Raw genomic sequence first — 55681 nt, 5'->3', positions numbered from 1 at the left:
TGTGTCGTGCTGTGCCGAACCGACTTCACTCTGTGGCGGCTGCGTCACCAGGCCGCCCGAGCAGTGGTGCTGCTCGTTCCAGCAGGTTAACCGGTGAGTAACCAGAGCGCCAGGGGTAGCAGGGGTCACTAGGCTGTGGCACAGGCCACGTCGCGGGAACCGGGGCGGCCCGGCGGGAGGGGAACGGCAAATGGAAGAGGAATTCCACGAGTTGACCGACCGGGTGCGGGCCGAACTCCGCTCCCCACAGGATCTGGTCGCCTACGAGCGGTTGCTCGGGCTGGCCCGCAAGAACACCCCGGCCGGACGCGAGGAACTGGCCCGGATGCTGGTCGCCGTCGAACGTCCGCTGTGGGCCCGGGAGATCGCCGCCTTCGTCCTCGGCTGCGCCGGTGACAAGCGGGCCTTCGAGACGCTCGTGCTGTTACTGAACTACCGCGAACCGGTGCGCTGCGCCACCGCCGCGCATGCGCTGGGCCGGCTCGGCGACCCCCGCACCGCCCGAGCCGCGGCCGCGCTCGCCACCAACCCGCTGCGCACCGCCTACGCGCTCCACCCGGTCCGGCTGCTCGCCGAACTCCGCGCCCCGCAGTCCGTCCCCGCGCTGATCGCGACCCTGGAGCGACTGCTGACCCCGCACAACCCCTACTGGCGGGTGGCACTCGCCTGCGTAGAGGGCCTCGGCGCCCTCGGCGACCGCCGCGCCGTGCCCGCCCTCACCGCCGCCGTCACCCACCCCCGCCTGGCGGCCGCCGCGGCGGCGTCCCTGGCGCGGCTGGGGGTGCATGAGCAAGCGCCGACGGGGGAGGAGGCGGCGTCGGAGCGCGCAGCCTCAGGCGGTGGCGAGGTGGAGGGGGCCTCGGCGGACGGGACGTAGGCGCCGGGCGGGCGTCGGCGGGTGCCAGGTGAGCCGGTCGGCCCGTCCCGCGACACAAGGACGCCGAGCCGCGCCGGCCCCCGATTGTCAGTGCCGGGGTCTATAAGTGGTGACCATGACCGCAACCCCCCTGCACTGGAAGCTCGTCGTCGACGCCCACGACCCGCACGCCCAGGCCGACTTCTGGGCGGCCGCCCTCCACTACGAGGTCGAGGACCACAGCACCCTCATCGCCAAACTCCTCGACCTCGGCGCCATCCCGCCCGAGATCCTCCTCGACCACCACGACCGGCGCGCCTGGCGGGACGCGGCGGCCGTACGCCACCCCGACGACCCGTACGACGCGGAGAGCGGCACGGGCCTGGGACGCCGACTGCTCTTCAACCGCGTCCCGCGCCAGGAGCAGAAGACGGCCAAGAACCGCCTGCACATCGACCTGCACGGCCCCACGGGCGAACGGGACACCGAGGTCGAACGCCTCCGCGCCCTCGGCGCCCGGGTGGAGCGCCACATCCAGGAACCGGGCGGCGAGTGGGTGATCATGACGGACCCGGAGGGCAACGAGTTCTGCGTGCACTAGGGCGGCTCAGGCCCGCCCTGCTCACGGACGGCGCCCCCTCGGCCCTCCGGACGTCCACCGGCCTTGTGGCGTGCCCCCCCGCACACGTTCCTCAACTGGGGGCGGGCAGGAAGCCCAGCATCCTCTGGGGGTCGGCAGGCTCGCGGTAGCAGACACAAGCGCTCAGCCGCCGCTGGATCACACGGCAGGGCAGGCCCTAACCGCCCGCCCTGCCCAGCGACCGCCGATAGCGCAGTTCCGGGACGCTGCTGCCGCCCACGTCGTGGGTCTCCTCGGCGCCGTCCGGGGTGAAACCGGCGCGTTCGTAGAAGCGCTGGGCGCGGGTGTTGCCGCGTACGACCCACAGGTACAGCGTGTGGAAGCCGTGGGCCCGTGCGCGGGTGGTGCCGGCGGTCAGCAAGGTGCGGCCGATGCCGGTGCCGATCAAGGTGGGGGCGACGTAGAGGGCGAGCAGTTCGCCCGCGGTCGGGCGGGGGGCGGGCAACTCCGCGGCTCCTGGGGCGATATCGGGGTCGCGGGCCGGGCCGACGCACGCCCAGCCGACGACCTCGCCGTTCCGCTCGGCCACCAGGTCCGAGACCTCCGGTGACCGGCGCGCGAACCACGAGCGCCGCCGTTCGGCATCCGCCGTCACGCTCATCGCGTCCAGATAGGCCTGGGGCATCAGCCCGCGGTAGGCCGTCTGCCAGCCGTGGACCCGCACCGCGGAGACCGCTTCGATATCGGCTTCGGTCATCTCCCGTATCCGTACGGGGGGCAGCGGCTGTGTGGGGGCGCGTTCGGAAGTCCTCTCGGTCCGGTCCATGCCGGAGAGGTTAGGGCCTGGCCCCAGGGGGTCCCAAGGGGAATTCCGCGGGGGACGGCGCGGGGTGGGGCAGGGTGCCGCTTGACCTTGTCCCAGGGGGCAGGGTTCGAGACTCGCGGCATGGAACAGGCAAGGAACTCCGGGCCGTGCGGGCTACCGCGTCTACGACGAGCGCGCGGCCGTACGGGTCCGCATCCTCCGGCTCCTGGCGGCCGGGCTGACGCTCGCCGATGTCCACTGCTTCTCGCCCTGCCTGGACGGCGATATGACCACCGCGGCGCCCTCACCCGAGGGGCTGCGCATCGCCCGTGCACGGCTCGCCGTCATCGAGGAGCGGATCGCCGCCCAGACCGCGGTCCGCGACCGGTTGGCGCGGGCCCTGGAGTCGGTGCCGGTCGCCCCCGTCTGAGGGCTCGGGCAGGGTCATATCAGGGTCAACTGGGTGGGTTCCGCGGAGTGGTGGGCCTCGTCGCCGGGGCTGCCGGCCGGTTCGGGAGCGGCGTCCGGCGGCGGGATCCGGCGGGCCTCGCCGGGCCGGGCGGGCCCGATGCCGTACTCCGCGGCGAGTTCATGGACCTGGCGGGTGATCCGGCGCTGGTACCACTTGGGGGCGTAGGCGCCGTCCGCGTACATCGTGGTGTAACGCCGCACCAGATGCGGGTGGTGCTGCCCCAGCCACGCCATGAACCACTCACGGGCGCCGGGCCGCAGATGCAGCACCAGCGGGGTGACGGACCCGGCGCCGGCCTCCGCGATGGCCCGGACCGTGGCCCGCAGCTGGTCCGGTGCGTCCCCGAGGAACGGGATCACCGGCGCCATCAGCACCCCGCACGGGATGCCGTGCGCGGTGAGCGTGCGCACCACGTCCAGCCGGCGGTCCGGGGCGGGCGTACCGGGCTCGACCGTGCGCCACAGCTCGCGGTCCAGGAAGCCGACGGAGACCGAGATGCCGACGTCGGTGACCTCGGCGGCCTGCCGAAGCAGGGGCAGATCGCGCAGGATGAGCGTGCCCTTGGTGAGGATCGAGAACGGGTTGGCGTAATCGCGCAGCGCCTCGATGATGCCGGGCATCAGGCGGTAGCGGCCCTCGGCGCGCTGATAGCAGTCGACGTTGGTGCCCATCGCGATGTGGTCACCGCGCCAGCGGCGCCCGGCCAGCTCGCGGCGCAGCAGCTCGGGGGCGTTGACCTTCACCACGATCTGCGAGTCGAAGCCCTGCCCGGTGTCCAGGTCGAGGTAGCTGTGCGTCTTGCGGGCGAAGCAGTAGACGCAGGCATGGCTACAGCCGCGGTAGGGGTTCACGGTCCATTCGAACGGCATCCGGGAGGCGCCCGGGACCCGGTTCACGATCGAGCGGGCGCGCACCTCGTGGAAGGTGATGCCGCGGAAGTCGGGGCTGTCGATCGTCCGGCTGACGACCTCCGTGCCGAACAGCGCGGACGGGCTTTCGCCGAGATTGTCCCAGCGCATCGGGCCTCCTTCTGGATCCTGCCGAGCCCCCGTTCGCCATAATAGAACACATGTTCCCTTGCGGCTCGGCGGCCCTGAATTTGGGCACGTCGCCGCGGGGTGGTTGGCTTGGCGGCGCATCGCAGGACCGGCAGCCGAGTACTGGAGGAAGACACACATGGGGCAGGTCGAGGCCATCACGCAGCGCGAGATCGCGGCGGACCCGGAGGACGTGTTCGACGCGCTCGCCGACTACAACGGCACGCGCCGGCAGCTGCTGCCCGAGCACTTCAGCGAGTACGAGGTTCGCGAGGGCGGCGACGGCAAGGGCACCCTCGTCCACTGGAAGCTCCAGGCCACGAGCAAGCGGGTGCGTGACTGCCTGCTGGAGGTCGACGAGCCGACCGACGGTCAGCTCGTGGAGAAGGACCGCAACTCCTCGATGGTGACCACCTGGGTCGTCACCCCGGCCGGTGAAGGGCGCGCCAAGGTCGTCGTCACCACCACCTGGCAGGGCGCCGGCGGTATCGGCGGCTTCTTCGAGCGGACCTTCGCCCCCAAGGGGCTCGGCCGGATCTACGACGCCCTGCTGGCCAACCTCGCGTCCCACGTGGAGAAGTGAGCGGCAGTCACTTCCGTCACCCGGCATGCATGCCGTCACACTCACCGGTTCGGGTGGTTTCCGGTGAAACGAAGTGTGCGGCCCGCCGGAGCGCTTCGGTACGGAAAGCCCTGATGGGAGCCCAATAGGCGTCCCAGGCAACGTACTTGACGTCCGGTCCCGCCCTGCCCGCACCCCTTTGCCGCGCTTGAACCGTGTTGTCGCCCAATGCGAGAACTTGGACGGCAACAGGCGTGACGAGGGGAGCAGCACGTGGGCGGGACCACCCTGGGTGAGCGGGTCGAGCGAACCGATCCGCCCGCATCCGGTGCGGCAGCGGGACCGGCACCGGGGCCGGCTCGGCAGACGGCCTCGAATGCGGCCCCGAATATGGCTCCGGCTCCGGCTTCGTATCCAGCTCCGGTTCCGGCTTCGCCTCCGGTTCCGGCTTCGAAGTTGGCACCGGTGCCGGGCCCGGCTCCGGCTCCGGCTCCGGCCACGAGCGCCGAGTCCGTGGAGCCCGGCCCCGGTACGCCGCTGCCGGTCAGTCCCCGCCGCAGCTGTCTGGTCATCGCCGCCCTGATGCCGGCGCTGCTGCTCGCGGCCCTCGCCCAGACCGTCGTCGCCGCCGCGCTCCCGAAGATCGTCAGCGAGCTGGACGGTCCGGGCGCGATGCCCTGGGTGGTGACCTCCTACCTGCTCGCCTCGGCCATCGGACTGCCGCTCCACGGCAAGCTCGGCGACCGCTTCGGCCGGAAGCCCGTCTTCCTCTTCGCCCTCCTCGTCTTCACGGCCGGCTCGGCGCTGGCCGGCTGGTCACGGACCATGGACGAACTGATCGCCTTCCGGGCCGTCCAGGGCCTGGGCGGCGGCGGATTGATCATCAGCGTCCAGGCGCTCGTCGCCGACGTCGTACCGCCACGGGCCCGCGGCCGCTTCATGGGCCTGATCGGTGCCGCCTACGGTCTGGCCTCCGCCGCCGGGCCGCTGATCGGCGGCTTCTGCACCGACCATGCCTCCTGGCGCTGGTGCTTCTCCCTCAATATCCCGTTCGGCGCGCTGACGTTCCTGGTCATCGCCTGTGTGCGCAAGCTGCCCCGGCCCGCGCGGCGCGGTCGGCCGGACATCGCCGGGGCGCTGCTGCTCGCCGCGTTCTCCACCTTCCTGTTCCTGCTGGCCAGTTGGGGCGGTACCACCTACGCCTGGGACTCGCGGGTCGTCCTCGGCCTCGGTGCCGGTGCGCTCGGCACCGCCCTGCTGTTCCTGGCGGCCGAGTACTTCGCCGCCGAACCGCTGATCCCGCTGCGGCGGTTCCGCGGCGCGGTCTTCCCTGTCCCCGGTCTGATCGGTACCGCCGTCGGCATCGCGCTCTTCGGCGCCGTCAGCTGGCTGCCGACCTTCCTTCAGATGGTCGACGGCGCCACGGCGACCGAGTCCGGGCTGCTGATGCTGCCGCTGATGGGCGGCATCGTGATCGCTTCCCTCTTCTCCGGCCAACTCATCAGCCGCACCGGCCACTACAGGGTCTTCCCGGTCCTGGGGTGCGCGCTGGTCGTGATGGGGATGTGGCTGCTGTCGCGGATGCCGCAGCACACCGCGGCGGAGGACTTCAGCCTCTGGACGGGCCTGCTCGGCCTCGGTATCGGCTGCGTCCTGCCGGTGCTGGTGCTCGCCGTACGGAACTCCGTACGGGACTCCGTACGCGCCCCCGGCCTCGGCACCGCGACCGGCGCCCACCACTGCTTCCGGCGGATCGGCGGCAGCGTCGGCGCGGCGCTCTTCGGCACCCTGCTCGCCGACCGGCTGGCCCGTCGGCTCGACGACCGGCCGGCGTCGGTGCGGCTGCCCGCTCCTGAGTCGATCACCCCGCAACTGGTGCGTGCGCTGCCCGCCTCGCTGCGTGACAGCTCGCTCGCCGCGTACGCGGACGCCATGCCAAGGATCTTCGTCTACCTCGTGCCGGTGCTCGTCCTGGGCCTCGTGCTCGCCTTCTTCCTGAAAGAGAAACCCCTGGTGTCCCACGCCCCTCATGCTCCGCAGGCCACTCCGTCCCCGCAGGTGTCGTACGGCGACCCGGCCGACCCCGCCGCCGTACCGCAGGCGCGTACCGCCCCGGACCCGACCCCCGTCAACTCCCGGAATTCCGGCGCCTCTTATGCCCGCGCGCACAGCTACACCGCCAACGGACACGCCGCCAACGGACGCTCCACCGCCATGGCCGGACTCCCGGTCTGTGGCACCGTCCAGCACCACGACGGGAGCATCGTGCCGCGCGCCGCGCTCACCCTCATCGATGTCGCCGGCCGGCAGATCGGCCGCGGTGCCACCGGAGAGGACGGACGGTATGCGCTGAGCACACCGGGCGCCGGCTCCTATGTGCTGATCGCGGCGGCGGGCGGCCATCAGCCGCAGGCGGTCACCGTCACCGTCGGCGAGCGGCCGGTCGAGCTGGATGTCGTGCTCGGTGGCGCGGGGCGGCTCGCGGGCACCGTCACCACCGCCGACGGCACCCCCGTACGCGATGCCATGGTCACCCTCACCGATGTACGTGGCGAGGTCGTCGCCACCACCCGCAGCGGGCGCGAAGGCGGCTATGTCATCGGGGAGTTGGTGGCCGGCGAGTACACCCTGGCCTCCAGCGCCCCGGCGTTCCGCCCCGCCGCGCTGCCGGTGACCGTCCAGGCCTCCCGGGAGACCCGCCAGGACATCGAGCTCGCCGGTGGTGCGGTGCTGCGCGGGACCGTACGGGCCGGCGGCGGGCGCCCCGTCGAGGACGCCAGGGTCACCCTGCTGGACGCCGCCGGGAATGTCGTCGATACCGCGACGACCGGGCCCGACGGGCTGTTCCGCTTCGTGGATCTGTCGGCCGGTGAGTACACCGTCATCGCCGCCGGATACCCGCCGGTGGCCACCGTCCTCCAGGTGGCCGGCGGCGGCCGTACCGAACGCGACCTCCAGCTGGGGCACGAGGACTGAACGGACGGCGACGGTTGGCCCGAAGTCGCACTACTGATTCCGCGTCAGATCAACTTGTCGATAAGGGAGATGAGGTGCGGATGACGCCCCCCGCGGCCCGGCGGCAGGCGCGGTCGTGATGGGATGGCCGTATGACGGAGATCAGCTTTCCGGAGCCCCGCATCGGACCTGAATGGGCCCGGCGGGGCATCGGGGCCTTCCGTGACCCGGCGGCGTTCGAGCGGTTCGCCGCGGTGTACCGGGAGGCGATGGACGGTCTGCCCGAGCCGGATGAGCAGCGGACCGTGGACACCTCGTACGGGACGGTGCGGGTGTACCGGTTCGGCTCGGGGGACGGCCTGCCGCTCGTCCTGATGCCGGGACGGCAGTCATGCACCCCGTTGTGGCGGACGAATCTGCCGGGGCTGATGGGGAGCGGACGTCCCGTTTACGCCGTCGACGGGCTCGGGGAGCCGGGCTGCAGCGTGCAGTCGGCGCCGATGACGTCCGGTGCCGATCAGGCGGCCTGGATCGACGAGATGCTCGCCGGGCTCGCACTGCCCCGGGCGCATGTGCTGGGGGTGTCGATCGGGGGCTGGCTGGCGGTGCAGGTCGCGCTGCACCGTCCGGAGCGGATCGCGTCGGTGATCGCGCTGGATCCGGCGAACACCTTCGCGCCGCTGAGCTGGAAGATGCTCGTGGTCTCGCTGGGCAGTGTCCTTCCCGGGATGCCGGAGGGGCTGCGCAACCGGCTGCTGGGCTGGATCTCCGGCGGGATCGACAACGCCTCGGAGCACATCGAGGGCCGGCTGATCGCCTCCGGTATGCGGGACTTCAAGGTCAGCTTCCCGGCGCCGGCCCAGCCCGGCGCGGACGCGTTGCGCTCGATCGGCGTCCCCGTGCTCGCGCTGATCGCCGGGAAGAGCATCGTGCATGACGCCGGGAAGGCCGCGGCCCGCGCCCGCACGCTGCGCGACAGCACCGTGGAGATCTGGCCGGAGGCCTCCCACGCGCTCAACGGGGAGTACCCGGAGCGGCTCGCGGAACGGGTGCACGCCTTTCTCGACGGGGTGCACGAGCACCGTCAGGGCTGACCCGTAAGGGAGACGGGGGCCGTGCCGAAACGCAGCCGGGTGATGAGCGGGCGGTCGGTGCGGAGCAGGGGTACGGCCGCGGCGCGCGGAGCGAGCCGGCCGAGGAAGCCGCGGCCCGCGGGGAACGGCACCTCGGACACCTCGCTGATGGCCGGATGGGCCTGGCGCAGCCGGTCCCGGTCGGCCGCGTCCATGCCCCAGGGCATCGGGGGCAGCCGGTGGCCGCCCGGCCCCTTCGCGTGGGCGCGGGTGCGGGCGCTGAACCGCCGCGAGACGGTGTCGAACACCATCGTGCCGCCGGGGAACGCACCGGCGCAGGCGGCGATCAGCCGGGTCACCTGGGCGGGCTGGAGATACATCAGCAGCCCCTGAGCGGTCACCAGGACGCCGCGCGAGGGATCGATGCCCGCCATCCATTGGCTGTCGCGGGCGTCGCAGGCCACCAGGCGCTGCCGCTCCCCGTGGGGCAGCAGGCGCCGCCGCAGGGCCAACGGGTCGTCCAGGTCGACGGTGACCCACTGGGCCCGGCCGTTGTCCACCCGCCAGAACTGGGTCTCCAGGCCCTCGCCGAGCGCGACCACGGTGCCGTCCGGACAGTCGGCGAGAAACGCGCGCACCACGCCGTCGAACCCGAGGGACCGCAGGGCGAGGGCCTGCGCCAGCCAGGGGCGGGCGGCGCCCAGCCGCTCCTGGAAGGGGAATTCGATCTCGGTGACGAGCTGTACGGCGCGTGGATCGGGCAGCACCGTGTCCGGGCGGGCGGACTCGGCGGCGCGGTGATGGAGCGTCCACAACGCCGTTTCGGGTACGCCTTCGAGGTCTGCCTTGACGCGGCCTGGCACCGAGTTCCTCCCGGAGTGCGGTGGGGGTGGTGAGCGGTCGGCGGGTTCGCCTGCCGGGCCGGCGGCTGCACGGTCTCGCTCATGCGGCGTTGATATCCCGGTCCCGTCCCGTACGGGGCCGTTCGGGGTGCCGGTCACCCGGGGGAGTGCAAAGTCGTACCGCCACGTCGGGCGGCGGATGCGGCCGGATGCGGCTGACCGCGGCCGGAAGCGGTCGGGGGCGCCCCGCCGACGCCCCGCCCGCCCCGCCAACGGCCCCTGCACGGGCGGCGCGTAGGGTCTTCCGCTGCGGGTTCCCCGGGGAATCCGCAGCGGAACCAAGGGGGATGGGGGAGTCATGGCGGCAGCGGGGTGGCGGCGGTGGGCGCCGAGCGGACGGGTGGTAGCCGTTCTCGCGGTGGTCCTGGTGGTGCTCGTGGGCGGGGGGTACGCGGCGAAGCCGCTGTGGCAGCCGTGGTGGTACGCGACGCAGGTGTGCGCGGGGCTGCTCTCGACCGGCGATCTGGCGGACGTACTCCCCGCCGAGCAGCTGAAGGCCGGCAAGGAAGCGGCGGATCTCGCCCACGGCCGGATGACCTGCGGGGTGGACACACCGGACAGTCACTTCGCGTTGCTGGCGGACGTCGATTCCGACCCGGACACGGTGGACCGCCGGCTCAACGGCGAGTTCGCCATCCCCACGACGCCGGGGTTCGTCTTCCCCGCGGGAATCCCCGGCTTCCAGGGCGAGCTGGGGCACTACATCGTGCAGGAGTGCCCGGATCTGCGGCGGGACTCACTCGGCCGCAAACGGCGGCTGGTCACCCGGGTGATCGGCAAGTGGGACGAGAAGCACGGTACCCCCGCCACCCTGCGGATCGCGGTCTCGCTCGCCAACGGCGCCTCGGAGCAAGCCGGTTGTGGTGCGCCGAAGCTGCCGCTGCCGCAGCGGGCGGTGCTGCGTCCCAGGGCCGTGCCGCCGGCGAAGGGCGGCGCCGGCTGCGGCTGGCTGGCCCGTGCCCGGCTCCCCGAGACCCCTACGGGTAAGCCCTGGCGGGTCGTCGCACACTCCGACCCGCACGCGGCGATCACCCACTGCGCGCTGATGGACGGCACGAGCGGGTTCCCGTATGCCGAGTTCAGCGGCTGGTACGGAGACTGGACGGATGAGTCCTTCAAGACCCTGGTCACCGCCAATGTCTCGCTGCCGGGCGACTTCCCGGACGGCGGCCAGGCGATGAGCGAGGACTTCGGCACCGCCGCCGCCCGCTGCGACGGCGAGTCCGCCCACTACCTGGCGAGGAGCGCCCCGGACCGGCGGCACGCGGGGCGTGAACTGCGGCCGCTGCTGGTCGCGTTCGCCCGGGACCAGGCCGAGCGCCGCGGCTGCGGCCAGCTGTCGCTGCCGGGGAAGCGGATCTTCCCGGGCAGGGGATGACGGAGCGGTCTTCCGCCGCCTGTGGGCGGGCGTGCGCCGTTCGCTGTGTCCGCAGGCACCCGCCCGACGCCGCCGCCGGGCCGGAGGTCAGTGCGTCAGATCGCGGTGGATGACCCGGGCGGCGCGCTCGACGGTGGCCACGCCGTCGTCCATGGTGTGGCTGCCGGTGGAGAGGACGGCCATGCCGTAGTCGTTCCCGCCGCCGTTGAAGGTGCCGACGCTGTTCACCCGCCAGCCGTCGGTCTTGCGCGGCAGCCAGCCGTTCTTGACGTGTACGGAGGCGCCGCCGGGGGCGCCCGCGGGGACACCCCAGCGCTGGTCGGGGACGACCCGGTGCATCAGGTCGAGGGCGTAGCCGCGGGAGGCGGCGGTGAGCACGCGGTTGTCCGTGGTGAGCAGCTCCATCAGCTTGAGCTGGTCTGCGGCGGTGATCTGGGTGAGGCCCCAGGCACCGTGGGTGCCGGGGACGGTGTGCCGCATACCGGCCAGGGACAGGAAGTGCTGGACGCCGGCCGGGCGGACCCGGCGCCAGAGCGCGGTGGTCGCGTCGTTGTCCGACTTGGTGATCATGGCGGTGGTCAGCCGCACCTCGTGCGGGGTCAGCTTGCGGTGCGCCTCCTCCGCCTGCCGCAGCAGGGCCCCGAGCACCGTGACCTTCACCACACTCGCCGAGTCGAAGTGGGCGCCGGCCTGGAACTCGCAGTGGGTCCGGGTCCGCCGGTCGTAGACGGCCAGCGCCGAGGCGCCCTCCCGCCCGTGGAGGGCGTCGGCGATGTCCTGGGACAGGGCGGGCGCCAGGCCCGGCTGCTGCGAGGTGCACACGACCTCGGAGCCGCCCACCGGCGTGCTGGCGGAGCCGGCCGCGGCCGGGGTCGCCGTGGTGAGCACCGTGAGCAGCGATCCGGCAGCCACGACCGCGGCCAGCCCGCGGCGCGCGCAGGTCGAGATGCGTGATCCGTGCATGGAGGTGGTGTCCTGTCCCGCTGTGTATCGGAGGCTGCGCCGTCGGGCGGCCGGCCTCGTGCGACCGGCGCTGCCGGGTCACCGTGGCCGTGCGGCCGGCTGGTGTCCCGCTTCATGGGTCACGGCGACGATACGTGGCGGGGGTGGGGGCACCCCGGGCGAGATGGGTAGTTTGTCCGTATTTGGGGGGTGGGCTGGAGTGTGAGATTCGCCAAAATCACGGGCGAATCCGGGCATGCCGCTAGCGGCGTGGCAGGGCCTTTCGGGGGCTGGGGGCGGCGCGCGGTCGCCGGGTGGCGGCCGCCCGGCGCCGGCGGGTGGCCGCCATCAGCTGGCGGCTGCGGAGCGCCATCTCGATCTCGAAACGGGTCCGTGGGTCCCGGAGGCGGGCGCCGAACAGCTTCTCCAGCTGGCGCATCCGGTAGCGGACCGTCTGCGGGTGGATGCTGAGTGCCTTGGCCACCTCCGGAGCGCCCATGCCGCCGAGCCAGGCGAGCAGGGTGGCCTCCAGGCGCTCGCACCGCTCCGGCGTGAGCCCCGCGAGCGGGCGCAGACGGCGGGCTATCAGGGTGTGGGTCAGCGACTCGTCCTGGAGGAGGACGAGCGAGGAGAGGTGGTCGTCGACGAACACCACTCCGGCCTCGGGGCCGTCGTGCGCGGACGCCAGATCCAGCAGCCGGGTCGCGGCGCGTACCGAGGAGGCGGCCTCCGCCGGCGGCACCGCATGACCGACCACCGCGGCGCGATGGCGCAGGACGCCCTTCAGTCGGGCCCGGCCGCTCTTGCCGTCGGCCAGCGACGCGGGGATCAGCAGCCCTGGCGGTTCGTCCGGTCCGCTGACGAGGCAGTCGCCCAGCGCGGACGCCACCAGATGGATGTCGGTGTCGGTGCGCAGCATGACCGCGCGCACCTTCTCGGGCAGCGGACGGCCGGACCGCAACACGTCCTCGATCAGCCGGGCCACCTGCTGGTGACCGCCCCGTTCGATGACTTCCTTGAAGCTTGGGTTGCGATCGCAAAGAGACTGCGCGATCAGTTCGGTCAAGATCGCGAGTTGGCCTTCGCTGTCGGCTCGCGTGTCACCGCAGTGCGGTAAACGGACGCCATTGAGTGCCTCGCTCACCATTCTTGCCTCTGTTTCCTTGCGTGGGAAGCTGGTCCGGCCTGTTGTACCTCACCTGGCATGTGCCGTCGGCAGCTGACAGAACTCGTTCAGAAGTCCTTACGGATTCCGTCGGAAGTCCTTCCGCTTTGCGGCAGAAACTGTGCGAGATGCGGTGGGAGACGAGCGTACCCCCAGCTTCCGCTTGGAAGGAATCGTGGTGCTGAGATGAAGAAAACGTGCGGTTGGCCACAACAGGCCCGTCCTGGAAGGCGTCGGACGGGGCGTCAGGCCGAAGGCCCTGGTTAGGCTGGGCAAGCCGTCCGGGATCGCCGAAACTGTGGTTCCGGGCGACGTCGGGTGTCGTGCGTACCGCCCCCTAGCTGCGACGGGACTGGTGCATGTGAAGATCCTCATCTCCGCGGACATGGAGGGCGCCACGGGCGTGACCTGGCCGGCCGATGTGCTGCCGGGCACGCCCCAGTGGGAGCGCTGCCGCCATATGTTCACGTCCGACGTGAACGCGGCGATCGCCGGATTCTTCGACGGCGGCGCCGACGAGGTGCTGGTCAACGAGGCTCATTGGACGATGCGCAATCTGCTGCTGGAACAGCTCGACGAGCGCGCGCAGATGCTCACCGGGCGGCACAAATCGCTCAGCATGGTCGAGGGGGTGCAGCACGGAGACGTCGACGGGATCGCCTTCGTCGGCTACCACACGGGCGCGGGCACCGAAGGCGTCCTCGCGCACACCTACCTCGCCAACACCCTCACCGGCGTCTGGGTCGACGGCACCCGCGCGAGCGAGGGCTATCTGAACTCCCTGGTGGTGGCCGAGTACGGGGTCCCCGTGGTGCTGGTCACCGGCGACGACCGCACCTGTCAGGACGCCCTCGGGTACGCCCCGCAGGCGCCCGGTGTGGCGGTCAAGGACTATGTGTCGCGCTATGCGGCGGTCTGCCGGCCGCCGGCCCGTACCGCGGCCGAGATCCGGGCCGCCGCCCACAAGGGCGCGGCGCTGGCGGTGCGTCATGAACCGTCCCGGCGCGGGCCGTTCCGCTTCGAGCTGGAATTCGACGCCGAACACCTGGTGGGCGCGGCGACCTGCGTGCCGGGCGTGGAACGATGCGGGGAGCGCCGCATCACGTACACCGGGCAGAACATGTACGAGGCCATCCGGTGCTTCAAGGCGGTGACCACCGTCGTGTCGTCTGCCGTGGAGGAGCAATATGGCTGAGGTGGAGTCCGCCGGGCAGCCCGGGGCCGGGCAGGCCCCCGGCGTGGACCGGCAGGCGCTCGACGAGGTGGTGCGGTTCACCTCCGAGCTGATCCGGATCGATACCAGCAACGCCGGTGACGGTGCCTGTCAGGAGCGCCCGGCCGCCGAGTACGTCGCCGAGCGGCTGGCCGGGGCCGGACTGGCACCCACGCTGCTGGAGCGCAGCAAGGGCCGGACGAATGTGGTCGCCCGCATCGAGGGCACCGACCCCACCGCCGATGCCCTGTTGGTGCACGGCCATCTCGACGTGGTGCCCGCCGAGCCCGCCGACTGGACCGTGCATCCCTTCTCCGGGGAGATCCGCGACGGTGTGGTCTGGGGCCGCGGCGCCATCGACATGAAGAACATGGACGCGATGGTGCTCGCCACGGTCCGCCAGTGGGCCCGCAGCGGGGTGCGGCCGCGGCGGGACATCGTGCTCGCCTTCACGGCCGACGAAGAGGCCAGCGCCGAGGACGGCTCCGGCTTCCTGGCCGACCGGCACCCCGGGCTCTTCGACGGCTGCACCGAAGGCATCAGCGAGTCCGGGGCCTTCACCTTCCACCCCGGCGACGGCAGGCAGCTGTACCCGGTCGCGGCGGGGGAGCGCGGGACGGCCTGGCTGAAGCTGACCGCCCGGGGGCGGGCCGGGCACGGCTCGAAGGTCAACCGCGACAACGCCGTCAGCCGTCTCGCCGCGGCCGTGGCCCGGATCGGCGCGCACGAGTGGCCGGTCCGGCTCACCCCGACGGTGCGGGCCGCGCTCCGCGAACTCGCCGCGCTGTATGGCATCGACACCGATGTCGACGCGCCTGACTTCGATGTCGATGCGCTGCTGAGCAGGCTCGGCACGGCCGCCGAGCTGGTCGAGCCGACGGTGCGCAACAGCGCCAATCCGACGATGCTGGCGGCCGGTTACAAGGTCAATGTGATCCCGGGGACGGCCGTCGCCCATATCGACGGCCGGGTGGTCCCCGGTGGCGAGGCGGAGTTCCGTACGACCATGGATGAGCTCACGGGCCCCGGGGTGAGCTGGGCGTACGACCATCGCGAGATCGCGCTGGAGGCCCCGGTCGACTCCCCGACGTTCGCCGCGATGCGGGCCGCGATCGAGCGCTTCGACCCGGCCGGCCGGGTCGTGCCGTACTGCATGTCCGGCGGCACCGACGCCAAGCAGTTCTCCCGGCTGGGCATCACCGGCTATGGCTTCTCCCCGCTGAAGCTGCCCGAGGGCTTCGACTACCAGGCGCTCTTCCATGGCGTGGACGAATGTGTGCCGGTCGAGGGGCTGCATTTCGGGGTCCGGGTGCTCGATCATTTCCTGCGCGCGGTCTGACCGGCCGACGCGTTGCCCGACCGGTGGTGGAGAGGAACGACAGCATGGTGACCACGGCTCCGTACGGCGGCTGGACGTCCCCGATAGATGCCCGGATGGTCGCCGCGCACGACGGCCGGCCGGCCTTCGTCGGGGTGGTCGGCGACGAAGTGTGGTGGACGGAGCCGCGGCCCGGCGAGGGCGGCCGGCGGGCGCTGGTCCGCCGGCGTCCTGACGGCACCGAGGAGTCGGTGCTTCCCGCGCCCTGGAACGTCCGCAGCCGGGTGCTGGAGTACGGCGGTCAGCCCTGGGCCGGTGCCGTCACCGAGCGCGGACCGCTGGTCGTCTTCAGCAACTTCGCCGACCAGCGGCTGTACGCCTACGCACCGGACAGCGACGAGGCCCCGCGCCCGCTCACCCCGCACTCCGGCACCGGTAACGGGCTGCGCTGGGCCGACCCGGTGCTGCGCCCCGAGCTCGGTGAGGTCTGGTGCGTCCTGGAGGAGTTCACGGGCGACCGGCCGACCGATGTGCGCCGGGTGATCGCGGCCGTGCCGCTCGACGGCTCCGCCGCCGAACGCCGGTCATCCGTAAGGGAGTTGAGTGACGACCGGCATCGCTTCGTGACCGGTCCGCGGATCTCCCCGGACGGGCGGAAGGTGGCCTGGCTCGCCTGGGACCACCCCCGCATGCCCTGGGAGGGCACCCTGGCGATGGTCGCCCGGGTCACCGGGAAGGGCGAGTTCGAGGACATCCGGCCGCTCGCCGGCGACCTCGGTGCGGACGCGCCGCACGGCGGTGCGGCCGGTGAGTCCGTCGCCCAGATCGAGTGGGCGGCCGACGGCTCACTGCTCTTCGTCTCGGACGTCAGCGGCTGGTGGGAGCTCCAGCGCCTCGACCCCGACGGCGACGCGACGAGCCGCGGTCTGTGCCCGTCCCGGCAGGAGGAGTTCGGCGGCCCGCTGTGGACCGTCGGCCAGCGCTGGTTCCTGCCCCTGGACAACGGCACCCTCGCGGTGATCCACGGCCGGGGCGCCACCTCCCTGGGCATCCTCGACCCGGTGAGCGGCGAACTGGTCGACGCCGCGGGGCCGTGGACCGAATGGGCGCCCAGCCTCGCCGTGCACGGCAGCCGCGTCGTCGGCATCGCCGCCGGCCCGCACAGCTCGTACGAGATCGTCGAGCTGGACACCTGCACCGGACGCGCCCGGGTGCTCGCCTGCCGGCACACCGATGTCCTGGACCCGGCCTACTACCCACGGCCGGCCGACCGGACCTTCACCGGCCCCGACGGGCGGGACATCCACGCCCACATCTACCCGCCGCACAACCCCGACCACCGCGCCCCCGACGGTGAGCTGCCGCCCTACGTGGTGTGGGCGCACGGAGGCCCCACCGGCCGGGCACCGCTGGTCCTCGACCTGGAGATCGCCTATTTCACCACCCGAGGCATCGGCGTCGCCGAGGTCAACTACGGCGGCTCGACGGGCTATGGCCGGGAGTACCGCGAGCGGCTGCGCGGCCAGTGGGGAGTGGTGGACGTCGAGGACTGTGCCGCCGTCGCCCGCGCACTGGCCGACGAGGGCACCGCTGATCGCGCCCGGCTCGCCATCCGCGGCGGCAGCGCCGGCGGCTGGACCGCCGCCGCCTCCCTGACCACCACCGACCTCTACGCCTGCGGCACCATCAGCTATCCGATCCTGGACCTGACCGGCTGGGCGACCGGCGAGACCCATGACTTTGAATCGCGGTATCTGGACTCGCTGGTGGGACCGCTCGCCGAGGTGCCCGACCGCTATCGCGAACGCTCGCCGCTGCACCGCGCGGACCGGATCACCGCGCCGTTCCTGCTGCTCCAGGGCCTGGACGATGTGATCTGCCCGCCCACGCAGTGCGACCGGTTCCTCGCGGCGGTCGCCGGGCGCGGCATACGGCACGCCTATCTGTCGTTCCCCGGCGAGGGCCACGGCTTCCGCCGTGCGGAGACCATCGTGCGCGCCGTGGAGGCCGAACTCTCCCTCTACCTCCAGACCTTCGGCATCACCCGCGGCGATGTCCCGACGCTGGAGCTGCGCGGATGACGGGGCCGGGGCTGGTCAGGCCCCCGCGGCTGCGGTCCGGCGACCGGGTGGCGGTGGTGGCGCCCAGCGGCCCGCTCGTGCCGGAGCGGCTGGACCGCGGGCTGGATGTGCTCCGCGGCTGGGATCTCGACCCGGTCGCCGCGCCCCATGCCCGCGGCACCCACCCCACGCTGGGCCATCTCGCCGCGTCCGACGGGGAGCGGGCCCGCGATCTCCAGGACGCGTGGTGCGATCCGTCCGTGAAGGCGGTGTTCGCGGCGCGCGGTGGCTACGGCGCCCAGCGGATGGTCGACCTGCTGGACTGGGACGCGCTCCGGGCCGCGGCCCCCAAACCGCTGATCGGCTTCAGCGATGTGACCGTGCTGCACGAGGCGTTCGCGGTGCGTGCCGGGGTGTCCACGCTGCACGGGCCGGCCGTCGCGGGTGAGGTCTTCCTCAAGGACGACGCCACCCGGGAACATCTGCGGCGCACGCTGTTCGCGGCGGAGACCGTCCGCACCCTGGCGTCGCCGTCCGCCCGGCCGCTGGTGCCGGGCCGGGCCCACGGGGTCACCCTCGGCGGCTGTCTGGCCCTGCTCGCCGCCGAACTGGGCACCCCGCGGGCCCGGCAGAGCGCGGCGGGCGGGCTGCTCCTGCTGGAGGACGTCGGGGAACCGCCGTACCGCATCGACCGGGCGCTGACCCAACTCCTGCGGGCCGGTTGGCTGGAGGGGGTCGCCGGAGTCGTCCTCGGCTCCTGGGCCCGCTGCGGGCCCTACGCGCAGGTGCGGGAGGTGCTGGTGGACCGGCTGGCCGGGCTCGGGGTGCCGGTGGTCGAGGAGTTCGGCTTCGGACACGGCGATTCCGCGCTGACCGTGCCGCTGGGCGTCCCCGCCGAGCTGGACGCGACGTCCGGCACGCTGACCTTCGAGGTACCGGCAACGGCATGAGCGCACCGCCTGCTTGATGGCCCGCTCACCCCTCCACCGTCCAGGCCCTCATGGGGCCGCCACGATGCCTCGCGCCCTGAGACGGCCCTGAACGCACGTCCTAACCACGACGCGGGTGCGGAGCGTTGACTTGCCGTTACCCGTGCCACAGCATGAGCGCGCCGCTACCGACTGGTTGGTACGACCTGTGTGGAGGTCCTCGTGCCCAGCGTGTCCCGCGCCGCGTCCCGCCCCGTGCTCCGCAGGTCCCTCGCCCTGCTGGCCGGCTCCGCCCTCGCCGCGCCGCTCTTCCTGACCGCCCCCGCGGTGGCCGCCGCCGACCCGTACACCGTCACCGCGCTGAAGGTCACCGTCCAGGGCGGGGAACGCCGCTGCACCGTGGACGCGGATGTCTACCGCCCCGCCGGAGCCGACGCGGCCCACCCGGCGCCCGCCGTGCTGACCACCAACGGCTTCGGCGGCAGCAAGAAGGACGGCTCGACCGACGGCCTCGCCAAGGCCCTCGCCACCCGCGGCTATGTGGCGCTGGCCTACTCCGGGCTCGGCTTCGGCAAGACCGGCTGCCCGATCTCCCTCGACGACCCCGGAATCGACGGCCGGGCGGCGAGCGGGCTGGTCGACCTGCTGGCCGGCGCCCGTACGGCCGACGACGGGACACGTCTCGACTACATCGCCAAGGACGGCGTACGCGATCCGCGGGTCGGCATGATCGGCGGCTCCTACGGCGGCGCGATCCAGCTGGCCACCGCCGCCGTCGACCACCGGGTCGACGCCCTGGTCCCGCTCATCACCTGGAACGACCTCTCCTACTCGCTCGACCCGAACAACGCCGGCCGGACCCACGGTGTCACCGGCCCGCTGCCCGGTGCCTACAAGTGGCAGTGGACGAACGGGTTCTTCCTGATCGGCGAGGCGCAGGGGCTGCTGCATCCACAGCTCGACCCGTCGCGCACCGGCGGCTCCGGCTGTCTGCACTTCGTCGCGCGGGCCTGCGAGACCAAGCGGCTGCTGGACTCCGCAAAGTACCCGGCGCAGCGGACCGACGCGGTGCTCCGCTATGCGCGCAGCGTCTCCCCGGTCTCGTATCTGCCGTCCGTGAAGGCGCCGACGCTGCTCGTGCAGGGCCAGAACGACAGCCTGTTCAACCTCAACGAGGCCACCGCCACCTACCGGACGCTTGCCGCGCAGGGCACCCCGGTCAAGATGATCTGGCAGGCATGGGGCCACAGCGGTGGGATGAAGAAGCCGGTGCCGGGCGAACTCAACCTGGCGCAGGGCAACCTGGACACCAGTTACGTCGGCCGCCGGATCCTGGCGTGGTTCGACCGCTATCTGCGGCACCGGACGGCGACCGGCACCGGCCCGGCCTTCGCCTACCACCGGGACTGGGTGACCGCCGGTTCCGCCTACGCCACCTCGCCCGCCTTCCCGGCGGGCGGCACCCGGCGGCTGTATCTCTCCGGGGACGGCAAGCTCGTCGGCCACCGCGGTGAGGTGACGCGCGGCAGCCGGGCGTACCGCAATCGGCGGATGGCCACCAGCCATTCGGAGAGTTCGCTGGCCGGGCTGCTGGGGCTGCCGGACGCGGCGCCGTACGACGCCAGGGGCAGCTACCTCGACTGGACCTCACAGCGGGTGTCGGGCGGGCCGGTGGAGGTGGTGGGTGCGCCCAGGGTGACGCTGAAGGTCACCTCGCCGCAGGCCGAGCGGGCCCAGCGGTCCGCGGACGCGGCCGACCGGCTGGTGCTGTTCGCCAAGCTCTACGATGTCGCGCCGGACGGCAGGAAGACGCTGGTGCACCGGTTGGTGGCCCCGGCCCGGGTGCCCGATGTGACCCGGCGGTTCACCGTGGAACTGCCGGGCATCGTGCACCGCTACGAGCCGGGGCACCGACTGCGCTTCGTGATCGCCGCGAGCGACGACGCCTATGTGGGCAATCGCGGCGTGAAGCCGGTGACGGTCACCAGTACGCCCGGGGACACCGGGGTCCTCGAACTGCCCGTCACCCAAGGGGTGTTGCGGTAGCGGATGGGGTGGATGCCGTAGGGACAAGTGGAGGGGCGGACGGCTCGGGCGCGCCTCGGGCGCCGGATGCCGGGGCCGCGCGCGTCAGCCGGTCGTCCGCGGGGTGCTACCGGTCGTCCGTGACCGTGATGGCCTGCACGGGGCAGGCGCGGGCGGCTTCCCGTGCCAGCGGGTCGCCCGCGCCGTCCTCACGGCCGGGCAGCAGCGCACTGAAACCGTCGTCGTCCTGGGTGAAGACCCCCGGCGCGGTCAGGGCACACTGGCCGGCGCCGATACAGCGGTCGGTGTCGATCGCGATCCGCATTCCGGACCCCTTTCTCTGGTCTGCCGTCCTGGCTGCTACCAGGCCAGCGGCAGTTCGATCATTCCTTGCAGGGTGTCGCCGGCCTTGAACGGAATCTCGGCGGCCGGCACGGCGAGCCGCAGCTGCGGGATCCTGGTGAACAGCGAGCGCAGTGCGATCTCCATCTCCGCGCGGGCGAGGTTCTGCCCCAGGCACTGGTGGATCCCGAAGCCGAAGGCCACGTGATGGCGGGCCGAACGTCCGAGGTCCAGCTCGTCCGGTGACGGATAGGTGGCCTCGTCCCGGTTGATCAGCGAGGCGGGGAACAGGACCCCGTCGTCGGCGCGGATGACCTGTCCGCCGATCTCGATGTCCTCCGTCGCCACCCGCAGCAGCCCGTCCGCGATGGACAGGAACCGCAGCAGCTCCTCGATGGCGGCCGGCATCAGACCCTCGTCGGCCTTGAGCTGTGCCAGCTGCTCGGGGTGCTCCAGCAGGGTGAAGGTGCCGAGCGAGATCATGTTGGCGGTGGTCTCATGACCGGCCACCAGCAGGATCATGGCGAGCTGAACCAGCTCGTCGTGGGGGAGCGTGCCGGTCCGCAGCCGGTCCTGGATCAGCTCGTCCAGCAGCCCGTCGCCCGGGTTCTTCTCCTTGGCGGCGATCAGCCCGGTGAAGTACTCCTCCAGCTTCAGCCGGGCGTCCTCCGCCTCCTCTGCCGACCGGCCGCGCAGGATCCGGCGGGACTCCTCCTCGAAGAACTCATGGTCGGCGTACGGGACCCCGAGCAGTGCGCAGATCACCATCGAGGGGACCGGCAGGGCGAACGCGGAGACCAGCTCGGCGGGCGGGCCCTGCTCCAGCATCCGGTCGAGCAGCCCGTCGACGATCCGCTGGATCCGCGGCCGCAGTGCGGCGGTCCGCTTGAGGCTGAAGCTGGGGATCAGCATCCGGCGCTGGGTGTTGTGCTCCGGATCGTCGACCCCGATCAGCGGGGCCCGGACGCGGCGGATGGCGGCGAAGCGTTCGAACGGGATCGGGAAGGCCGGGTTCTGCCGGTCGGCGGAGAGCCGCTGGTCGGTCAGCAGCGCCCGCGCCTCGGCGTGGCCGGTGACCGCCCACACCTTGCGGCCGCCGTAGAGCGTGACACGGGTCAGCGGGCCGGCCTCGCGCAGTGGCTGGTATGCGGCGGGCGGATGGTACGGACAGGTGCGGTTCTGAAAGTAGGGGATGGCTTCGGTCACGAAATTCCTCCCGTACGAGTCTGGAGTGGCTCAAGTTGCCTGTGTGTGAGAAGGCAACACTGTGGCGCGCCGGGTTCGCCGCGCCGATCTCACCTCATGCCTCGGATGCCGGGCATGTCTACGCGCAGTTCGGCCAACTTCGTTCAGATTGCGACATGTTGGGCTTCTTCGCCTCCGTCCCGCGGCCGTACGAGGGGGTCGATCACGCCGTCCGGCGAGCGGTCCCGTGGTCTGTGCGGGACGGACGTGCCGGAGTGGCGGGAGGGCGGCTGACGGCGGGAACGGCCCGGGCGCGCCGCCCGGCCGGCTGGCCTGCCGCTGCCGCCCTTCGTACGATCTGCCGATGACGAGCAACGACCGCTACCTCGCGCGCGGCCCGCGGGTGGGTATCCGGCACTTCACCGCCGCCGACGGGGCAGAGTTCACCGCGCTCGCGCGGGAGAGCGCGGAGCTGCACCGCCCCTGGCTCTTCCCGCCCACCACGGACGCCGCGTACGACGGCTATCTGCTGCGGCTCCAGGAGCCGCAGCGCGAGGGGTTCTTGATCTGTGACCTGGCCGACGGCCGGATCGCCGGATACCTCACGATCAACAACATCGTGCACGGCGCGTTCCGCTGTGGCGCGATCGGCTACGGCGCCTTCGCACACGCCGCCGGCCGCGGGCTGATGAGCGAGGGCCTGCGGCTGGTGATCCACCACGCCTTCACGGAGCTGGGGCTGCACCGGCTGGAGGCCAACATCCAGCCGGCCAACGAGCAGTCGATCGCCCTGGTCAAGCGGGCCGGGTTCCGGCTGGAGGGGTTCTCCCCGGACTTCCTCTTCATCGACGGCGCCTGGCGCGACCACGAGCGCTGGGCGATCACCGCGGAGATGGTCTCCGGGCGGGCGGAATGAGGCGACGGGCGTGCGGGGCGCGCCGATGTCAGTGCCGTGTGCTGCGATGTCCGTCATGACCATCAACTTCCGGCGCAGCGTGCCGGTCTTCCGGATCTTCGACGTGGCCAAGGCCCATCAGTTCTATGTCGACTACCTCGGCTGCACGGTCGACTGGGAGCACCGCTTCGCTCCCGGTATGCCGCTCTACACGCAGGTCTCACGCGGTGACCTCGTGCTGCACCTGTCGGAGCACCACGGCGACGCGACGCCCGGCTCCACGCTCTACACCGAGCTGAGCGGGGTGCGCGCCCTGCACGCCGAGCTCGCCGGGAAGCACTATCCGTATCTGCGGCCCGGTCTGGAGCAGGACGAGATCGGTACCTCGCTCACGCTGACCGATCCCTTCGGGAACCGGCTGCGCTTCAACGAACCGGGCGCCGCCGCGCAGCCGTCCGACGGTAGCCCCGGCTAGCGGGACTTGCGGTTGATCTTCATGGTGTCCATGTCGGTGGCCGTGGACCGCAGATCGCGGTAGCCGAGCCCGGCGGACCGCAGCGCGGTCTCCGCCTTGTCCTCGGCGAGCGCGGCCGCCATCTCCTCGCCGTCCGCCGCGTCCGAGACGATGACGAAGCGGTAGCTGAAGGAGTGCAGCGCGCTGTCGTACGCCAGCGAGCCCTCCGGGGTGAACGTGAACCGGTCCAGGCCGTGCGCGTCCACCTCGGCCAGCAGCTTCGTCCGGGACCCGGCCGTCAGACCGTCCCACTTGCCGCGGACGATGACTCGGTAGGTGTGCTGGTTCGCCATGGGTGCCGCTTTCCGTTTCTGCCTGCGTCAATGAGCCGAAGTGCCAGGCTATTTCGCCGCATCACGCCGGGCCTCCCCATTTTCGGGGCGGCTGTGTGACGATCACGGTATGCGCCGAACCGTACTGATCGATGCCCCCTCCAACCTGGGACTGCGACCGCCCGCGCCCGGCACCGTGCCCGGCTGCTACAAGCTCGCGGGCGCACTGCGCGAACAGGGACTGCTGCGCCGGCTCGGTGCGCTGGAGGGCGGTGTGGTGGTGCCGCCGCGCTACGACCTGGGGGACTGGAAGGAGGGGGACGGCGACTTCAACGCCGCCGCCCTCGCCGCCTACACGGGCCGGCTCGCGACCCGTATCGAAGGGCATGTCGGCAGCGGTGACTTCCCGGTGGTGCTGGGCGGGGACTGCAGCATCCTGCTCGGCGCGGTGCTCGCACTGCGCCGGCTGGGGCGCTACGGCGTCGCCTACCTCGACGGGCACGGCGACTTCCGGCACCCGGGCAACGCGGCGGTCTCCGGCCCGGTCGGCGCCGCGGCCGGGGAGGGCCTGGCGCAGATCACCGGGCGGGGCCAGGCGGACCTGACGGACCTCGACGGGCTGCGGCCGTACGTCCGCGACGAGGACGTATGTGTCCTCGGCATCCGCGATGTGGACGAGGACCAGGAGGAGTTGACCGGCCTCGGCATCAGCCACGCCCCGGTCGGCGAGATCCGGCGGCGCGGCCCGGAGGCGGTGGCCCGCGACGTCCTCACCCACTTCCAGCGGGCGCACCTCGACGGTTTCTGGATCCATCTCGACGCCGATGTCCTCGACCCGTCCGTCATGCCGGCCGTCGACAGCCCCGACCCCGGCGGCCTGCTCACCGGTGAACTCCTGGCGCTGCTGGGCCCGTTGGCCGCCTCGCCGCGCTGCGCCGGCATCAACGTCACCATCTACGACCCGGACCGCGACCCCGAGGGGACCGGCGCGGCGCTGCTGGCCGATCTCCTTGAGAGTGTCTTTGCGCAACCCTGACCTCGCCCGGCCCCGGGAGACCCTGTGCAGAGCGGCGATCACGCGGTTCCATGGTCAACAGGAGGCCGCCGCAGCCGAGGCGGCCCGGTCCAGCATTGCGAGGCAGCCGTGGCCACGAGCGTGCGACGCACCACCCTGACCCTCCCCGCCGCGCCCCTCGGCCCGGACAACCCCCTCCCCGCGCTGCGGGCCGGTCAGGACGTGCACCACATCGAGGTCCCCCAGGACGCCGGGCTGCCCGCCGACATGGCGCGGCAGATCGGCTGTGCACCGCTGCGCTCGATCCTGCCCGCCCCGCTGCGCGACGGCTACGGCCGGTCCCGCCGCCCCACCGACCTCGACGCGCTGGTCCTGGAGAACGACCGGCTGCGCGCCACCGTCCTGCCGGGGCTCGGCGGCCGGGTGTACTCCCTGCACCACAAGCCCACCGACCGCGAACTCCTCTACCGCAACCCGGTGTTACAGCCCGCGGCCTTCGCCCTCAACGGCGCCTGGTTCTCCGGCGGCATCGAGTGGAACATCGGCGCCACCGGACACACCACGCTCTGCTGCGCCCCGCTGCACGCCGCCCGGGTGCCGGCCCCGGACGGCGGGGAGATGCTGCGGCTGTGGGAGTGGGAGCGGCTGCGCGATCTGCCCTTCCAGGTGGACCTGTGGCTGCCCGAGGGCTCCGACTTCCTCCATGTGGGCGTGCGCATCCGTAATCCGCACCATCACACCGTGCCGGTCTACTGGTGGTCCAACACCGCCGTGCCCGAAGGGGAGCGCACCCGCGTCCTGGCCCCCGCCGACGCGGCCTGGCACTTCGGCTACGAACGGACCCTGCGCCGGGTCCCGGTGCCCGACACCGATGGCACCGACCGCAGTTACCCGCTGCGCAGCACCTACCCCGCCGACTACTTCTACGACGTGCCCGACGGCGCCCGCCGCTGGGTCACCTCCCTCGACGCCGACGGCCGCGGTCTGGTGCAGACCTCCACCGACACCCTGCGCGGCCGCAAGCTCTTCCTGTGGGGCGCGGGCCGGGCCGGGCGGCGCTGGCAGCAGTGGCTCACCGAACCGGGCAGCGGCGGCTATGCCGAGATCCAGGCGGGGCTGGCCCGTACCCAGTTGGAGCATGTGCCGCTGGAGGCCGGCGGCGAGTTCAGCTGGCTGGAGGCGTACGGGCCGCTGCACGCCGATCCCGCGGCGGTGCACGGCGCGGACTGGGGCGCGGCCCGCGAAGAGGTCGCGGTCCGGCTGGAGGCCGCCCTGCCCCGGGCGGAGGTCGAGGCCGCCTACGCCGCCTGGCTGCCGTACGCCGATCAGGAACCGAAGGAGTCGCTGGCCACCGGCTCGGGCTGGGGCGCGCTGGAGGTGGCCCGCACGGGCCTGGACCTGCCCGGTACGCCCTTCGGCCCGGCCACCCTGGGCGCCGAACAGGAGCCGTGGCTGACGCTGCTGAGGACCGGGGACCTGCCGGCCGGCGGCCCGGTACCCGGACCGGTGCTGACCGCGCCGGCCTGGCGCGATCTGCTGGAGGCCGCACCGCCCGGCCCGTCCATCGACTACCACCTGGGGCTCGCCCAGTGGCAGGCCGGCGACCGCGCCCAGGCCGTCCGCAGCTGGGAGCGGGCCCTCGGGCACGGCGCCGGCTGTCTGCCGCTGTACTGCCTGGCGGTCGCCGAGTCCACGGCGGGCGAGCCGGCCCGCGCCGCCGACCGGTATGCGCAGGCCTGTGCAGAAGCGGCGCGGGCGGCCTCGGCACCGGACCCGGCCGCACGGGCCTGGCGGGTGGTGCTGCCGGCGCTCGCCCGGGAGGCGGTGCCCGCGCTGCTCGCGGCCGGCCGTACCGAGGAGGCCGCGCAGCTGCTCGCGGGCCTGCGGCCGGCCGACCCGGCCGACGGCCGCTTCCGGCTGCTGACCGCGCAGGTGCTGCTCGCCCAGGGGCAGCCGGCCGCGGCCCGGGAGATCTTCGAGGCCGGTTTCGAGATCGCCGGTCTGCGGGAGGGCGACGAGGTGCTCGGCGACACCTGGTACGCCATCGCCGAGCAACTGGTCGCGGGCGGCGGCCCGGTCACCGAGGAGGTCCGCGCCGCGGCCCGGTCCGCGCATCCGCTCCCGGAGCGCTACGAGTACCGAATGCGGCCGGTGTAGTCCGCGGACGGCACCCGGTCCGGTGGACGGCACCGTCGCCGGGCCGCCGTCACGCCCCCGGGGGCCGCCCGTCCGTCCGCCGTCAGACCAGCGGCTTGTCGAGCACCGCCTTGGTGTGGCTGAAGGTGTCCAGCGAGTACTCGCCGTGGTAGCGCCCCATACCGCTCTCGCCGACCCCGCCGAACGGCAGGCCGGGCGCGGTGAGATGGGCGACCGGCAGCCCGAAGGTGAGCGCGCCCGAGGAGGTCTCCTCCAGCAGCCGCCGCTTGGTGTCCTCGGACGCGGTGAACGCGTAGAGCGCCAGCGGCTTGTCCCGTTCGTTGATGAAGGCGATCGCCGCGTCCAGGTCGGGCACCGGCACGATCGGCAGGACCGGGCCGAAGATCTCCTCCCGCATCACCGGTGCGTCGGGGTCGACATCGGCGAGGACGGTGGGCGCCAGATAGCGCGTGGCGCGGTCATGCGCACCGCCGGTGACCGTGCGTCCGCTGTCGAGCAGGGCGGTGAGCCGGTCGAAGTGCCGGGTGTTGACGATCCGCCCGTATTCGTCCGCGGCGGCCGGGTCGTCGCCGTACGTCTCGCGCACCGCCGCGACGAGATGCGGCTCGATCTCCCGGGCGGTGGCACCGATCGCCAGGACGTAGTCGGGCGCCACACAGGTCTGGCCGGCGTTGAGGAACTTGCCGGCCACCAGACGCCGGGCCGCCGCGGCCAGATCCGTCCCCGGATCGAGGACGACCGGGCTCTTGCCCCCCAGCTCCAGGGTGACCGGCGTCAGATGCGGTGCGGCGGCTGCCAGCACGATCCGGCCGACGGTGCCGTTGCCGGTGTAGAAGATGTGGTCGAAGCGCTCCGCCAGCAGGGCGGTGGTCTCCGGGACGGCGCCCTCGACGACGGCCACCGCGTCGCCGTCCAGATAGCGCGGGAGCAGCCGGGCGATCGCGGCCGAGGTGGCGGGGGCGAGTTCGCTGGGCTTGACGACGGCGCAGTTGCCCGCGGCCAGCGCGCCGACGAGCGGGGCTAGCGCCAGTTGCAGCGGGTAGTTCCAGGGGGCGATCACCAGGACGACGCCGAGGGGTTCCCGGACGGTGTGCGCGGTCGCCGGGAGCAGCCGCTCGGGCAGCTCCGCGGGACGGGGCGCCAGCCAGCCGTCGAGCCGGTCCAGGGTGTGGTCGATCTCGTGCAGGGTGAAGCCGATCTCGGTGCGATAGGCCTCCTCCGGGCCCTTGCCGAGGTCGTCGGCGAGGGCCTGGAGGAGCTCGGCACGGTGGTCGGTGAGCAGGGTGCGCAGGGACGTCAGCTGGCCGCGGCGCCATTCCGGGGAGGCGGTGCGGTGGGTGGTGAAGGTGCGGCGGAGCCGGCCGACTATGGCGGCGGCGTCCAGGTCGCTGTGGTGGGTCGGAGAAGCCATGACGCCGAGGCTACACGAAACGAAAATATTTCGTTTCGTATTGGGGGCCGGTAGAATCCCGGCGTGGCCGAACGCACCCAGAGCAACCAGACCGCGCCCGCCGGGCGGCAGCCGTCCCGCGGCCGGCCGCGGGACGCCGAACGCGACCGGGCGCTGCTGGCGGCCACCCTCCAGGTGCTTCAGGAGAGCGGCTACGGCCGGCTGACCACCGCGGCCGTCGCCAAGCGGGCCGGAGTGTCCACCGCGACCCTCTACCGCCGCTGGCGCTCCAAGGAAGACCTGGTCGTGGGCACCGCCGTCAGCTGGGCCAGCGACCTCGGCCCGCAGCCGGACACCGGCAGCCTCCGGGGCGACCTCGCCGTCCTGCTCCGGGACAAGGCGGAGACGCTGGAGGGCCCCGGCGGCCGGCTGCTGCACATCCTGATCGGTGAGGCCGCGCACAACGAGGCGCTGGCCCGGGTCCTGGACTCCGCGATCGTCCAGCCGGTCCGCGACCGGGCCGCCGAGGTCGTGCGCCGCGCGGTCGCCCGCGGCGACATCCCGCCGCTGGAGAACGCCCATGTACTGGCCGATCTCGTCGTCGGCTCCATGGTCAGCCGCCTCTTCCTGACGCCCGACGTGACGTACCAGGGCGCGACGGACGGGCCCACGTCCGGCGAGGCGGCGATCGGCGAACTCCTCCCGTTCCTGCTGCGCGCCTTGGGGGCACCGCCCGGCTGAGGCCGTCCGGGCCCCGCGGGGCGCGGAGTCCGCCGCCCCGCTCGCCGCGATCTCAGGAGACCGCGGCGATACGGCTGAGCGCCTCGGTGAGCGTCTCCGGTGCGCAGCCGAAGTTCAGCCGTGCGAAGCCGTTGCCGGAAGGGCCGTAACGGTGACCGGCGTTGAGGGCGACCCGGGCGGCGGTGAGGAGATGCGCGGTGGGGTCGTCGCCCCAGCCGAGCGCGCGGAAGTCGAGCCAGGCAAGGAAGCCCGCCTGCGGCTGCCGGTAGCGCACCTCGGGCAGCAGCTTGCCCAACAGGTCCGCCAGCAGCCGCCGGTTGTGATCGAGCACCTCCAGGACCTCGGCGAGCCAGGGGCCACCGTCGTTGAGCGCGGCCACCGTGGCGAGCACGCCCAGGTGCCCGGTGCGATAGAGCGAGTGGGGCGAGAGCCGGTCGACATACCGCTTCGGCGCCGGATCGGCGGTGACGACGACGGCGGCCTTGAGCCCGGCCAGATTCCAGCCCTTGCTGGCCGACAGGAACGAGAACCCCCAGCGCCTCGCCTCCTCCGACACCGACAGGAACGGCACGAACTCGGCGCCCGGCAGGACGAGCGGGGCATGGATCTCGTCGGACAGCACATGGACGCCGTACGTGTCGGCCAGCTCGGCGAGCGCCACCAGCTCCTCGCGCCGGTGCACCAGGCCCATGGGGTTGTGCGGATTGCACAGCACATACGCCGTGGCGTGGTCGGCGAAGGCCCGTTCCAGGGCGTCCGGATCGAGCCGCCATCCTCCTGGCCCCTCGATCAGCGGCGCCTCCACGACATGCGCCCCGACCTCACGTATCCACCAGGAGAACGGCTCGTACACCGGCGGGCTGATCACCACCCGGTCACCCGCGCTGACGACCCGGCGCAGCACCTCGACGACACCGATCCCGACGTCGGCGACGGTGCGCACCCCGTCGGCGTCGATCCGCCAGCCCCAGCTGCGCCGGGCGTAGTGGCGCACCGCCTCCGCCAGTTCGCGGGTCGGTGCCGCATAACCGGTGTCCGACCGGCCGACCGCTTCATGGAGGGCCTCGGCGACCGGCTCCGCCAGCGGGAAGTCCATCTCCGCGACAGGGAGGGGCAGTACGTCGTCCGGGAAGGTCCGCCATTTCGCACTCCGGCGCTTCCTCAGTTCGGCGAGCGGGGGGATCGAGAGGTTGCCCATGGGGACTCCTGGAGGTGGCGTGGTCTGCCGTCGCTCCTCGATGATCGGCCGGGCGGGAAGCCGTCCGCTTCCGATAAATTGCCAAGCGATGCCGAAAAACCGCCATGCCCCGCGCCTGGTCACGGGCCTGCGGCCGCTGCCCGCCGGTACCGGCGTCGACGCACACCGCCATGACGAGCACCAGATCGTCTACGCGGGCCGTGGCGTACTGTCCGTCACCACCGGGGCGGGTAGCTGGATCGCCCCCGCCACGCGGGCCCTCTGGATCCCGGCCGGAACCGTTCACGAGCACCGCGCCCATGGCGACACCGACCTCCACCTGGTGGGACTGCCGGTGCGGGACAACCCGCTGCGCCTGAACCGGCCCGCGGTCCTCAAGGTCGGCCCGCTGCTGCGCGAGCTGATCCTCGCCTACACCGGGCGGCCCGACGGCCCCGGCGCCGAACGCCGCCGCCTGCGGGCCGTCCTGCTCGACGAGCTCCGCCGCTCGCCCGAGCAGCCGCTCCACGTCCCCGCCGCCACCGATCCGCGGCTGGTCGCGGTCTGCGCCCTGCTCCGCGCCGACCCGGCCGACCAGCGGACGCTGGCAGAACTCGGCGCCACCGCCGGGGTCAGCGACCGCACCCTCACCCGGCTCTGCCGGGCCGAATTCGGTATGAGCTTCCCGCAGTGGCGCACCCAACTCCGCCTGCACCACGCCCTGCGCCTGCTGGCCGAGGACACCCCCGTCACCGCCGTGGCGCACCGCTGCGGCTGGGCCTCCAGCAGCGCCTTCATCGATGTGTTCCGCCGGGCCTTCGGCCACACCCCTGGAGCCCACCGCGACCGGTACCGACCACCTGGGCCGAGCCGGTCCCGCCCCGGCCCCCGCACTCCTCGTACGCCATTTCGGTGACCGTCCCCGCGACCGTGGAATGAACCCCGGCCGTCACGCGTTGTAGCGGATCATGAAGGCAATCATCGCGAACAGCTACGGCGGCCCCGAAGTCCTCACCTACACCGACCACCCCGATCCGAAGGTGGGCCCGGACTCGTTCCTGATCCGGGTCAAGGCGGCCGGGGTCAACCCGGTGGACTGGAAGATCCTCGCGGGTTATCTGGACCCGATGATGGACGGGCACTTCCCGCTCATCCCCGGCTGGGACGTGGCGGGCGTGGTCGAGGCGGTCGGCGCGGACGCCACCGAGTACGCGGTCGGTGACGAGGTCATCGGCTATGTCCGCAAGGACGAGGTGCAGCACGGCACCTTCGCCGAACTGGTCGCCGCACCGGTCCGGACCCTGGCGCCCAAGCCGGCGTCGCTCAACTGGCAGCAGGCCGCCGGGCTCCCGCTCGCCGGACTGACGGCCTATCAGGCACTCGACCGGGTCGGCGTGACGGCCGGCGAGACCGTGCTGGTGCACGCCGCCGCGGGCGGTGTCGGCTCCCTCGCCGTCCAGATCGCGGTCGCCCGGGGAGCCCGCGTCATCGGCACGGCCAGCGAGCGCAACCACGAGTTCCTGCGGTCCCTGGGCGCCGAGCCGGTCACATACGGTGACGGCCTCGCCGCCCGGGTCCGGGAGCTCGCCCCCGAAGGCGTCGACGCGGCCGTGGACTTCGTCGGCGGAGGCGTCGTCGAGGTCTCGCAGGAACTCCTCAAGGACCGCAGCCGGGTGGCCTCCATCGCCGACGGCGAGGTCAAGTCCAAGGGCGGCCACATGGTGTGGGTCCGCCCGGACACCGCCGACCTGACCGCCCTCGGCGCCCTCGCGGACGCCGGCAAGCTGACCGTCCCGGTCGCGTCCGCCTTCCCCCTGTCCGAGGCCGCCGAGGCCTTCCGCCAGAGCATGACCGGCAGCACCCGCGGCAAGATCGTGCTGGACGTGTCCTGAGGTGAACCGCCGGGCGGCGCTACCCCTCCCCGTCCTGCCTCCGGTCCACGTACTCGAAGACGGAACCGTCCGGGTGGCGGGCGACCAGGTTGCGGCCGATCGGGGTGGGGAGGGGGCCGGCGATGATGTCGGCGCCGACCGCCTTCAGGTCGGCCACCGCTTCGTCGACGTCCTTGACGGCGAGGGTTGCCGTGATCTTGCGCAGCACCGACAACTCCGCCTCGGGGCCGCTCATCAGGAAGAAGCATCCGACGGCCGCGACGGCCACCCCGCCGCGCTGGAAGCGGATCGCCTCCGCGCCGGTCAGGCGTTCGTAGACGCCGATCGCGGAATCGAGATCACCGACGCACACCCGCAATGAGGTCCCCAGAATGTCCATACGGGCCACCCTAGTTGGGGGACCTGCCGGTCCGCGATCACTTGGCCATGATCAGACCGCTCTTCGCCGCGCCCCGGGACAGCACGATCTCCCGGATGCTGTCCCGGGCCCGTGCGTAGTCGCTGCGTCCGGGCCGTTCGGCCAGCGCCGCATTGAGGTTCACGATGTGGAAGCCGTCGTTCACATCGGTGAGTTGGGGGAGGAACTCCGCCTTGCGGACCGTCCAGCGCCCGCCGGGAGCGGTCGGACCGGCGAAGGTGAAGCGGGCCATCGAGCTCTGGTTGCCGCGGCCGTCCGGCTGGTCGCTGTGGTTGAACATGTGGCCCGCGAGCTGATCACCCATCCCGTAGACGACCCAGGTGCCATTGACCTTCTCGTAGGGCTGCGGGACATGGGCATGGGTGCCCAGGATCAGATCGATGTCGGGCCGTCCGCCGGTGCGTGCGGCGGTCAGCGCGCGGGCCAGGGTGCGCTGTTGCTCGTCCGGCGGCTGCTGCCACTCCGTGCCCCAGTGGATGCTGACGACCACCACGTCCGCACCGGCCCGGCGGGCCGCGCGGGCGTCGGTGAGGATCTTCTCGCGGTCGATCAGATTGACCGTCCAGGGCGCCTTGCCGGGCAGGGGTATGCCGTTGGTGCCGTAGGTGTACGAGAGCTGGGCTACCTTCGCGGAACCGGCCCGCAGCAGCGTGACCTGGGCGGCCTCGGCGGCGGAGCGGGCCGAGCCGGCATGGCGCAGACCGACCGCGTCCATGGCGCCGAGGGTGCGGTGCACCCCGTCGACGCCGTCGTCGAGGGTGTGGTTGGAGGCGGTGGAGCAGGAGTCGTAGCCGGCGTCCTTGAGGGCGGCAGCGACCTGGGGCGGGGACTTGAAGCTGGGGTAGCCGGTGAACGGCCCGCCGTCCCTGCCGTAGATCGTCTCCATATGGCAGATCGCCAGGTCGGCGCCGGAGACCACCGGCTTCACCCCGGCGAACATGGCCCGGAAGTCATGTCCGTTGCCGTGCGCGTCGTCGCCGGACCGCCGGATGATCTCGCCGTGCGGCAGTACGTCGCCGGTGGCCAGGAGGGTGAAGCCGGCCGCGGCGGAGGCCCGGGCGCCGCCGGGCGGGGCGGATGGCGCGGAGCGTCTGGGGCCGGTGGACTGCTGGGTTCCGCAGCCCACCGCCAGGAGGGTCAGCGCCGCTATCGCGGCCAGGCGTCGTTGAGGGGTCACGCCCCATCCATATCGGGATTAATAGGATTTATCTGCCCGGGAGGGGGTGCGGCTGGGCTGTCGGAGGGAGCGGGGAGGGTAAGGGTGAGCGGGCCCGGCCCGACGGCGCGCCGGCCGGCCGGGCCCCGCCGTCAGACCCGGCAGAGGATCTCGCCGTGCAGGATGCCGAACCAGCCGTCCTCGTCGGCGCCCCAGGACCGCCAGGCCCGCGCGATCCGTTGCAGCTCCGCCGCTGTGGCGTGCCCGCCGTCCAGCGCGAGCTGCGCATACGAGGAGCTGACCGTGCGGTCCGCCCACAGCTCGCTCCACCAGGACCGCTCCTCGGGGGTGTGGAAGAGCCAGGTGGCGGCCGTGGCGGTGATCGCGTCGGGGGCGAAACCGGCCTGCCGTGCCCAGGCGTGCAGCCGGCGTCCGGCGTCCGGCTCGCCCCCGTTGGCGCGGGCCACCCGCTGGTACAGCCGCTGCCAGTCGGTCATTCCGGCGGACTCCGGGTACCAGGTCATCGCCGCGTAGTCCGAATCGCGGACGGCGACGATCCCGCCCGGCCTGGTGACCCGGCGCATCTCGCGCAGCGCCTGGACGGGATCGCCCACGTGCTGGAGGACTTGATGGGCGTGCACCACGCAGAAGGTGTCATCGGGATAGTCCAGTGCGTGGACATCACCGACCGCGAAGCGGACATTCGTCAGTCCGCGGCCGACGGCCGTGGCGCGCGCCTGCTCCAGGATCTCGGGTGCGTACTCCAGGCCGGTGACCTGGCCGTCCGGCACCAGCGCTGCCAGATCGGCGGTGATGGTGCCGGGGCCGCAGCCGATGTCCAGGATCCGCATGTGCGGACGCAGTGCGTCGAGCAGGTAGCCGGCCGAGTTGGCGGCGGTGCGCCAGGTGTGGGAGCGCAGTACGGACTCGTGGTGGCCATGGGTGTAGACGGCGGATTCCTGCGGCATGGTCGGCTCCTTCGCATGCGGGGGAGGCGACCGGACGGCGTACGGCGACACCTCCGGTCGCCGCCCGGGCGGCCGCCCGCACCGCGCTGCGGCCGCCCCTCGGCGTGGTGATCACACCGTACGCCGCTATCCCGAATAATGAGAGTGCGATCTCATCATTCGGGCAGGAGGCGGTAGACCGTCAGCGCCTCCTTCTGCTTGTCGAGCGTCAACTCGCTGGGAGCGTGGGCCACTTCGCCGTCGAAGGCCAGCGTGGTGCCCTCCGGAAGGTCGCTGATCCGCAGCCGGGAAAGCCGCGCCTCACCGAGCACCGGGGTGCTGCGCGGGGTGCCCGACAGGGCCGCGAGGAGCAGCCGGGTGCGGGCCAGCCGGCCGCCGTGCACCACCCGTACATCGAGCACCCCGTCCGCCAGATCGTGCCGCCGCACCGGCGCGAACCCCAGCCCCCGGTACTGGCAGTTGCCGACGAACAGCAGCCATACGGCGCGCCGCTCACCATTGATCCGCAGGGTCAGCGGCTCGGCGGTGCGCAGTACCTCCCAGGCCGCCAGCACCCCGGCCGGCCAGGCCCCGATCCGGCCCGCCCACCGCTCGCGGATCCGCACCAGCTCCGGATACGCGCCGATCGAGAAGGTGTTGAGGAACTGCCGCCCCTCCAGATGCGGCCCGGCCCGGAAGCGCGCCGCGTCCACCGCGACGGCCTCCCCGGTCTCCACGGCGCGGGCCGCCGCCGCATAGGTCTCGATCCCCAGGTCGTACGCGAAGTGGTTCAGCGTGCCGCCGGGCAGCACCGCGAGCGGCAGCCCGTGCCGTACCGCGACCGCCGCAGCGGCGTTGACGGTGCCGTCCCCGCCGAGCACGCCCAGCGCCCCACCCAGCGCTCTGGCCCGTTCCGCGGCATCTTCGAGGGCCTTGTCCAGCGATGGCCCGTCCGGTTCGCCGCACACCGTCACCTCGGCCTGCGGCAGCACCCCGTGCACCTCCTCGGCCCGGTCCGGGCGGGGGCCGGAACGCTGCCCCGAGCCCTGGTTCGCGACCACGACCAGTCCGCGGCCGCCCGGCAGCGCGGGCGCCTCCGCACGCGGCCGGGCGGGCGGTGCCAGTTGGGCGCGGGTCGGTGCGAAACCGCGCACCGCGAACGCCGCGCCGGCCCCCAGTGCCGCCCCCGCCAGCACATCACCCGGATAGTGCACGCCCGTATAGACGCGGGAGAACGCCACCGAAGCGGCGACCGGCGCCAGCGCCAGCCCCCACCACTTGTTCTCCATGGCCACCCCGGTCGCGAACGCCACCGCCGAGGCCGCGTGCCCGGAAGGGAAGGACGAGGTGAAGGGCTGACGGTGCAGCTGCCGTATCACCGGCACCGCGTCCAGCAGCGGGCGCTGCCGCCGCACCGAGCGCTTGCCGAGGGTGTTCACCGTCGCCGAGGCCACGGCCAGCGAGGCCACTCCGCGCAGCGCGGCCCGGCGCATCGGCCGGCCCCCCAGCGCGGCCGCACCGGCCGCGAGGCCGAACCACAGCAGCCCATGATTGGCGCTCCGGGTCAGCCGGGGCAGCACCCGCTGCGCGCCCGGCCATTCGCGCGCCGCAATCAGGTCGAAGGTCCGCCGGTCGAGATGGGTCAGTAGCGATCGCATGCGCCACCTTGTACCCCAGACCGCCTGGAACAGGCCGGATCCCGACGCGGAGGCCCCGCGCGCGGCGCCGCGGAGCGTCCGGCCCGGGGCCCACGGGCTGCCGGGACCCGGCGGGCCGTGCTTCCATGCCCGGATGATCAGGAGACGCCATGACAGCGACCTCGACGCCTGTGTGGCCGTCCTGGCCGAGGTGCACACCCGCAGCGGCTATCCGCACCACTGGCCGGACGACCCGGCGCGCTGGCTGACCCCCGACGGGCTGACCGCCGCCTGGGTCGCCGAGGCGGACGGCACGGTCGCCGGTCATGCGGCGCTGTGCGGCCCCGAGGTCAGCCGGCTCTATGTCGCACCCGCCGCACGCGGTGCGGGCCTCGGCGGCCGGCTGCTGCGCGCCGTCGAGGCGGAGGCGGCGTCCCGCGGCCTGCGGCCCGTACTGGAGGTGAAGACCACCGACACCGCGGCCATCGCCCTCTACGAGCGGCTGGGCTGGCAGCGCCGCGGCACCGAGCGGCAGGACTGGGGCGGCGGCGAGGTGGTGACGGTGCATCGCTACGCGGCGCCGCCGGCACACCCGGCGCATTGAGCACCGGTCCCACCCTCCGCTGACGTGTCGCCCCCCGTCGCCACCCCCGCGATCTGCCAAGGTGGTCGGTGCCGCCCTTCATGTGATGGGCCCATGATCGACCCGCCGTCGTGGAGTGGAGGTACGGATGCAGCGGACCGCCCGGGATCCGCGGCACGAGCCGGACCCGGATCCGCCGGTGGGCCTGCCGGTCCTCCCGGAACTCGCCGCGCACCTCGCCGCGGCCGCCGACCGCAGCGAAGCCGAACCCCTGGGCGGCGCCGCGCCGCTGCGCACCGCCGCCTGCGGCTACTGGGAACGCCGCGGTCTGGTCACCACCCCCGACCGGGTGCTCGCCGCCCCCGGCGCGCCGGCCCTGCTCCTCGCGCTGTACGCGGCGGCCGGCGGGGCGGTGGTGCTGCCGCGGCCCTGCTCCGCGTCGTACGCACCCCCCGCCCGGCTGCTCGGCCGGCCGGTGCACCTCGCCCCCGTACCGGCGGAATCGGGCGGGGTGCCCGACCCGTTCGCGCTGCTGGAGACCGTCCGCCGGGCCCGGATGGACGGCGAAACCCCCCGCGTGCTGGTCCTGTCCGTCGCCGACGACCCGACCGGCACCTGCCCCGCGCCGGAACAACTGCACGAGGTCTGTGAGGCGGCGGCGGACGAAGGACTCTGGGTCATCAGCGACGAGACCCGCCGCGATCTGCTGCACGATCCGCATGACACCGTGCTGCTCAGCCCCGCCGAGATGCTGCCCGACGGGGTCGTGGTGCTCACCGACCTGCGGGCCACCCTGGTGCCCGACTCCTGGCCCGCCGCGCTGGCCCGCTTCCCCGCCAACGACCGGGGCGCCGCCCTCCAGGCGACCGTGCTGGACGTGCTCGCCGCATCCCGTACGCCGCTCCCGGGGCCGCTGGGCTGCGCCGTCACCCATGCGCTCGGCGAGCCCGAGGAGGTGCGCGCCCGGACGGCCACCGTCGCCCGGGTGTACGGCGCGCTCGCCGCGGCGCTCCACCACACCGTCACCGAGGCCGGCGCGGTCTGCCGTCCGCCGCATTCCGGCAGCCATCTGTACGCCGACTTCGAACCGTTGCGCCGCCCCCTCGGAGCCCGCGGGATCGTGGAATCGCACGCGCTGGAACGGAAGTTGGCGCCTTGGGCGGCGCGCGGCGGACACCATTTCGGTGACGCGCCGGGCGCCCTGCGGGTACGGCTCGGCGCCGAGGTGCTGCTGGGCGCCGACCGGGAGCAGCGACGGCGTGCCCTGGCGGCCCCCGATCCGCTGGAACTCCCGCACATCACCGAGGCGTTGACCGCCTTGTCCCGCGCCCTGGCCGGACTCACCACGTCCGCGGGCGGCTGACCGCCGTCGCCCGGCGCCCGCCCGCGCCGCCCCCTCGCCCCCACTCCGCCCCGGTTCCGTCCACCGAAAGGAGCCCCTCGATGACCGAACAGACCGAGCGCTCCCTCGCCGAGCAGCCCTCCGACACCGAGCGACTCCCGCCCGCCGCACCCGGCGACGGCGGTGGACCGGGCGGGGGAGGGGCCGGGGGAGCCGCCGGGGGAGGGGGCGCCGGATCAGCGGGCCACCCCGCGGGCCCGGCCACCGTGGACGGACCGGTCCCCTCGCACGCCACCACGGACGGGCCGGTCCTCCCGCACGCCACCCCGCCCCCGTTGGCCCCGCCCCGCCCGCTGGGCGAACCCCGCACCTGGCCACGTGACTTCACCGACCGGCTGACCGCGCCGCTGCCCGGCGTCCGTGCCCTGGCCCGGATCGCCCGGGAGGGCAAACTCCGCCCGCCCCCCGAGACGCTCCCCGAGATCCAGCAACTCCCCTTCGCACCGGGCCCGATGCCGGCCGCCGGCCCCACCACCCTCGCCCTCACCTGGGCCGGGCACGCCAGCTGGATCATCCGCGTCGGCGGGCTGACCGTACTGACCGACCCGGTCTGGTCCCGCAAGATCCTCGGCACGCCCGCCCGGGTCACCCCCGTGGGCGTCCGCTGGGAGGACCTGCCGCCGGTCGACGCCGTCGTCATCAGCCACAACCACTACGACCACCTCGACGCCCCGACCCTCAAGCGGCTGCCGCGGCACACCCCGCTGCTGCTCCCCGCCGGACTGGCGCCCTGGGCCCGTCGGCGCGGCTTCACCCAGGTCACCGACCTCGACTGGTGGGAAGCGGTCGAACTGCCCGCGCCCGGCGGCCTCGTACGCTTCGACTTCGTCCCCGCCCACCACTGGAGCAAGCGGACGCTGACCGACACCTGCCGCTCCCTGTGGGGCGGCTGGCTGCTGACCGCGCCCGACGGGCGGCGGATCCATTTCGCGGGGGACACCGGCTACGGCCACTGGTTCGAGGAGATCGGCCGCCGCTACCCCGGTATCGACCTGGCACTGCTGCCCATCGGTGCGTACGACCCGCGCTGGATGCTGCGGCCGGTGCACACCGACCCGGAGGAGGCGGTCAGGGCCTGTCAGGACCTGGGCGCCCGCGCCCTGGCCCCGATGCACTGGTCGACCTTTCTGCTCTCCGGCGAGCCGCCCCTGGAACCGCTGCACCGGGTCCGCGCCGCCTGGGCCGCCACCGGCCGCCCCCGCGAGAACCTCTGGGACCTGCCCGTCGGCGCCTCGCGGGTGCTGGCCGAGCGCTGAGCGTCGCACCGCCGCCGAGCGGAACGGGCGGTCCGTGGACGGGACTTCGGACGACGGGACCTACGACCCGCCCTCGCCCCCCGCCGGCCGGACCCGCCGCCAGACGGTCGGTGCCGCGCCCAGCACCACGGTCAGCGCGATCGCCATGGCCACGCCCTGCCACGCACTGCGGAACAGCGAACCGCTCAGCAGCCCGATGAGCTGGTACGTCGCCGCCCACGCCAGACACGCCGGAAGGTCGCCACGGACGAACCGCCGCAGCGGCATCGCCGCGAGCAGACACGCCAGCATGACCGGAATCCGCCCGGCGGGCACCAGACGGGACAGCACCAGCACCAGCACCCCGTGCTCGCGCAGCTGGTGCTGCGCCCGGGCCAGCCGCTCCGGGGCGGCGCGGGCACGCAGCCGTGCCAGCCAGCGCGAGCCGTGGGGGGAGTGGCTGCCGCGCCGCCCGAGTGAATAGAGCCCCACATCGCCGAGGAACGCCGCGGACGACGCCACCACGAAGACCATCAGCAGGGCGAACGGCGCGGTGTGATGGAAGGCGACCACCGCCGCCGAGCTGACCAGCGCGCCCGTCGGCACCACGGGAACCAGCGACCCGAGCACCACCAGCAGGAACAGCGACGGATAGCCGACCACCTGCTGGGTCGACTCCGGCGGCACACTGCGCACCAGCTCACCGACGAGCGTCATCACACGACCTTCGGCCGGACCGACTCGCCGTGCCCGAGCCGGTGCACCGTCACCTCCGGCGCCAGCCGCGCCAGCTGCCGCTCGAACTCCTGGCCCGGTGCGTGGAATTCATGCGGCCGGACGGCATCCAGCCCGATCGGCCAGTACGTGCCGTAGTGCACCGGGACCGCGCAGCACGGTGCCAGCCGCGCCGCCGCCTGCGCCGCCCGCCGCGCGTCGAGATGCCCGTGCCCCAGGAACGGCCCCCAGCCGCCCACCGGCAACAGCGCCACCTCACACGGCCCGACCTCCGCCGCCATCTCCTCGAACAGCCCGGTGTCGCCCGCGAAGTACGTCCGGGCCGCGCCCCGTACGACATAGCCCAGCGCCGGGACCCGGCGCGGTCCGTAGGGCAGCCGCCGCCCGTCGTGCGCGGCGGACACCGCGCGGACCGTCACCGCACCGGCCGCGCACTCCTCGCCCGCCCGCAGCTCGGTGACCCGCAGCGCCCGGGCCGCCGCCACCCGCCGCAGCCCCGGCACCGCGGCCGTCGCCCCGCGCGGCACCACCAGCCGGGTCCCCGGCGCGAGCCGGGCCAGCGAGGCGGGGTGCAGATGGTCGGCGTGCAGATGCGAGACCAGGACGACATCGGCCCGTGCGGCCTCGGCCGGCGGCAGCGCGCCCCGGCGGCGCCGCAGATGCGCCAGCCGCCGCACGAACAGCGGATCCGTCAGCACCCGCACCCCGGAGTCCTCGACCGTCACAGTGGCATGCCCCCACCAGGTGACCTCCACCGACACCGAGCACCTCCCGTCCCGACGCGCCGGCCCGTTCCGCGGGCGGCCGTCCCGTTTCCCGTGTGCGGTTCTCCTGCTTCCCGTGTGCAGTCCCCTCGATCCTGCACCCTCCGGCCCGGAAAACGGCTGACGGGGAGCGACCGACGCGGTTATCCACAGGCGCTCTCGCCCTCCGACGCCTGGTGCCATGCTGGCGGCAGGCCCGTACCGCCGGAACGGGCCGGAGGGTGAGGTGAACGGCGTGCGGATGCCGAAGTGGAGAGCGCTCAGCGGTGCCCTGTTCCGGGTGCTCGCGGTCTGGCTGGTGTCCAGCCTCACCCTGCTCGTGCTCGCCGGGCTGCTGCCCGACTTCTGGCTCCAGTCGCCGGGCGGTGACAGCCTCACCCGCACAGCCGTCACCGCCGCCCTGGGCGCCGGCGCGTTCGGCCTGCTCAGCGCCCTGGTGTGGCCCCTTCTCGTCCGCGCCCTGCTGCTGGTGCCGGCGCTCGTCCTGGGACTGCTGGTCTTCTTCCTCAACGGCTCCCTGCTGCTGCTCGCCCTCGATCTGATCCCCGAGGGGCGCGGACAGGCCGCACCGGAGACCGCGGTGATCGTCGCGGCCGCGATGTCCGCCGCCTCCTCGGCCACCTCCGCCTTCCTCGCGGTACGCAACGACGAGGCCTACCACCGCCGACTGGTCCGGCTCGCCGGCCGCCGCGGCCGCCGGGCCCGCCCCGCCACCGGCCCGGCCACCCCCGGCACGGTCTTCCTCCAGCTCGACGGCGTCGGCCACGACCTGCTGCGCGAGGCCGTCCGGGGCGAGCGGCCGCTGATGCCGACCCTCGCCCGCTGGACCGGCGACAGCCACCGCCTCACCCCCTGGCGCACCGACTGGTCCAGCCAGACCGGCGCCAGCCAGCTCGCCCTCCTGCACGGCAGCAACGAGGATCTGCCGGCCTTCCGCTGGTACGAGAAGGACACCCGCACCGTCATCGTCAGCAACCGGCCCAGCAGCGCCGCCGCACTCCAGCGCCGCGCCATCGAGCGCACCGGCGACGGCGGACTGCTCGCCTACGACGGCGCCAGCCGCGGCAACCTCTTCAGCGGCGGCGCCGACCAGGTCGCCCTGGTGATGTCGGTGGCGGCCCGGCGCGGCAGACACAACCGCTCCCGGGCCGGCTACTTCGCCTACTTCTCCGACCCGGCCAATGCGACCCGTACCGCCGTCTCCTTCGTCGCCGAGGTCGTCCGGGAGATCGTCCAGTCGCTGCGCACCCGCTTCCGCCGCGAACTGCCGCGCGTCAAGCGCGGCGGCCTCTACCCCGTCATCCGGGCCTTCGCCACGGTCGTCGAGCGCGATGTGGTGGTCGCGGCCGTCATCGGCGACCTGCTCGCCGGCCGCACCGCCATCTACGCCGACCTCGTCGCCTACGACGAGGTGGCCCACCACTCCGGACCCGCCCACCGCGACGCGCTCCAGGTCCTGCGCAGCCTCGACCGGGCCCTCGGGCTGATCGCCAGGGCCGCCCGGCACGCACCGCGCCCGTACCGCATCGTGGTGCTCTCCGACCACGGCCAGAGCCACGGCCCGACGTTCCTGGAGCGCTACGGGCTGAGCCTGGGCGATCTCGTCCGCGCCGGCTGCGGGCTGCCGGTGCCGCGCCGCGCGGGACGCACGCCGAGCGGAGCCGAGGCCAGGGCGGCGGCGCGGGCCGCGCTGCACCGGCCCGAGGAGGCGGCGGGGCAGGGCCAGGAGCGGACGGCCGGGCCGGGCTCGTCCCACCCCCTCGTGCTGGCCTCCGGAAACCTCGGTCTGGTGTCGTTCCCCGATGTGCCCGGCCGGATCACCCGCGAGGAACTGGACCGCAGACACCCCGCCCTGCTCTCCACCCTCGCCAACCACCCCGGTATCGGCTTTCTGCTGGTCCGCTCCGCGGTGCACGGCCCCGTGGTGCTCGGCCCGGCCGGTACCGAGCACCATCTCGACACCGGCCGCCTCATCGGCGCCGACCCCCTGGCACCGTTCGGCGACGGCGCGGCCGACGCGGTACGCCGTACCGACCGCTTCCCGCATGTCGCCGACCTCATGGTCAACTCCGCCTGCGACCCGGCGACCGGCGCGGTACACGCCTTCGAGGAGCAGATCGGCTCGCACGGCGGGCTGGGCGGCGCCCAGAGCCGCCCCTTCCTTCTGTGGCCCGTCGAGCTGACCCCGCCGGCACCGGACGGCGAGCCGCTGACCGGCGCCGAACAGGTGCACCGGGTGCTGCGCCGCTGGCTGGGGGAGGCCGAGGGGCCTCAACTGCCGCTCGGGCCCGCCGCGGACGAAGTCCGGCACGGGGTGCGTCCGCCCGAAGGTTTTTCACCCCAGGACCCCGCCGCGCAGGACAAATCCCGTTGATTTTGGCGGAGGCCACCGATCGCCGACGATGAACCCCGCTCGGTAACCCCGGGTGCACAGCGCACGACGAGAGGCCCACCACGCCATGAACGACCGGCACACGCGCCGCTTCGGTCTGGGAACCGCCACCTGCCTAGTGATGGGCAACATCATCGGTGGCGGCATCTTTCTGCTGCCGGCATCGGTGGCCCCGTTCGGCACCGTCAGCCTCGTCGCCTTCGGCGTACTGACCGTCGGTGCCGTCGCCCTCGCCCTGGTCTTCGGACGACTGGCCGAGCGCCACCCGGACACCGGCGGCCCCTACGTCTACGCGCGTGAGGCGTTCGGCGACTTCGCCGGGTTCCTCTCCGCCTGGTCGTACTGGACCATGACCTGGGTGAGCAACGCCGCACTCGCGGTCGCCATCGTCGGCTATGTCCATGTGCTGCTGCCGGGCCGCCCGTCCGACACCACCGACCTCGCGATCGCCCTCGGCGCGCTCTGGCTGCCGGCCCTCGCCAACTTCGCCGGCACCCGCTACATCGGCCTGGTCCAGACGGTCTCCACCGTCCTCAAGTTCATCCCGCTGCTCTTCATCGCCGTCGTCGGGCTGTTCTTCTTCGACCCGGCCAACCTCGGCTCGTTCCACGAGGGCAGCGGCAGCGCGCTCGGCGGGATGTCCGCGGCCGCCGCGATCCTGCTCTACTCCTACGTCGGTGTGGAGTCCGCCGCGATGAGCGCGGGCGAGGTCCGCGACCCGGAGCGGAACGTCGGCCGGGCCACCGTCCTCGGCACCATCGGCTCCGCCGTGGTCTACCTCCTGGGCACCGTCGCCGTCTTCGGCACCGTCGCCCACGACAAGCTGGTGAAGTCCCAGGCGCCGTTCTCCGACGCGGTGAACGCGATGTTCGGCGGACACTGGGGCGGCACGGTCGTCGCGATCGCCGCCGTCGTCTCGATCATCGGCGCCCTCAACGGCTGGACCCTGATGAGCGCCCAGTCCCCGTACGCCGCGGCCAAGGACGGGCTGTTCCCCGCACCGTTCCTGACCAAGCGGCGCGGGGTGCCGACCTTCGGCGTCATCGCCGCCGGGGTGCTGGCCAGCGCCCTCACGGTGATCAACTACCTGATCGGCTCCGGCGGCGTCTTCGAGATCCTGGTACTGATCACCACCTTCTCGGCGACCGTGCCCTACCTCCTCGCCGCCGGCGCCCAGGTCTACTTCCTGCTCAGCGGCCGCCGCGACAAGGTCCGCCCGGCCCGCTTCGCCCGCGATCTGACCCTCGCCCTGACCGCCTTCGGCTTCACCTTCTGGCTCGTCGCCGGCGCCGGCTACGCCGCGATCTACCAGGGCGTGCTCTTCCTGTTCGCCGGCATCCTCGTCTACGCCTGGATGGCGGCCCGCCGTACCGCGCGCCGGGAGGAGGCGGAAACCGTGACGACGCCGCCTACGCCCGCGGACCACGAAGCGGTTCCCCCGCCCGCCGCAAGTGCCGCAGCGCCTCCGCATACGACCTGACCAGCCCGGTCTCGTGGTACGGGACACCGAGCTCGGCGCAGTACGCCCGCACGATCGTCCGCGCACGCCGCAGATGCGGTGTCGGCATGCTGGGGAAGAGATGGTGCTCGATCTGGTAATTGAGCCCGCCGAGCAGGAAGTCGATCAGCGCCCCGCCCCGGATGTTCCGCGAGGTCAGCACCTGCCGGCGTAGAAAGTCGGGCCGGGGGCCGCCCGTCAGCGTCGGCATCCCCTTGTGATTCGGTGCGAAGGTGCACCCCAGATAGACGCCGAACAGCGCCTGGTGGACGAGCAGAAAGGCGAGCGCCTTACCGGGCGACAGCACCAGGAACAGCGCGCCGAGATACAGCACGATATGCGTCAGCAGCAGCCCCGCCTCGCTGCCCCAGTGCTTCATGGTCGGCGACCGCAGCGCCCGGATGCTCGACACCCGGAGGTTGAACCCCTCCAGCGTGAGCAGCGGAAAGAACAGCTGCGCCTGATAGCGGCCGATGAAGCGGGGCAGCCCCTTGGCGGCCCGCGCCTGGTCCCGTGACCACACCAGGATGTCCGGCGCGACATCCGGGTCCAGCTCCTCGTGGTTGGGGTTGGCGTGATGCCGGGTGTGCTTGTTCATCCACCAGCCGTACGACATCCCCACCCCGAGGTTGCCGAACAGCAGCCCGCCGGTCACACTCGGCCGCCGCCCGCGGAACACCTGCCGGTGCGCCACATCATGGGTGACCAGCGCGACCTGCGCGAACACCACAGCCAGGAACGCGGCCACGGTCAGCTGCCACCAGCTGTCACCCAGCGCGAAGAACGCCACCCACCCCCCGGCGAACGCCAGCGTCACCAGCGCGAGCCGCACCGCGTAGTAGCCGGGCCGGCGCCGCAACAGCCCCGCCGCCACGATGCGCCGCGACAGCCGCGCGAAGTCGCTGCCCGAGTCCGTCGCCGGACCGGCGGCCGGCCGGGAGAATTCCACCCTCGTCGTCATACCGCCGAGTCTTCCGACCCGGCCCTTGCCCGGACAGCCGGTCCACCCCCGCACCGGACCGGGGGCTGGCGCCACCCGAGGGGGTGTGGCTGCCCTCCGGCGGGGCTGCTACCGGGCCGGTCGTGGCGCGCGAGCCATCGGCCCGTTCTTCACCGGGCCGTCACTGCCCGTGCCTGGCGCGGGCCGTCATCGCCCGGGCCAGGCGCCGTCCGTCATCGCCCCGCCCCGCCCCGGCCCCGCCCGGCGCGGTCCGGTATCGGCCCGGGCCTGGCGCGACCGGCGCGGCCGGGGCCCGGCGTGCCGGTCAGGGGCCCGACGCGCCACCGCCCTCCGCGCTATCCGCCCGCGGGCCCGCCGGGCTCCCCGGCCGCGCCACCGCCCTCCGCGCCCGCCTGGCTGAAGACGGGCAGTGCCCGTACCAGGTCGGGGGGAAGGGCGAGGCCCTCCTCGGTGGACGGGTTGACCGCCAGCCACAGATCGTCCGCCGGCCAGTTCGCGGCCAGCTCGACGACGGGGATGCTGAGTGCGGCGCCGGGATCTCCCCCGGCCGCCACCAGCGCGTCCTCGGTGGTGAAGACGGGGATGTAGCGATTGCCGTCCTGCTCGATGACCGGCAGCGAGACAGCGCCCTCCGGTCGCGGCTCCTCGCCCTCGACCGGCGGTGCCTGCGGCAGCAGGGCCATGCTGTTCGCCAGCTCGACCAGGGCGGCCTGGGTATCCGCCTCCGTCGCGGACCGCGCTCCCTCGGCGGACGATGCCTCGCTCGGGGGCGCGTTTTCGTCGGGTGTCGGGGTGCTCATGGCGTGTCCTCTCGTCGGCGTTGCTCACCGACCACCCGCTCGGCACGGGCGGACCCGGATTTGCCGCGGTCGCCGCCGGATGCCGCCCAGCGGCACGGGGCCGGGGCAAGCGTGGCAATACCCCCCAGGCTAGGCCGCCCCCCGTTCTGCGCAACGTCCACCACCAGCGAGGCGGCGGTCCGGCCCGTGAGCAGTGGTGACAGCGAGAGACACACCCCTCACCGACCGCCTGACGGGCCTCCCCGATCCCGTCCCCGACGGTCACCCGAATGGCGGCCCCCCTCGACCTCCGACCGGATCCGGGGCTACCCCAGCCACCCGCTCTGACCTGCACGGATACCAGCCGGTCCGGCCGCGCACAGTACCGCTGCCGTCGGCGGGCGGCAGCGCACCGGGTCCCGCATGACCGCATCAAAGACGCCCCGCCCATACTGACCCCCGAGGCATCGGCATCAGGAGATCCGACCGAGCTCATCTGGGGGTTGCATGAGTACCGGGTCCGACCATCCGGCCTTAGCGGCGAGTCGTTCGATGATGTGGCTTCGTCGAGTGGCGGTGCACCTCGGTGCGATGCATCTGAGTGGCGCGCTGCTGGTGCTCACCTTCCTTGTGCCGCCGGGGTGGGTGCTGGATGCCTACGGAGCGGCGCCGCCCGGCGATCCCACGGCGGATGTGCCACCGGTCATGATTCTGCTGGGCGCCCTGCTCGGCTGTGTGGCCTTCCATGTGGTGGTGCAGATCCCGTCAGGGCTGCTGGGCAGTTGGCTCGGAAGGAGGGGTGGAGTGCTTGCGAGCTATGCGGTCGCCGTGGCGATGGCCGGCGCGCTCACGCTCGTCTTCTTGTGGGGAGTCGTCGGAGTGGCCGATGCCGCCGAACTCGGCTCCTTGTGGCTCGACTACATGGCGCGCGGCGCGTTGGGCCTGGCCGGGTACATCGGGCTGACGTCCGCCCTCTGGCCCCGTCCTGCGCGCCCGTTTCCCGGTGTTGAGGGCTGACGCTTCCTTTCGCTTCGGCCGCTGCCTTCCTGGACGGGGGCGGGGCCTGAACGATCCCTTCCGGTCGTGTTCGGTCGTTGTTGTTCAGCGTGCAACCATCGCCCCCCGTTGCAAGTCCTCCACATGCAACACGAGTTCATCAGACTGTGGAGGGGATCTCTCTTGCCTAAGCGTCCTGCTGTCGCCGCTGCCGCCGTCCTTGCCGGCGCGCTGTCCTTTCTCGCCGCCGCGCCGGCCCAAGCCGCGGAGTACCACTCGGCGTTGAAGATCCGGGGGGTCCAGTACGACGCGCCCGGCCGGGACTCCAACAGCTGCTCCTCGGGCAACACTCACCAGGAGTACCTGACGATCAAGAACTACTCGTCGTCGGCGACCATCAACCTCAAGGGCTACGTCGTCAAGGACGCCACCGGAAACCGCTTCACCTTCACCGCCAGCCACTACCTTGAGCCCGGCGACTACGTGAAGCTTCGGGGCGGCCACGGCACCGATTCCGACCGGTACGACGTGGTCTACCGCGACAACTGCAACTTCCTGTGGAACAACGACCGCGACACGATCTACCTGTACAAGCCCTCCGGCAGCCGCTCGGACGTCCACTCCTACACGAAGAGCGGGTCGGACTCCGACGGCGACGGCTACATCCGCTATCACCGCTGAGCGCTCATTACCTCGTAGGTAATCGACCCTCCCCCCGCCGCCCGGCAAGGTGAAGGCATCGGTTCACGGGCCGGCGCACTCCGGCCCGTGAACCGGTGTCAGGCCGCGATGCCGTTCAGCCGGCATGCGGCACATCGTGCGAGGAATGGGGAGTTCGGGATGACGCAGCATCAGGAGCAGGTCATTCAGCAGGTGTCCGTGGCGGGGGACCGGTACGCCGCGGCCGTCGCGCGGTACTTCGAGGCGTGGAACGCGCGGGAGGAGGGGGCGCTGGGGAAGGCCGTGGAGGCGGCGTTCGGTGCGGACGTGAGGTATACCGATCCGCTGGCGGATGTCGTGGGGCGGGACGGGCTGGCGGCCGCGATCGCCGGGGCCCATGCGCAGTTCCCCGGTTATGAGTTCCGGCAGGTGGGTGCGGTGGACGGGCACCACGACATCGCGCGGTTCGGGTGGGAGCTGGTCAGCCTGGCGGACGGGTCGGCGCCGGTGGCCGGGTTCGATGTGGTGCGGCTGGGGGAGGACGGGCGGATCGGGTCCGTCCTCGGGTTCCTGGACCGGGTGCCGGCTGTGTGAGACCGCCGGTGGCGCCCGCCCCTCATAGCCCCGCCTTGCGCAGATACGCGGCAGTCTCCGGGTCGGCCGGCAGGAAGGTTTCCACGGCCAGTTCGGAGACCGTCACATCCATGGGGGTGTTGAAGGTGGCGATGGTGGAGACGAAGGACAGCACGGTGTGCTGGTGCTCGATCATCATGGGGAGGGCGAAGGGGACGTGCTCACCGAGGGCTGCCTTTTCGCGGCCGCCCGGGGGCAGGGGGTAGGCGCTCACCTCGTCGTAGAGCGCGCGCAGGGGAGCCGAGCGCATCAGGGCCAACTGCCGCTCCATCTGGGAGAGCAGGTGGCCGCGCCACTCCCGGTAGTTGCGGATGCGCGGGGCCAGGCCCTCGGGGTGCATGGTGATCCGCATGGCGTTCAGCGGTGGCTCCAGCAGCGCCGGGGCGACGCCCTCCAGCAGCGTGCTGATCCCGCGGTTCGCCGCCTGGACCTGGTAGGTCCCGTCGACCACCAGCGCGGGAAACGGTTCGTAGCCGGTCAGCAGCCGTTCCATGCCGGCGCGCAGGGCGGTCATCGACGGGTCGTCCAGCGGGGTCTCCGGGAAGGTCGGGGCGTAGCCCGCCGCGATCAGCAGGGCGTTGCGCTCCCGTACGGGGACGTCGAGATGCTCGGCGAGCCGTAGCACCATCTCCTGGCTGGGACGGGAGCGGCCGGTCTCGATGAAGCTGATGTGGCGGGCGGAGGAGTCGGCGCGCAGCGCCAGTTCCAGCTGGCTGATCCGGCGCCGGTCGCGCCATTCGCGCAGCAGCGCGCCCACACCCGTGGTCGTCTCCGGCGACGACGCCGCAGCAGTTGTCATGGGAGGGACGGTAGCCGAGGGGCGGGAGGGGGCGAGCCGGCCGACCCCTACGGGAGGGCCGGGGTGACCAGGGGCGGCGGGCCCCACCCCTACGGGAGAGGTGCCTCCCGCGCCGCCGGTCCGCGCGAAAGGACCGCCGGCGTGACACGCTGGGAACGGCGCGGCCGCCGCGGCAGCGGGGGGCTGCCCGGACCGCGCGACGTATCGGAAGCCGGCTCCTCGGCGGCCGGCCCACACGGCGAGAGGTGAGCGTGATGAGTGCTCAGGTGGAACCGCTCAGTGACAAGGAGATCGAGGAGCGTCTCGCGGAGCTGCCCGGGTGGTCCGTGGAGGGGGACTCGCTGCGCCGTCACTATCTCTTCCACGGGCATGTCCCGGCCGTCGCCATGGTCGTCCATATCGCGCAGATCCAGGAGGAGTTGGGGCACCATGCCGATCTCACCCTGGGCTACAACCGGGTCGGCATCGCGCTGAACACCCACAGCATCGGCGGCCGGGTCACCCACCTCGACTTCGGTCTCGCCCGCCGTATCGAGGACATCGCGCCGGGCCACGGAGTGCGCTGACCCCGCGGCCGCTCAGCTGCCGCTGCGGGGCCGCACCACTCGCCCCGCGCGGGCCAGCTCCACATTGAACTGGGCGCCGGACAGCAGCGACAGGTGGGAGAACCACAGCCAGATCAGGAACACCACCGGGCCGGCGAGCGAACCGTAGAGCCGGTTGAAGGTGCCGACGTACGAGGCGTAAAGGGCGAATGCGGCCGAGGAGATCAGCCAGAGGAGCACGGCGACCACACCGCCGGGGGCGGCCCGGCGCACCCCGCGGGAACTGGGCGGCCCGGAACGGAACAGCACCATCGCCAGCACCGTGGCCAGGAGCAGCAGCAGCGGCCACTTCAGCAGATTCCAGGTCGCCTCGCCCGCCTCGCCGAGCCCCACGGCCCGGCCCAGCGCGGTCGCGATCGGGCCGCTCACCAGCAGCGCCACCGCACTGCTGATCAGCAGCGCCATCAGCAGCAGCGCCGTGCACAGGATGCGCGGCGCCTTGCGCCACGGCGGCCGGTCGTCCTTCGTGCGGTGCATGGCGTGCAGCGCGCGGCGGAACACCGCCAGATAGCTGCACGACGACCACAGCGCACTGATCAGGGCGCCGCCCAGCACCACCCACGCCGCGGTCTGCTGATGCGCCATCCCGACCAGCGCCCGGTGGACGGCCGGGCCCGAATCGGCCGGGGCGAACGAACTGATCTGGTTGATGAGCTGTTCGGTGGCCGGCGGATCGGCGAGGCCGATCAGCGAGACCGTGACGATCAGCGACGGCAGCAGCGCCAGCACCGAGTAGTACGTCAGGCTCGCGGCCCAGTCCGTCACATCGTCGTGCCACACGGACAGTGGCGTACGGCGCAGCGCGGTACGGATCTGGGCCCAGGTCGGCAGTGCGGCCGGCTTCCTCGGCCCCGCCGCCCCGAGTGCCCGGTCCAGCTGTGTCGGGTCCAGCCCGCGGCGCATACCGCTCCCGCCCATGTCGTATCCGTCCTTTCCGTCGGTCCGCCCTGCATCATCTCCCGCCCCGGACGCCGCCCACGACACACGGCCGGCCGGTGCCCCGCTCAGTCCAGCCCGCGTGCCCGCTTGAACCGCACCAGCCCGTCCGCCAGGTCCAGCACCGGATCCGGGTAGTCGTACGCCGCCCGCTCGGGCCCGGACAGCTTCCAGGGCTGGTGCACCGCCGCGCCCGCGAGGCCCGCGAGCTCGGGCACCCAGCGCCGTACATAGTCGCCCCGGGGATCGAACCGCCGGGCCTGGACGAGGGGATTCAGCACCCGGTTGGGCCGGGTATCGGTGCCGGTGCCGGCCACCCACTGCCAGTTGAGCTGGTTGTTCGCCATATCGCCGTCCACCAGCAGATCCAGGAAGTGCCGCGCGCCCACCCGCCAGTCCACATACAGCGTCTTGGTCAGAAAGCTCGCCACCAGCATCCGGGCCCGGTTGTGCAGCCACCCCTCGTGCAGCAGCTGCCGCATCCCCGCGTCGACCACCGGGTAGCCGGTACGGCCCGCCTTCCAGGCCGTCACCTCGGCGCGGTCGAAGCGCCAGCGGTCGCCCCGCGCGCGGTAGTCGGCACGCGCCGCGTCGGGACGGGCCGCCAGCACCTGATGGTGGAAGTCCCGCCAGGCCAGCTGGCGTACGAACGCCTCGGCACCGGCGTCCCGGCGGGCCGCCGCCTTGTGCACCAGCTCCACCGGAGACAGGCACCCGAAGTGCAGATACGGGGACAGCCGCGAGGTGGCGTCGCCCGGCAGATCGTCCTGCCGGTCCTGGTAGTCGGCCATGCCCGACCGCTGCCAGGCCCCGAACCGGCGGCGCCCCGCCCGTTCGCCGCCCTCCGGCAGCGCGGGCGAGGGCGTGCCGTCCGGGCACAGCACCCGCGCGGACGGCAGCTTCTCGGACCGCACCCCGGCGGGGACCCGTACGGAGCGGGGCGCGGGCAGCACCGACCGCCGCTCCGCCGCCTGCCAGCGCCGGAAGTACGGGGTGAAGACCGCGAAGTGGTCCCTGCCCGGCCCGGAGGGCAGCACCGCGCCGGGCGGCAGCGCCGTGATCACCGCGTCATGGACCACCAGGGCCCGCCCCGCCGACGCCAGCTCCGCCCGCAACCGCCGCTCCCTGCGCAGCGCATAGCCGCTCACCCCGGCCGCGAGATGCACCTCCCCGGCCCCGGTCTCCGCCGCCACCCGGCAGGTCTCGGTGACCACATCCCCCGTACGGATGACCAGCCGACCGCCCCGTTCGCGCAGTCCCGCATCGAGATCCGCCAGCGCATCGGCCAGAAAGGCGGCCCGGTTGGGCACCACGAACCCGGCGTCGGCGATGCCCGTGTCGACGACGAACAGCGGTACCACCCGGCGCGCGGCGCGCAGCGCGGCATGCAGCACCGGCTGATCGTGCAGCCGCAGGTCGGAGCTGAACAGGCAGATCGCGACATCCATGCCCTACGTCTACACCGAACGGCGCCGCGCGGGGCGCCGGTCGGGGGCGACCGCCTGTCGGCCGGGCGCCCCGCCCGTCAGGCGAAGGGCAGTCCGCGCCACGGCGAGGACGGGTCCTGGGTGAGCACGCGGTGCAGATGCACCGCTTCCGCGTACTGCGGCCCGAACCAGCCGTTGTCGAACGCCAGCATCCGGCCCAGGGCATAGCCCGCGGCGAACTCCTCCCACGAGCCGTACACCTCCCGCGCCCGCGCGGCGACCTGCTGCACGGCCTGTTCGGCCTGGTGCGGTGCGCACAGCCGGGCGCCCAGGCCCCAGCGGACGAGACCGACGGCATGCGCAAGGTCCAGCGCCACCAGGGACACCACCCGGCCCTCGGCCGGCAGCAGCCCGTCCGCGCGGAACCGCTCCTCGTACCGGGTCACGAGCTCGGGGACGGCAGGCGATTGCGCCGCGTCCCGGGAGCCCGCGCTCTCCGGCTGCTCGCCGGCCGCGTCCTTTGGGGCCCCGGCATCCCGGGCGCGGGCCCGCAGCGCCGTCTCGGTCTCCGCCGGTACGAACTGACCGCCGAGCAGCTGGTCCAGCCGCTGCTGCCAGGTGCCGGGATCGGTCACCGACCACTGGTCGCGCAGGGTCTGGGCGTCCGCGGCGTGGTCGAGGAAGGCCGTACCGAGTTCGTTCCACGGCACGCTGTGGTGCACCGCGATCGGCGCACCGCACGCCAGCCCCTGCGCGACGGGGCCGTGCAGCGGACCCCCGTAGTGCGTGACGAGCAGTCCGCCCGGCCGCACCCCGACCTGGGCACGGACCCGCATCCAGGCGGCCCGGTGGCCGGGTGACGCGGCGAGATACGCGGCGCACGGCGTCCCGGGGTTCACCGCGAGGCGCCACTTGTCGTTCGGCCAGTCCTGTGCCAGTTCCTCGACGGAGACACGGTCGAAGAACTGCTGCGGCTGCCACGGCGGCAGCATGCCGCGGGTCAGGACGGGAATGCATTTCGCACCCGCCGCCGGGTCGTCGTAGACGGGCAGCGGGTCCTGACCCTGCTGGGGTACCGCCAGATACAGATCCTCACCGGCGATTGCCGCGACCTGACCGTCCCAGTCCCCACGCGCCGTTGCTTCGCACAGCCGCCGCTCGGTATCCGTCGGCGGCATCCATCCCGGAGTAGCCACAGGCCAAGACCCTACGATCACCCCTTCTGGCGGGGGAACGGGGGGCCGTTGGCCCGCAGGATTGCACGCGCACCACCCGTCACGGAGGCTCGACGCATGAGCGACCACGACCGTCCCGGACCCGGGCACCACCACCGGCACGACAGCGTCCACCCCGACTGGGAGGTGCTCGGCCCGGACCTCGAACGAGCCGCCGAGCTGTACACGCCGCTCTACGAACAGGCCGCGTCCTGGCTGCGCGAGGCCGCTCCCGGCGGAGTGCGCAGGGTGCTGGACATCGGCAGCGGTCCGGGCGTCGTCAGCTGTCTGCTGGCCCGTGCCTTCCCGGACGCCGAGGTGGTGGCGGTGGATGCCACCGGGGCACTGCTGGAGCGGGCCCGCGACCGGGCGGTGCGCCTGGGCCTCGGCGACCGGGTCCACACCCAACTCGCCGAGGTCCCGGACGGCCTCGACGCCCTCGGCGGCGCCGACCTCATCTGGTCGAGCAAGGCGCTGCACCATGTCGGTGACCAGCGTGCCGCGGTCGCGGCCCTGGCCGCTCATCTGCGGCCCGGCGGACTGCTCGCCCTCGCCGAGGGCGGCCTCACCCCGCGCTTTCTGCCGCGCGACCTCGGCATCGGCCGCCCTGGACTTCAGTCCCGGCTCGACGCCGCCGGTGAGGAGTGGTTCAGCGAGATGCGTGCGGCGCTGCCGGACACCGTCGACGAGACCGAGGACTGGCCGGCCTTCCTCGCCGACGCCGGTCTGCGCGCGCCGGGCACCCGCAGCTTCCTGCTGGATCTGCCGGCCCCGCTGTCCGCCGTCGCCCGCGCCTACGTCGTGACCACCCTGACCCGGGCGCGCGACATGTACGGCGACCGCCTCGACGAGGACGACCGCACCGCCCTGGCCCGCCTCACCGACCCCGAGGACGCCGCCGGGATCACCCGCCGTCCCGATGTCTTCTTCCTGTCGGCGCAGACGGTCCACACGGCGCGGGCGTAGCGGAGCCGGTTCGGTGGGCCGGGGCCGGAAAGCCCCTGGCCACCGGCCTTCCCGGCCCGGATCAGCCCTGATTCATCGGCTTGGGAGCGATGACGGCGAAGGTCGCGCCCTGCGGGTCGCTCACCACGGCCATCCGGCCGGCGATCATGTCGAAGGGCCGCTGTAGCGCAGCGCCGCCGGCCGCGGTCACCTTCTCGACCGTCTCATCGACGTCCGCCACCGAGAAGTACGCCAGCCAGTGCGAGGGGGTGTCGGTCGGCATCTGCTCGGACATCGGCTGCATCCCGCCCACCGGACGGTCGTTCACCTGGAGGGAGTAGTAGTTGTCGGCGCCCTCCATGGGGCTGCTCTCGATGCCGAGGGCCGACTTGTAGAACGCGGCGGCGGCCGACGGGTCGGTGGTGTTGAGCTCGTTCCAGATCAGCGCGCCGTGTTCGTTGACGATGCCGGCGCCGGGGAAGTCCCTGGGCTGCCAGACGCCGAACACCGCTCCCGTGGGGTCGGCCGCGATACACATCCGGCCGAGCGTCATCACGTCCATGACCGGCATCAGGACCGTGCCGTCGGCTCCCCGCACGGCCTCGGAGGTGGCGTCCGCGTCGGCGGCCGCCAGGTAGGTGGTCCACACGGTCGGCGGTGCGGGCTGGCCGCCCATCTCGACCGCGGCCATGATTCCGGCGACCGGCTTGCCGTGGAGCTCACAGACCGCGTAGCCACCGGTCTCCGGGGGCCCGATCTCTCCGGTCCACCCGAAGACCTGCGAGTAGAAGTCGATGGCCGCTTGCTGGTCAGGGGCCGCGAGGTCGATCCAGCAGGGCGTCCCGGGCTGATAGGGAGCTGTGACTTCAGGCATCAAGGCCTCCTCGATGGGGCGCCTCCCGCCGTTGCGGCAGACGGGAGGAGCAGAACGCGGAGGGGTCGCGGCCCCGGTCGGCACGCCTCGGGAGCCACCCCACACTCACCCTCCACAGTCACCGCCGTCCGCCGAGCCCGCCACTCGGGTACGACTCGGGGGGGGGGGGGGGGGGGGGGGGGTGGCCCGCCCAGGGGGGGGGGCGGGCCCGGCGCAAGGGTGGTGGGGCCTGG

At 73.0% G+C, this 55681-nt stretch carries 51 protein-coding genes and 1 pseudogene; 29 read left to right on the top strand and 23 right to left on the bottom strand.

What is annotated here, in order from left to right:
* Positions 1-190: 190 nt before the first annotated feature.
* Together ACZ4XD_RS30355 and ACZ4XD_RS30350 are read left to right on the top strand one after the other, a co-directional pair.
* Positions 191-877, top strand: coding sequence for a HEAT repeat domain-containing protein (locus ACZ4XD_RS30355; protein ID WP_468047285.1), 687 nt, complete (start codon positions 191-193; stop codon positions 875-877).
* A 115-nt stretch (positions 878-992) separates the two neighbouring features.
* Positions 993-1457 carry a VOC family protein gene (locus ACZ4XD_RS30350; protein WP_468047283.1) on the top strand — a complete coding sequence of 155 codons (465 nt, stop codon included), beginning with the start codon at positions 993-995 and terminating at the stop codon, positions 1455-1457.
* A 196-nt stretch (positions 1458-1653) separates the two neighbouring features.
* On the opposite strand, the gene ACZ4XD_RS30345 is transcribed toward ACZ4XD_RS30350, so the two are convergent.
* The gene (locus ACZ4XD_RS30345; protein ID WP_468047305.1) at positions 1654-2193 is read right to left on the bottom strand and encodes a GNAT family N-acetyltransferase; all 540 of its coding nucleotides are present in this window, start codon (positions 2191-2193) and stop codon (positions 1654-1656) included.
* A gap of 220 nt (positions 2194-2413) precedes the next feature.
* On the opposite strand from ACZ4XD_RS30345, the pseudogene ACZ4XD_RS30340 reads away from it, so the two are divergent.
* Positions 2414-2671 (top strand): annotated as a pseudogene (locus tag ACZ4XD_RS30340) (MerR family DNA-binding protein); the annotation flags it as partial.
* 14 nt (positions 2672-2685) lie between these two features.
* Here ACZ4XD_RS30340 and ACZ4XD_RS30335 read toward each other — a convergent pair.
* Positions 2686-3732 (bottom strand): Rv2578c family radical SAM protein, encoded by a 1047-nt coding sequence (locus ACZ4XD_RS30335; protein ID WP_468047281.1) that lies wholly within the window; start codon positions 3730-3732, stop codon positions 2686-2688.
* A 157-nt stretch (positions 3733-3889) separates the two neighbouring features.
* Here ACZ4XD_RS30335 and ACZ4XD_RS30330 point away from each other — a divergent pair, with 157 nt between their 5' ends.
* The 3 genes from ACZ4XD_RS30330 (at position 3890) to ACZ4XD_RS30320 (ending at position 8361) form a co-directional block, all read left to right on the top strand.
* Positions 3890-4333 (top strand): SRPBCC family protein, encoded by a 444-nt coding sequence (locus ACZ4XD_RS30330; protein ID WP_468047279.1) that lies wholly within the window; start codon positions 3890-3892, stop codon positions 4331-4333.
* A gap of 252 nt (positions 4334-4585) precedes the next feature.
* Positions 4586-7288 (top strand): MFS transporter, encoded by a 2703-nt coding sequence (locus ACZ4XD_RS30325; RefSeq protein WP_468047277.1) that lies wholly within the window; start codon positions 4586-4588, stop codon positions 7286-7288.
* A gap of 131 nt (positions 7289-7419) precedes the next feature.
* Positions 7420-8361, top strand: coding sequence for an alpha/beta fold hydrolase (locus tag ACZ4XD_RS30320; RefSeq protein ID WP_468047275.1), 942 nt, complete (start codon positions 7420-7422; stop codon positions 8359-8361).
* On the opposite strand, the gene ACZ4XD_RS30315 is transcribed toward ACZ4XD_RS30320, so the two are convergent.
* Positions 8352-9203 carry a class I SAM-dependent methyltransferase gene (locus tag ACZ4XD_RS30315; RefSeq protein WP_468047274.1) on the bottom strand — a complete coding sequence of 284 codons (852 nt, stop codon included), beginning with the start codon at positions 9201-9203 and terminating at the stop codon, positions 8352-8354. The genes ACZ4XD_RS30320 and ACZ4XD_RS30315 overlap by 10 nt on opposite strands.
* Before the next feature lie 337 nt (positions 9204-9540).
* On the opposite strand from ACZ4XD_RS30315, the gene ACZ4XD_RS30310 reads away from it, so the two are divergent.
* Positions 9541-10620 (top strand): hypothetical protein, encoded by a 1080-nt coding sequence (locus ACZ4XD_RS30310; RefSeq protein ID WP_468047272.1) that lies wholly within the window; start codon positions 9541-9543, stop codon positions 10618-10620.
* Between the two features lie 87 nt (positions 10621-10707).
* On the opposite strand, the gene ACZ4XD_RS30305 is transcribed toward ACZ4XD_RS30310, so the two are convergent.
* The gene (locus ACZ4XD_RS30305; RefSeq protein ID WP_468047270.1) at positions 10708-11583 is read right to left on the bottom strand and encodes a serine hydrolase; all 876 of its coding nucleotides are present in this window, start codon (positions 11581-11583) and stop codon (positions 10708-10710) included.
* A 241-nt stretch (positions 11584-11824) separates the two neighbouring features.
* Entirely contained in the window at positions 11825-12628 is an 804-nt protein-coding gene (locus ACZ4XD_RS30300; RefSeq protein ID WP_468047268.1) for a PucR family transcriptional regulator, read from the bottom strand.
* A 460-nt stretch (positions 12629-13088) separates the two neighbouring features.
* On the opposite strand from ACZ4XD_RS30300, the gene ACZ4XD_RS30295 reads away from it, so the two are divergent.
* From ACZ4XD_RS30295 to ACZ4XD_RS30275, 5 genes are all read left to right on the top strand, one after another.
* The gene (locus ACZ4XD_RS30295) at positions 13089-13922 is read left to right on the top strand and encodes a M55 family metallopeptidase (RefSeq protein WP_468047266.1); all 834 of its coding nucleotides are present in this window, start codon (positions 13089-13091) and stop codon (positions 13920-13922) included.
* The gene (locus ACZ4XD_RS30290; RefSeq protein ID WP_468047264.1) at positions 13915-15279 is read left to right on the top strand and encodes a M20/M25/M40 family metallo-hydrolase; all 1365 of its coding nucleotides are present in this window, start codon (positions 13915-13917) and stop codon (positions 15277-15279) included. Before ACZ4XD_RS30295 ends, ACZ4XD_RS30290 begins: the two co-directional genes overlap by 8 nt.
* Before the next feature lie 44 nt (positions 15280-15323).
* Positions 15324-17339 carry a prolyl oligopeptidase family serine peptidase gene (locus tag ACZ4XD_RS30285; protein WP_468047262.1) on the top strand — a complete coding sequence of 672 codons (2016 nt, stop codon included), beginning with the start codon at positions 15324-15326 and terminating at the stop codon, positions 17337-17339.
* Positions 17336-18268 carry a S66 peptidase family protein gene (locus ACZ4XD_RS30280; protein ID WP_468047260.1) on the top strand — a complete coding sequence of 311 codons (933 nt, stop codon included), beginning with the start codon at positions 17336-17338 and terminating at the stop codon, positions 18266-18268. Before ACZ4XD_RS30285 ends, ACZ4XD_RS30280 begins: the two co-directional genes overlap by 4 nt.
* A 210-nt stretch (positions 18269-18478) precedes the next feature.
* Positions 18479-20293 (top strand): alpha/beta fold hydrolase, encoded by a 1815-nt coding sequence (locus ACZ4XD_RS30275; protein ID WP_468047303.1) that lies wholly within the window; start codon positions 18479-18481, stop codon positions 20291-20293.
* A 106-nt stretch (positions 20294-20399) separates the two neighbouring features.
* Here the strand turns inward: ACZ4XD_RS30275 and ACZ4XD_RS30270 are convergent, their stop codons facing one another.
* Together ACZ4XD_RS30270 and ACZ4XD_RS30265 are read right to left on the bottom strand one after the other, a co-directional pair.
* A complete protein-coding gene (locus ACZ4XD_RS30270; protein ID WP_251083642.1) occupies positions 20400-20597 on the bottom strand; it encodes a ferredoxin in 198 nt (65 codons plus the stop codon).
* Between the two features lie 35 nt (positions 20598-20632).
* On the bottom strand, positions 20633-21820 hold the full coding sequence (locus tag ACZ4XD_RS30265; RefSeq protein WP_468047258.1) for a cytochrome P450: 1188 nt from the start codon (positions 21818-21820) through the stop codon (positions 20633-20635).
* Positions 21821-22163: 343 nt separating this feature from the next.
* Here ACZ4XD_RS30265 and ACZ4XD_RS30260 point away from each other — a divergent pair, with 343 nt between their 5' ends.
* Together ACZ4XD_RS30260 and ACZ4XD_RS30255 are read left to right on the top strand one after the other, a co-directional pair.
* Entirely contained in the window at positions 22164-22715 is a 552-nt protein-coding gene (locus tag ACZ4XD_RS30260) for a GNAT family N-acetyltransferase (RefSeq protein ID WP_468047256.1), read from the top strand.
* A 55-nt stretch (positions 22716-22770) separates the two neighbouring features.
* On the top strand, positions 22771-23169 hold the full coding sequence (locus tag ACZ4XD_RS30255; RefSeq protein WP_468047254.1) for a glyoxalase superfamily protein: 399 nt from the start codon (positions 22771-22773) through the stop codon (positions 23167-23169).
* On the opposite strand, the gene ACZ4XD_RS30250 is transcribed toward ACZ4XD_RS30255, so the two are convergent.
* On the bottom strand, positions 23166-23501 hold the full coding sequence (locus tag ACZ4XD_RS30250) for a DUF6204 family protein (RefSeq protein ID WP_468047252.1): 336 nt from the start codon (positions 23499-23501) through the stop codon (positions 23166-23168). The genes ACZ4XD_RS30255 and ACZ4XD_RS30250 overlap by 4 nt on opposite strands.
* Before the next feature lie 109 nt (positions 23502-23610).
* Between ACZ4XD_RS30250 and ACZ4XD_RS30245 the strand changes: the two genes are divergently transcribed.
* Positions 23611-24516, top strand: coding sequence for an arginase family protein (locus tag ACZ4XD_RS30245; protein WP_468047250.1), 906 nt, complete (start codon positions 23611-23613; stop codon positions 24514-24516).
* Positions 24517-24624: 108 nt separating this feature from the next.
* On the top strand, positions 24625-26652 hold the full coding sequence (locus tag ACZ4XD_RS30240; RefSeq protein ID WP_468047248.1) for a DUF5107 domain-containing protein: 2028 nt from the start codon (positions 24625-24627) through the stop codon (positions 26650-26652).
* An 82-nt stretch (positions 26653-26734) separates the two neighbouring features.
* On the opposite strand, the gene ACZ4XD_RS30235 is transcribed toward ACZ4XD_RS30240, so the two are convergent.
* A complete protein-coding gene (locus tag ACZ4XD_RS30235; protein ID WP_468047246.1) occupies positions 26735-28063 on the bottom strand; it encodes an aldehyde dehydrogenase family protein in 1329 nt (442 codons plus the stop codon).
* Between the two features lie 63 nt (positions 28064-28126).
* On the opposite strand from ACZ4XD_RS30235, the gene ACZ4XD_RS30230 reads away from it, so the two are divergent.
* Positions 28127-28783 carry a TetR/AcrR family transcriptional regulator gene (locus ACZ4XD_RS30230; protein ID WP_468047243.1) on the top strand — a complete coding sequence of 219 codons (657 nt, stop codon included), beginning with the start codon at positions 28127-28129 and terminating at the stop codon, positions 28781-28783.
* Between the two features lie 52 nt (positions 28784-28835).
* Here ACZ4XD_RS30230 and ACZ4XD_RS30225 read toward each other — a convergent pair whose 3' ends face one another.
* A complete protein-coding gene (locus ACZ4XD_RS30225; protein ID WP_468047241.1) occupies positions 28836-29981 on the bottom strand; it encodes a MalY/PatB family protein in 1146 nt (381 codons plus the stop codon).
* A gap of 88 nt (positions 29982-30069) precedes the next feature.
* Between ACZ4XD_RS30225 and ACZ4XD_RS30220 the strand changes: the two genes are divergently transcribed.
* Both ACZ4XD_RS30220 and ACZ4XD_RS30215 read left to right on the top strand, forming a co-directional pair.
* Positions 30070-30876, top strand: a complete 807-nt coding sequence (locus ACZ4XD_RS30220) for an AraC family transcriptional regulator (RefSeq protein WP_468047239.1) — start codon at positions 30070-30072, stop codon at positions 30874-30876.
* 52 nt (positions 30877-30928) lie between these two features.
* Entirely contained in the window at positions 30929-31852 is a 924-nt protein-coding gene (locus ACZ4XD_RS30215) for an NADP-dependent oxidoreductase (RefSeq protein ID WP_468047237.1), read from the top strand.
* Between the two features lie 19 nt (positions 31853-31871).
* Here the strand turns inward: ACZ4XD_RS30215 and ACZ4XD_RS30210 are convergent, their stop codons facing one another.
* The 4 genes from ACZ4XD_RS30210 to ACZ4XD_RS30195 all read right to left on the bottom strand — a co-directional run bounded on the left by ACZ4XD_RS30210 (position 31872) and on the right by ACZ4XD_RS30195 (position 36031).
* The gene (locus tag ACZ4XD_RS30210; protein WP_042161205.1) at positions 31872-32231 is read right to left on the bottom strand and encodes a VOC family protein; all 360 of its coding nucleotides are present in this window, start codon (positions 32229-32231) and stop codon (positions 31872-31874) included.
* Positions 32232-32268: 37 nt separating this feature from the next.
* Positions 32269-33447: a CapA family protein gene (locus ACZ4XD_RS30205; RefSeq protein ID WP_468047235.1), complete on the bottom strand. Its 1179-nt coding sequence runs from the start codon at positions 33445-33447 to the stop codon at positions 32269-32271.
* Positions 33448-33578: 131 nt separating this feature from the next.
* Entirely contained in the window at positions 33579-34394 is an 816-nt protein-coding gene (locus tag ACZ4XD_RS30200) for a class I SAM-dependent methyltransferase (protein WP_468047233.1), read from the bottom strand.
* A 155-nt stretch (positions 34395-34549) separates the two neighbouring features.
* Positions 34550-36031 (bottom strand): phosphatase PAP2 family protein, encoded by a 1482-nt coding sequence (locus ACZ4XD_RS30195; protein ID WP_468047231.1) that lies wholly within the window; start codon positions 36029-36031, stop codon positions 34550-34552.
* A 133-nt stretch (positions 36032-36164) separates the two neighbouring features.
* Between ACZ4XD_RS30195 and ACZ4XD_RS30190 the strand changes: the two genes are divergently transcribed.
* The 3 genes from ACZ4XD_RS30190 to ACZ4XD_RS30180 all read left to right on the top strand — a co-directional run bounded on the left by ACZ4XD_RS30190 (position 36165) and on the right by ACZ4XD_RS30180 (position 39251).
* Positions 36165-36614 (top strand): GNAT family N-acetyltransferase, encoded by a 450-nt coding sequence (locus ACZ4XD_RS30190; protein ID WP_468047229.1) that lies wholly within the window; start codon positions 36165-36167, stop codon positions 36612-36614.
* 127 nt (positions 36615-36741) lie between these two features.
* Positions 36742-37956, top strand: a complete 1215-nt coding sequence (locus tag ACZ4XD_RS30185; protein WP_468047227.1) for an aminotransferase class I/II-fold pyridoxal phosphate-dependent enzyme — start codon at positions 36742-36744, stop codon at positions 37954-37956.
* 80 nt (positions 37957-38036) lie between these two features.
* Positions 38037-39251: an MBL fold metallo-hydrolase gene (locus ACZ4XD_RS30180; protein WP_468047225.1), complete on the top strand. Its 1215-nt coding sequence runs from the start codon at positions 38037-38039 to the stop codon at positions 39249-39251.
* Positions 39252-39311: 60 nt separating this feature from the next.
* Here the strand turns inward: ACZ4XD_RS30180 and ACZ4XD_RS30175 are convergent, their stop codons facing one another.
* Complete coding sequence (locus ACZ4XD_RS30175) at positions 39312-39947, bottom strand: DedA family protein (protein WP_468047224.1); 636 nt, start codon at positions 39945-39947, stop codon at positions 39312-39314.
* Positions 39947-40726, bottom strand: coding sequence for an MBL fold metallo-hydrolase (locus ACZ4XD_RS30170; protein ID WP_468047222.1), 780 nt, complete (start codon positions 40724-40726; stop codon positions 39947-39949). Before ACZ4XD_RS30170 ends, ACZ4XD_RS30175 begins: the two co-directional genes overlap by 1 nt.
* Positions 40727-40970: 244 nt before the next feature.
* On the opposite strand from ACZ4XD_RS30170, the gene ACZ4XD_RS30165 reads away from it, so the two are divergent.
* Together ACZ4XD_RS30165 and ACZ4XD_RS30160 are read left to right on the top strand one after the other, a co-directional pair.
* Positions 40971-43103 carry a phage holin family protein gene (locus tag ACZ4XD_RS30165; protein ID WP_468047301.1) on the top strand — a complete coding sequence of 711 codons (2133 nt, stop codon included), beginning with the start codon at positions 40971-40973 and terminating at the stop codon, positions 43101-43103.
* Between the two features lie 85 nt (positions 43104-43188).
* On the top strand, positions 43189-44601 hold the full coding sequence (locus tag ACZ4XD_RS30160) for an amino acid permease (RefSeq protein ID WP_468047220.1): 1413 nt from the start codon (positions 43189-43191) through the stop codon (positions 44599-44601).
* Here ACZ4XD_RS30160 and ACZ4XD_RS30155 read toward each other — a convergent pair.
* Positions 44531-45580, bottom strand: a complete 1050-nt coding sequence (locus ACZ4XD_RS30155; protein WP_468047219.1) for a fatty acid desaturase family protein — start codon at positions 45578-45580, stop codon at positions 44531-44533. The genes ACZ4XD_RS30160 and ACZ4XD_RS30155 overlap by 71 nt on opposite strands.
* A gap of 335 nt (positions 45581-45915) precedes the next feature.
* Entirely contained in the window at positions 45916-46380 is a 465-nt protein-coding gene (locus tag ACZ4XD_RS30150) for an SseB family protein (RefSeq protein ID WP_468047217.1), read from the bottom strand.
* A gap of 531 nt (positions 46381-46911) precedes the next feature.
* On the opposite strand from ACZ4XD_RS30150, the gene ACZ4XD_RS30145 reads away from it, so the two are divergent.
* From ACZ4XD_RS30145 to ACZ4XD_RS30135, 3 genes are all read left to right on the top strand, one after another.
* On the top strand, positions 46912-47376 hold the full coding sequence (locus tag ACZ4XD_RS30145; RefSeq protein ID WP_468047215.1) for a hypothetical protein: 465 nt from the start codon (positions 46912-46914) through the stop codon (positions 47374-47376).
* Positions 47377-47499: 123 nt separating this feature from the next.
* Positions 47500-48036, top strand: a complete 537-nt coding sequence (locus tag ACZ4XD_RS30140) for a lamin tail domain-containing protein (protein ID WP_468047214.1) — start codon at positions 47500-47502, stop codon at positions 48034-48036.
* Positions 48037-48228: 192 nt separating this feature from the next.
* Positions 48229-48609 (top strand): nuclear transport factor 2 family protein, encoded by a 381-nt coding sequence (locus tag ACZ4XD_RS30135; protein ID WP_468047299.1) that lies wholly within the window; start codon positions 48229-48231, stop codon positions 48607-48609.
* Between the two features lie 22 nt (positions 48610-48631).
* On the opposite strand, the gene ACZ4XD_RS30130 is transcribed toward ACZ4XD_RS30135, so the two are convergent.
* A complete protein-coding gene (locus ACZ4XD_RS30130) occupies positions 48632-49447 on the bottom strand; it encodes a helix-turn-helix domain-containing protein (protein WP_468047212.1) in 816 nt (271 codons plus the stop codon).
* A gap of 254 nt (positions 49448-49701) precedes the next feature.
* Between ACZ4XD_RS30130 and ACZ4XD_RS30125 the strand changes: the two genes are divergently transcribed.
* Positions 49702-50013 (top strand): 4a-hydroxytetrahydrobiopterin dehydratase, encoded by a 312-nt coding sequence (locus ACZ4XD_RS30125; protein WP_468047210.1) that lies wholly within the window; start codon positions 49702-49704, stop codon positions 50011-50013.
* 12 nt (positions 50014-50025) lie between these two features.
* On the opposite strand, the gene ACZ4XD_RS30120 is transcribed toward ACZ4XD_RS30125, so the two are convergent.
* The 3 genes from ACZ4XD_RS30120 to ACZ4XD_RS30110 all read right to left on the bottom strand — a co-directional run bounded on the left by ACZ4XD_RS30120 (position 50026) and on the right by ACZ4XD_RS30110 (position 53593).
* A complete protein-coding gene (locus ACZ4XD_RS30120) occupies positions 50026-50970 on the bottom strand; it encodes a YihY/virulence factor BrkB family protein (RefSeq protein ID WP_468047208.1) in 945 nt (314 codons plus the stop codon).
* Between the two features lie 86 nt (positions 50971-51056).
* Positions 51057-52436, bottom strand: coding sequence for a cryptochrome/photolyase family protein (locus ACZ4XD_RS30115; protein ID WP_468047206.1), 1380 nt, complete (start codon positions 52434-52436; stop codon positions 51057-51059).
* A 77-nt stretch (positions 52437-52513) separates the two neighbouring features.
* The gene (locus tag ACZ4XD_RS30110) at positions 52514-53593 is read right to left on the bottom strand and encodes a DUF1266 domain-containing protein (RefSeq protein ID WP_468047204.1); all 1080 of its coding nucleotides are present in this window, start codon (positions 53591-53593) and stop codon (positions 52514-52516) included.
* A 114-nt stretch (positions 53594-53707) separates the two neighbouring features.
* Between ACZ4XD_RS30110 and ACZ4XD_RS30105 the strand changes: the two genes are divergently transcribed.
* A complete protein-coding gene (locus ACZ4XD_RS30105; protein WP_468047202.1) occupies positions 53708-54595 on the top strand; it encodes a class I SAM-dependent methyltransferase in 888 nt (295 codons plus the stop codon).
* Positions 54596-54656: 61 nt separating this feature from the next.
* Here ACZ4XD_RS30105 and ACZ4XD_RS30100 read toward each other — a convergent pair whose 3' ends face one another.
* Positions 54657-55448, bottom strand: a complete 792-nt coding sequence (locus ACZ4XD_RS30100; RefSeq protein WP_468047200.1) for a VOC family protein — start codon at positions 55446-55448, stop codon at positions 54657-54659.
* Positions 55449-55681: the final 233 nt, after the last annotated feature.

The sequence above is a fragment of the Streptomyces sp. NPDC029466 genome (genome assembly GCF_055574515.1).
This window is presented reverse-complemented; position numbering and strand designations above follow the sequence as displayed.

Coding starts and splice junctions, on each gene's coding strand:
- ACZ4XD_RS30350 (WP_468047283.1), top strand. CDS start 993: ATGACCGCAACCCCCCTGCACTGGAAGCTCGTCGTCGACGCCCACGAC.
- ACZ4XD_RS30105 (WP_468047202.1), top strand. CDS start 53,708: ATGAGCGACCACGACCGTCCCGGACCCGGGCACCACCACCGGCACGAC.
- ACZ4XD_RS30150 (WP_468047217.1), bottom strand. CDS start 46,380: ATGAGCACCCCGACACCCGACGAAAACGCGCCCCCGAGCGAGGCATCG.
- ACZ4XD_RS30305 (WP_468047270.1), bottom strand. CDS start 11,583: ATGCACGGATCACGCATCTCGACCTGCGCGCGCCGCGGGCTGGCCGCG.
- ACZ4XD_RS30320 (WP_468047275.1), top strand. CDS start 7,420: ATGACGGAGATCAGCTTTCCGGAGCCCCGCATCGGACCTGAATGGGCC.
- ACZ4XD_RS30335 (WP_468047281.1), bottom strand. CDS start 3,732: ATGCGCTGGGACAATCTCGGCGAAAGCCCGTCCGCGCTGTTCGGCACG.
- ACZ4XD_RS30245 (WP_468047250.1), top strand. CDS start 23,611: ATGCGCCGAACCGTACTGATCGATGCCCCCTCCAACCTGGGACTGCGA.
- ACZ4XD_RS30310 (WP_468047272.1), top strand. CDS start 9,541: ATGGCGGCAGCGGGGTGGCGGCGGTGGGCGCCGAGCGGACGGGTGGTA.
- ACZ4XD_RS30110 (WP_468047204.1), bottom strand. CDS start 53,593: ATGCCGCCGACGGATACCGAGCGGCGGCTGTGCGAAGCAACGGCGCGT.
- ACZ4XD_RS30225 (WP_468047241.1), bottom strand. CDS start 29,981: ATGGGCAACCTCTCGATCCCCCCGCTCGCCGAACTGAGGAAGCGCCGG.
- ACZ4XD_RS30345 (WP_468047305.1), bottom strand. CDS start 2,193: ATGACCGAAGCCGATATCGAAGCGGTCTCCGCGGTGCGGGTCCACGGC.
- ACZ4XD_RS30255 (WP_468047254.1), top strand. CDS start 22,771: ATGACCATCAACTTCCGGCGCAGCGTGCCGGTCTTCCGGATCTTCGAC.
- ACZ4XD_RS30200 (WP_468047233.1), bottom strand. CDS start 34,394: ATGCCGCAGGAATCCGCCGTCTACACCCATGGCCACCACGAGTCCGTA.
- ACZ4XD_RS30235 (WP_468047246.1), bottom strand. CDS start 28,063: ATGGCTTCTCCGACCCACCACAGCGACCTGGACGCCGCCGCCATAGTC.
- ACZ4XD_RS30125 (WP_468047210.1), top strand. CDS start 49,702: ATGAGTGCTCAGGTGGAACCGCTCAGTGACAAGGAGATCGAGGAGCGT.
- ACZ4XD_RS30195 (WP_468047231.1), bottom strand. CDS start 36,031: ATGCGATCGCTACTGACCCATCTCGACCGGCGGACCTTCGACCTGATT.
- ACZ4XD_RS30115 (WP_468047206.1), bottom strand. CDS start 52,436: ATGGATGTCGCGATCTGCCTGTTCAGCTCCGACCTGCGGCTGCACGAT.
- ACZ4XD_RS30180 (WP_468047225.1), top strand. CDS start 38,037: ATGACCGAACAGACCGAGCGCTCCCTCGCCGAGCAGCCCTCCGACACC.
- ACZ4XD_RS30210 (WP_042161205.1), bottom strand. CDS start 32,231: ATGGACATTCTGGGGACCTCATTGCGGGTGTGCGTCGGTGATCTCGAT.
- ACZ4XD_RS30160 (WP_468047220.1), top strand. CDS start 43,189: ATGAACGACCGGCACACGCGCCGCTTCGGTCTGGGAACCGCCACCTGC.
- ACZ4XD_RS30330 (WP_468047279.1), top strand. CDS start 3,890: ATGGGGCAGGTCGAGGCCATCACGCAGCGCGAGATCGCGGCGGACCCG.
- ACZ4XD_RS30215 (WP_468047237.1), top strand. CDS start 30,929: ATGAAGGCAATCATCGCGAACAGCTACGGCGGCCCCGAAGTCCTCACC.
- ACZ4XD_RS30120 (WP_468047208.1), bottom strand. CDS start 50,970: ATGGGCGGGAGCGGTATGCGCCGCGGGCTGGACCCGACACAGCTGGAC.
- ACZ4XD_RS30290 (WP_468047264.1), top strand. CDS start 13,915: ATGGCTGAGGTGGAGTCCGCCGGGCAGCCCGGGGCCGGGCAGGCCCCC.
- ACZ4XD_RS30175 (WP_468047224.1), bottom strand. CDS start 39,947: ATGACGCTCGTCGGTGAGCTGGTGCGCAGTGTGCCGCCGGAGTCGACC.
- ACZ4XD_RS30260 (WP_468047256.1), top strand. CDS start 22,164: ATGACGAGCAACGACCGCTACCTCGCGCGCGGCCCGCGGGTGGGTATC.
- ACZ4XD_RS30130 (WP_468047212.1), bottom strand. CDS start 49,447: ATGACAACTGCTGCGGCGTCGTCGCCGGAGACGACCACGGGTGTGGGC.
- ACZ4XD_RS30285 (WP_468047262.1), top strand. CDS start 15,324: ATGGTGACCACGGCTCCGTACGGCGGCTGGACGTCCCCGATAGATGCC.
- ACZ4XD_RS30355 (WP_468047285.1), top strand. CDS start 191: ATGGAAGAGGAATTCCACGAGTTGACCGACCGGGTGCGGGCCGAACTC.
- ACZ4XD_RS30220 (WP_468047239.1), top strand. CDS start 30,070: ATGCCGAAAAACCGCCATGCCCCGCGCCTGGTCACGGGCCTGCGGCCG.
- ACZ4XD_RS30100 (WP_468047200.1), bottom strand. CDS start 55,448: ATGCCTGAAGTCACAGCTCCCTATCAGCCCGGGACGCCCTGCTGGATC.
- ACZ4XD_RS30190 (WP_468047229.1), top strand. CDS start 36,165: ATGATCAGGAGACGCCATGACAGCGACCTCGACGCCTGTGTGGCCGTC.
- ACZ4XD_RS30270 (WP_251083642.1), bottom strand. CDS start 20,597: ATGCGGATCGCGATCGACACCGACCGCTGTATCGGCGCCGGCCAGTGT.
- ACZ4XD_RS30155 (WP_468047219.1), bottom strand. CDS start 45,580: ATGACGACGAGGGTGGAATTCTCCCGGCCGGCCGCCGGTCCGGCGACG.
- ACZ4XD_RS30145 (WP_468047215.1), top strand. CDS start 46,912: ATGATGTGGCTTCGTCGAGTGGCGGTGCACCTCGGTGCGATGCATCTG.
- ACZ4XD_RS30140 (WP_468047214.1), top strand. CDS start 47,500: ATGCAACACGAGTTCATCAGACTGTGGAGGGGATCTCTCTTGCCTAAG.
- ACZ4XD_RS30185 (WP_468047227.1), top strand. CDS start 36,742: ATGCAGCGGACCGCCCGGGATCCGCGGCACGAGCCGGACCCGGATCCG.
- ACZ4XD_RS30250 (WP_468047252.1), bottom strand. CDS start 23,501: ATGGCGAACCAGCACACCTACCGAGTCATCGTCCGCGGCAAGTGGGAC.
- ACZ4XD_RS30280 (WP_468047260.1), top strand. CDS start 17,336: ATGACGGGGCCGGGGCTGGTCAGGCCCCCGCGGCTGCGGTCCGGCGAC.
- ACZ4XD_RS30165 (WP_468047301.1), top strand. CDS start 40,971: ATGCCGAAGTGGAGAGCGCTCAGCGGTGCCCTGTTCCGGGTGCTCGCG.